This window comes from Xanthomonas sp. AC360, from assembly GCF_979258225.1.
Map to the genome: position 1 here is coordinate 1,318,330 of NZ_OZ409846.1, position 57,671 is coordinate 1,376,000.

Annotated in this window: 41 protein-coding genes and 4 other RNA genes (2 of these 45 only partly in view); 23 read left to right on the forward strand and 22 right to left on the reverse strand. The window is 64.5% G+C overall.

The window, feature by feature from the left end; translation table 11 throughout:
• From dnaN to ACZZ0O_RS05670, 11 genes are all read left to right on the forward strand, one after another.
• Positions 1-610, forward strand: partial view of a DNA polymerase III subunit beta gene (dnaN, locus tag ACZZ0O_RS05620; protein ID WP_055852563.1) — the 3' portion only. The gene continues 491 nt to the left of window position 1, outside the view; 610 of the gene's 1,101 nt are visible here — the last part of the coding sequence; its start codon lies off the left edge, out of view; its stop codon occupies positions 608-610.
• A 1,032-nt stretch (positions 611-1,642) separates the two neighbouring features.
• Complete coding sequence (recF, locus tag ACZZ0O_RS05625) at positions 1,643-2,749, forward strand: DNA replication/repair protein RecF (protein ID WP_055852566.1); 1,107 nt, start codon at positions 1,643-1,645, stop codon at positions 2,747-2,749.
• 114 nt (positions 2,750-2,863) lie between these two features.
• Complete coding sequence (gene gyrB / locus ACZZ0O_RS05630; protein ID WP_463590208.1) at positions 2,864-5,308, forward strand: DNA topoisomerase (ATP-hydrolyzing) subunit B; 2,445 nt, start codon at positions 2,864-2,866, stop codon at positions 5,306-5,308.
• A 67-nt stretch (positions 5,309-5,375) separates the two neighbouring features.
• The gene (locus tag ACZZ0O_RS05635) at positions 5,376-6,212 is read left to right on the forward strand and encodes a lysostaphin resistance A-like protein (RefSeq protein WP_463590209.1); all 837 of its coding nucleotides are present in this window, start codon (positions 5,376-5,378) and stop codon (positions 6,210-6,212) included.
• A 202-nt stretch (positions 6,213-6,414) separates the two neighbouring features.
• Positions 6,415-7,221: a M48 family metallopeptidase gene (locus tag ACZZ0O_RS05640; protein ID WP_055852573.1), complete on the forward strand. Its 807-nt coding sequence runs from the start codon at positions 6,415-6,417 to the stop codon at positions 7,219-7,221.
• A gap of 304 nt (positions 7,222-7,525) precedes the next feature.
• A complete protein-coding gene (locus ACZZ0O_RS05645; protein WP_055852575.1) occupies positions 7,526-8,722 on the forward strand; it encodes a tetratricopeptide repeat protein in 1,197 nt (398 codons plus the stop codon).
• 153 nt (positions 8,723-8,875) lie between these two features.
• Positions 8,876-9,547, forward strand: coding sequence for an energy transducer TonB (locus ACZZ0O_RS05650; RefSeq protein ID WP_033897859.1), 672 nt, complete (start codon positions 8,876-8,878; stop codon positions 9,545-9,547).
• Positions 9,548-9,632: 85 nt separating this feature from the next.
• Positions 9,633-10,394 carry a TonB-system energizer ExbB gene (gene exbB / locus ACZZ0O_RS05655; protein WP_005912445.1) on the forward strand — a complete coding sequence of 254 codons (762 nt, stop codon included), beginning with the start codon at positions 9,633-9,635 and terminating at the stop codon, positions 10,392-10,394.
• Positions 10,395-10,440: 46 nt separating this feature from the next.
• Positions 10,441-10,863 (forward strand): ExbD/TolR family protein, encoded by a 423-nt coding sequence (locus ACZZ0O_RS05660; RefSeq protein ID WP_005912447.1) that lies wholly within the window; start codon positions 10,441-10,443, stop codon positions 10,861-10,863.
• A 3-nt stretch (positions 10,864-10,866) separates the two neighbouring features.
• Entirely contained in the window at positions 10,867-11,280 is a 414-nt protein-coding gene (locus tag ACZZ0O_RS05665) for an ExbD/TolR family protein (protein WP_055852577.1), read from the forward strand.
• Between the two features lie 826 nt (positions 11,281-12,106).
• Positions 12,107-12,514 (forward strand): ExbD/TolR family protein, encoded by a 408-nt coding sequence (locus ACZZ0O_RS05670; RefSeq protein WP_463590210.1) that lies wholly within the window; start codon positions 12,107-12,109, stop codon positions 12,512-12,514.
• A gap of 567 nt (positions 12,515-13,081) precedes the next feature.
• Here the strand turns inward: ACZZ0O_RS05670 and ACZZ0O_RS05675 are convergent.
• The 3 genes from ACZZ0O_RS05675 to cls form a co-directional block, all read right to left on the reverse strand.
• Positions 13,082-13,849: a pyridoxine 5'-phosphate synthase gene (locus ACZZ0O_RS05675; RefSeq protein ID WP_463590211.1), complete on the reverse strand. Its 768-nt coding sequence runs from the start codon at positions 13,847-13,849 to the stop codon at positions 13,082-13,084.
• Between the two features lie 11 nt (positions 13,850-13,860).
• Positions 13,861-14,130 carry a hypothetical protein gene (locus ACZZ0O_RS05680; protein WP_463590212.1) on the reverse strand — a complete coding sequence of 90 codons (270 nt, stop codon included), beginning with the start codon at positions 14,128-14,130 and terminating at the stop codon, positions 13,861-13,863.
• Positions 14,131-14,201: 71 nt separating this feature from the next.
• Positions 14,202-15,662, reverse strand: coding sequence for a cardiolipin synthase (cls, locus tag ACZZ0O_RS05685; protein WP_115559381.1), 1,461 nt, complete (start codon positions 15,660-15,662; stop codon positions 14,202-14,204).
• A gap of 139 nt (positions 15,663-15,801) precedes the next feature.
• Here cls and ACZZ0O_RS05690 point away from each other — a divergent pair, with 139 nt between their 5' ends.
• A complete protein-coding gene (locus ACZZ0O_RS05690) occupies positions 15,802-16,896 on the forward strand; it encodes a PA0069 family radical SAM protein (protein ID WP_463590213.1) in 1,095 nt (364 codons plus the stop codon).
• A 266-nt stretch (positions 16,897-17,162) separates the two neighbouring features.
• Here the strand turns inward: ACZZ0O_RS05690 and ACZZ0O_RS05695 are convergent, their stop codons facing one another.
• Together ACZZ0O_RS05695 and ACZZ0O_RS05700 are read right to left on the reverse strand one after the other, a co-directional pair.
• The gene (locus tag ACZZ0O_RS05695; protein ID WP_463590214.1) at positions 17,163-17,864 is read right to left on the reverse strand and encodes a 2OG-Fe(II) oxygenase family protein; all 702 of its coding nucleotides are present in this window, start codon (positions 17,862-17,864) and stop codon (positions 17,163-17,165) included.
• 361 nt (positions 17,865-18,225) lie between these two features.
• Positions 18,226-19,566 (reverse strand): outer membrane protein transport protein, encoded by a 1,341-nt coding sequence (locus tag ACZZ0O_RS05700; RefSeq protein WP_323539128.1) that lies wholly within the window; start codon positions 19,564-19,566, stop codon positions 18,226-18,228.
• Positions 19,567-19,784: 218 nt separating this feature from the next.
• Between ACZZ0O_RS05700 and ACZZ0O_RS05705 the strand changes: the two genes are divergently transcribed.
• From ACZZ0O_RS05705 to ACZZ0O_RS05715, 3 genes are all read left to right on the forward strand, one after another.
• Positions 19,785-20,477, forward strand: coding sequence for a rhomboid family intramembrane serine protease (locus ACZZ0O_RS05705; protein WP_463590215.1), 693 nt, complete (start codon positions 19,785-19,787; stop codon positions 20,475-20,477).
• Positions 20,478-20,585: 108 nt separating this feature from the next.
• Positions 20,586-20,903, forward strand: coding sequence for a DUF1820 family protein (locus ACZZ0O_RS05710; protein ID WP_055852962.1), 318 nt, complete (start codon positions 20,586-20,588; stop codon positions 20,901-20,903).
• A complete protein-coding gene (locus ACZZ0O_RS05715; protein ID WP_463590216.1) occupies positions 20,903-21,889 on the forward strand; it encodes a D-2-hydroxyacid dehydrogenase family protein in 987 nt (328 codons plus the stop codon). Before ACZZ0O_RS05710 ends, ACZZ0O_RS05715 begins: the two co-directional genes overlap by 1 nt.
• 124 nt (positions 21,890-22,013) lie before the next feature.
• Here the strand turns inward: ACZZ0O_RS05715 and ACZZ0O_RS05720 are convergent.
• Together ACZZ0O_RS05720 and ACZZ0O_RS05725 are read right to left on the reverse strand one after the other, a co-directional pair.
• Positions 22,014-22,089, reverse strand: a non-coding RNA gene (locus ACZZ0O_RS05720) — sX9 sRNA.
• A gap of 583 nt (positions 22,090-22,672) precedes the next feature.
• Positions 22,673-24,247 carry a S41 family peptidase gene (locus ACZZ0O_RS05725; RefSeq protein ID WP_463590217.1) on the reverse strand — a complete coding sequence of 525 codons (1,575 nt, stop codon included), beginning with the start codon at positions 24,245-24,247 and terminating at the stop codon, positions 22,673-22,675.
• 347 nt (positions 24,248-24,594) lie between these two features.
• On the opposite strand from ACZZ0O_RS05725, the gene ACZZ0O_RS05730 reads away from it, so the two are divergent.
• Positions 24,595-24,759 (forward strand): hypothetical protein, encoded by a 165-nt coding sequence (locus tag ACZZ0O_RS05730; protein ID WP_463590218.1) that lies wholly within the window; start codon positions 24,595-24,597, stop codon positions 24,757-24,759.
• On the opposite strand, the gene ACZZ0O_RS05735 is transcribed toward ACZZ0O_RS05730, so the two are convergent.
• Entirely contained in the window at positions 24,756-26,054 is a 1,299-nt protein-coding gene (locus ACZZ0O_RS05735) for a murein hydrolase activator EnvC family protein (RefSeq protein ID WP_463590219.1), read from the reverse strand. The genes ACZZ0O_RS05730 and ACZZ0O_RS05735 overlap by 4 nt on opposite strands.
• A gap of 97 nt (positions 26,055-26,151) precedes the next feature.
• Between ACZZ0O_RS05735 and ACZZ0O_RS05740 the strand changes: the two genes are divergently transcribed.
• Both ACZZ0O_RS05740 and ACZZ0O_RS05745 read left to right on the forward strand, forming a co-directional pair.
• Complete coding sequence (locus tag ACZZ0O_RS05740; protein ID WP_323520827.1) at positions 26,152-26,808, forward strand: DUF4097 family beta strand repeat-containing protein; 657 nt, start codon at positions 26,152-26,154, stop codon at positions 26,806-26,808.
• A 55-nt stretch (positions 26,809-26,863) separates the two neighbouring features.
• Positions 26,864-28,690, forward strand: a complete 1,827-nt coding sequence (locus ACZZ0O_RS05745; protein ID WP_463590220.1) for a M28 family metallopeptidase — start codon at positions 26,864-26,866, stop codon at positions 28,688-28,690.
• A gap of 280 nt (positions 28,691-28,970) precedes the next feature.
• Here ACZZ0O_RS05745 and ACZZ0O_RS05750 read toward each other — a convergent pair whose 3' ends face one another.
• From ACZZ0O_RS05750 to ACZZ0O_RS05760, 3 genes are all read right to left on the reverse strand, one after another.
• Positions 28,971-29,414 (reverse strand): PepSY domain-containing protein, encoded by a 444-nt coding sequence (locus ACZZ0O_RS05750; protein WP_323539134.1) that lies wholly within the window; start codon positions 29,412-29,414, stop codon positions 28,971-28,973.
• Positions 29,415-29,657: 243 nt separating this feature from the next.
• Positions 29,658-30,770, reverse strand: a complete 1,113-nt coding sequence (locus tag ACZZ0O_RS05755) for a glycoside hydrolase family 5 protein (protein ID WP_463590221.1) — start codon at positions 30,768-30,770, stop codon at positions 29,658-29,660.
• Positions 30,771-31,130: 360 nt separating this feature from the next.
• The gene (locus tag ACZZ0O_RS05760; protein ID WP_463590222.1) at positions 31,131-32,180 is read right to left on the reverse strand and encodes a glycoside hydrolase family 5 protein; all 1,050 of its coding nucleotides are present in this window, start codon (positions 32,178-32,180) and stop codon (positions 31,131-31,133) included.
• 54 nt (positions 32,181-32,234) lie between these two features.
• Here ACZZ0O_RS05760 and ACZZ0O_RS05765 point away from each other — a divergent pair, with 54 nt between their 5' ends.
• The gene (locus tag ACZZ0O_RS05765) at positions 32,235-32,444 is read left to right on the forward strand and encodes a hypothetical protein (protein ID WP_463590223.1); all 210 of its coding nucleotides are present in this window, start codon (positions 32,235-32,237) and stop codon (positions 32,442-32,444) included.
• Positions 32,445-32,865: 421 nt separating this feature from the next.
• Here ACZZ0O_RS05765 and ACZZ0O_RS05770 read toward each other — a convergent pair whose 3' ends face one another.
• Positions 32,866-33,942 carry a glycoside hydrolase family 5 protein gene (locus ACZZ0O_RS05770; RefSeq protein ID WP_323519665.1) on the reverse strand — a complete coding sequence of 359 codons (1,077 nt, stop codon included), beginning with the start codon at positions 33,940-33,942 and terminating at the stop codon, positions 32,866-32,868.
• A gap of 305 nt (positions 33,943-34,247) precedes the next feature.
• Here ACZZ0O_RS05770 and ACZZ0O_RS05775 point away from each other — a divergent pair, with 305 nt between their 5' ends.
• Positions 34,248-35,306 (forward strand): NAD(P)-dependent alcohol dehydrogenase, encoded by a 1,059-nt coding sequence (locus ACZZ0O_RS05775; RefSeq protein ID WP_463590224.1) that lies wholly within the window; start codon positions 34,248-34,250, stop codon positions 35,304-35,306.
• A 160-nt stretch (positions 35,307-35,466) separates the two neighbouring features.
• Here the strand turns inward: ACZZ0O_RS05775 and ACZZ0O_RS05780 are convergent, their stop codons facing one another.
• The 5 genes from ACZZ0O_RS05780 to ACZZ0O_RS05800 all read right to left on the reverse strand — a co-directional run bounded on the left by ACZZ0O_RS05780 (position 35,467) and on the right by ACZZ0O_RS05800 (position 43,296).
• Complete coding sequence (locus ACZZ0O_RS05780; RefSeq protein ID WP_463590225.1) at positions 35,467-36,294, reverse strand: hypothetical protein; 828 nt, start codon at positions 36,292-36,294, stop codon at positions 35,467-35,469.
• Between the two features lie 32 nt (positions 36,295-36,326).
• Positions 36,327-37,814: an FAD-dependent oxidoreductase gene (locus ACZZ0O_RS05785; RefSeq protein ID WP_055852630.1), complete on the reverse strand. Its 1,488-nt coding sequence runs from the start codon at positions 37,812-37,814 to the stop codon at positions 36,327-36,329.
• A gap of 280 nt (positions 37,815-38,094) precedes the next feature.
• A complete protein-coding gene (gene gltB, locus ACZZ0O_RS05790) occupies positions 38,095-42,567 on the reverse strand; it encodes a glutamate synthase large subunit (RefSeq protein WP_463590226.1) in 4,473 nt (1,490 codons plus the stop codon).
• 210 nt (positions 42,568-42,777) lie between these two features.
• Positions 42,778-42,854: non-coding RNA, sX9 sRNA (locus tag ACZZ0O_RS05795), on the reverse strand.
• A 61-nt stretch (positions 42,855-42,915) separates the two neighbouring features.
• Positions 42,916-43,296: an I78 family peptidase inhibitor gene (locus ACZZ0O_RS05800; protein ID WP_323518160.1), complete on the reverse strand. Its 381-nt coding sequence runs from the start codon at positions 43,294-43,296 to the stop codon at positions 42,916-42,918.
• A 57-nt stretch (positions 43,297-43,353) separates the two neighbouring features.
• Between ACZZ0O_RS05800 and ACZZ0O_RS05805 the strand changes: the two genes are divergently transcribed.
• Positions 43,354-44,703, forward strand: a complete 1,350-nt coding sequence (locus tag ACZZ0O_RS05805) for a DNA topoisomerase IB (protein ID WP_463592402.1) — start codon at positions 43,354-43,356, stop codon at positions 44,701-44,703.
• A gap of 253 nt (positions 44,704-44,956) precedes the next feature.
• On the opposite strand, the gene ACZZ0O_RS05810 is transcribed toward ACZZ0O_RS05805, so the two are convergent.
• Entirely contained in the window at positions 44,957-45,535 is a 579-nt protein-coding gene (locus ACZZ0O_RS05810) for a class I SAM-dependent methyltransferase (RefSeq protein ID WP_463602936.1), read from the reverse strand.
• A gap of 1,094 nt (positions 45,536-46,629) precedes the next feature.
• Here ACZZ0O_RS05810 and ACZZ0O_RS05815 point away from each other — a divergent pair.
• Positions 46,630-46,706: non-coding RNA, sX9 sRNA (locus tag ACZZ0O_RS05815), on the forward strand.
• Between the two features lie 363 nt (positions 46,707-47,069).
• On the opposite strand, the gene ACZZ0O_RS05820 is transcribed toward ACZZ0O_RS05815, so the two are convergent.
• The 4 genes from ACZZ0O_RS05820 to ACZZ0O_RS05835 all read right to left on the reverse strand — a co-directional run bounded on the left by ACZZ0O_RS05820 (position 47,070) and on the right by ACZZ0O_RS05835 (position 56,856).
• The gene (locus ACZZ0O_RS05820; RefSeq protein WP_055852673.1) at positions 47,070-47,414 is read right to left on the reverse strand and encodes a hypothetical protein; all 345 of its coding nucleotides are present in this window, start codon (positions 47,412-47,414) and stop codon (positions 47,070-47,072) included.
• A gap of 276 nt (positions 47,415-47,690) precedes the next feature.
• On the reverse strand, positions 47,691-47,912 hold the full coding sequence (locus tag ACZZ0O_RS05825; protein ID WP_463590228.1) for a hypothetical protein: 222 nt from the start codon (positions 47,910-47,912) through the stop codon (positions 47,691-47,693).
• The gene (locus ACZZ0O_RS05830; RefSeq protein WP_463590229.1) at positions 47,909-56,578 is read right to left on the reverse strand and encodes a GH36-type glycosyl hydrolase domain-containing protein; all 8,670 of its coding nucleotides are present in this window, start codon (positions 56,576-56,578) and stop codon (positions 47,909-47,911) included. Before ACZZ0O_RS05830 ends, ACZZ0O_RS05825 begins: the two co-directional genes overlap by 4 nt.
• Positions 56,579-56,779: 201 nt before the next feature.
• Positions 56,780-56,856, reverse strand: a non-coding RNA gene (locus tag ACZZ0O_RS05835) — sX9 sRNA.
• Between the two features lie 250 nt (positions 56,857-57,106).
• On the opposite strand from ACZZ0O_RS05835, the gene ACZZ0O_RS05840 reads away from it, so the two are divergent.
• On the forward strand, positions 57,107-57,671 hold the 5' portion of the coding sequence (locus tag ACZZ0O_RS05840; protein ID WP_463590230.1) for a penicillin acylase family protein. It continues 1,850 nt past the right edge of the window; only the first 565 of its 2,415 coding nucleotides appear in the window; the start codon lies at positions 57,107-57,109; its stop codon lies off the right edge, out of view.

Sequence of the window (57,671 nt, forward strand, 5' to 3'; positions counted from 1 at the left end):
CCTGCTGCGCTGCGTGGCCACCGACGGACATCGTCTGGCGTTGTGCGAAACCGAGCTGGAGAAGTCCGGCGGCGCCAAGCGCCAGATCATCGTGCCGCGGAAGGGCGTGACCGAGCTGCTGCGCCTGCTGGAAGCCGCCGACCGTGAGGTCGAGCTGGAAGTCGGTCGTAGTCATATCCGCGTCAAGCGTGGGGATGTGACCTTCACCTCCAAACTCATCGATGGCCGTTTTCCGGATTACGAAGCAGTGATTCCGATTGGCGCCGACCGTGAGGTCAAGGTCGACCGCGAGGCGTTGCGTGCGTCGCTGCAGCGAGCTGCGATTCTGTCCAACGAGAAGTACCGCGGCGTTCGCGTCGAGGTGTCTCCGGGCCAGCTGAAGATCAGCGCGCACAACCCCGAGCAGGAAGAGGCGCAGGAAGAGATCGAGGCAGACACCAAGGTGGACGACTTGGCGATCGGCTTTAACGTGAATTACCTGCTGGATGCGTTGTCGGCACTGCGCGACGAGCATGTGGTGATCCAGCTGCGCGACGCAAATTCGTCCGCATTGGTGCGCGAGGCAAGCAGCGAGAAGTCCCGCCACGTGGTCATGCCGTTGCGTCTCTGACGTTGCGTTCCACGTGGAACACGAAAGCCCGGCGAGAGTCGGGCTTTTTTTTGTGCCTCGTGCTTGCAAGCGCGCAGGCAAGACGCAGTAAGGCTTTGCCGGGGTGTGGGACAGCGTGAGTCAGTGTTCCGGTTAGAGGCTGGCGGTTAGGTGCTTACCGGAGGCCCAGCCAGCGGGGATGGATTCGGGGCTCTTGCCAACGCGTCAGTGGCGAAGATCCCCGCATCCCCGTTGCCGTCTCGTGGATCCACAGCTGACCTTGTTGCTTGAATCGGCTCACAGCCGCCACGGCGCGGGCGGGGACATGCCGATGGGCGGCTCAAGAGTATTAACCGCCATCAGCGAGCGTCGCACCTGCGTTTGGCAGACCCTTGCGTCGAAGTTCGTGCAAGGACGCGCTGCGGATGTTTACTGCCTTGCTACTAGCACCATGGGTCATTGATCCGATTGCGAGCCGGTTGCGAGCGATGCAATGCAGATGCATTGCAAAAAGTAACTTGGAGGTCTCGGCTGCGTGAGGTCGGCAACATGACTAACAGCGCCAGCCAGTAGGAATCTCATAACCCCACGAGACCTTGTAATTTCTGGCCTGACGTTTCTTTCGTGAATTCACACATGGAAAATAAACTCGTTCAGCGGGAAGCACTGGCGCGTACCGAGGTCCACGCAGCAACTCTCATCATGCTGTTTCGAAACAGCAGTTTTCGACTTATGCACATCAAGCTTTGCTTTAAAAAATAGAAATAACTTAAGAGCTTGGTGGTGATGGTAGGGCCAGATTTCGCCTGAAAGTAGGTCAAGCTATTGTTTTAACTGGTTTTTATAGGCGCGAAACCCTGTGTTTTAACCCCCATCTTCGCCCCTGCAACCTGTGGATAAGACCAACCGCCCATCCAAACGCTGATTTTGTCCCCAACTTATCCCCAGGAAGTCCTGTCGCGCGTCCTCGGTGCCGCCGCGCGGTTGGTGGGCCAATCACGTATGCTGCGGACCGGCCGGGGACCCGGATCACAGCCCGGAGCAGACTGATCGATGCACGTAGTGCGGTTGTCCATACATCGGCTTCGTCGCTTCGAGACAGTCGACCTCTACCCCGCCAGTTCCCTAAACCTGCTGACCGGTGACAACGGCGCAGGCAAGACCAGCGTGCTCGAGGCATTGCACCTGATGGCCTATGGGCGCAGTTTTCGTGGACGGGTGCGCGATGGACTGATCCAGCAAGGTGCCAGCGATCTGGAAGTGTTCGTCGAATGGCGCGAACGCATGGGTGAGGCTGCAGAACGCACACGACGTGCCGGGCTTCGCCACAGCGGGCAGGAATGGACGGGGCGGCTCGATGGCGAAGATGTCGCGCAGCTTGGTTCGCTGTGCGCCGCGTTGGCTGTGGTCACGTTCGAGCCGGGAAGCCACGTCTTGATCAGTGGTGGTGGTGAGCCGCGGCGCCGGTTCCTGGATTGGGGTTTGTTCCACGTGGAACCTGACTTCCTCGCGCTCTGGCGGCGCTATGCGCGAGCGCTCAAACAGCGCAATGCCCTGCTCAAACAGGGGGCGCAGCCGCGTATGCTGGATGCCTGGGACCACGAGCTTGCCGAATCGGGAGAAACCTTGACCTCCAGACGGTTGCGCTACCTTGAGCGCCTGCAGGAGCGCCTGATTCCGGTCGCCACTGCGATTGCGCCGTCGCTGGGCCTGTCCGCCCTGGAGTTTTCGCCAGGCTGGAAGCGCCATGAGGTCTCGCTTGCGGATGCATTGCTACTGGCGCGCGAACGCGACCGCCAGAATGGCTACACCTCGCAAGGCCCGCATCGCGCCGACTGGGCACCCCGTTTCGACGCTCTTCCCGGCAAGGACGCGCTATCGCGTGGCCAGGCGAAGCTGACCGCGCTGGCATGCCTGCTTGCTCAAGCAGAGGATTTCGCCCACGAACGCGGAGAGTGGCCCGTGATAGCGCTGGATGACCTCGGCTCGGAGCTTGATCGGCACCACCAGGCCAGCGTATTGCAGCGTCTGGCCGCTGCACCGGCACAAGTGCTGATCACGGCGACGGAGACGCCGCCGGGCCTGGCCGATGCCGGCGAACTTCTGCACCGGTTCCACGTGGAACACGGAACGATCGCGCCTCAAGTCGCGGCTGACTAAGCCCGACGGCCAGAGCGGGCCGACTGGTATAATTCACGGGCTATCCCCCTTTTCCCACGGTGCGATGCGGCTCCTGCCGTTTCCGTTCCGTGTTGTGGAGCTAACGGCACACGCATGACCGACGAACAGAACACCTCGCCTACTCCCAACGGCACCTACGACTCCAGCAAGATCACCGTGCTGCGTGGCCTGGAAGCCGTCCGCAAGCGCCCCGGCATGTACATCGGCGATGTCCATGACGGCACCGGCCTGCATCACATGGTGTTCGAAGTGGTCGACAACTCCGTCGACGAAGCCTTGGCTGGCCACGCCGACGACATCGTGGTGAAAATCCTGGTCGATGGCTCGGTGGCGGTGTCGGACAACGGCCGTGGTGTGCCGGTCGACATCCACAAGGAAGAAGGCGTCTCGGCGGCCGAGGTGATCCTCACCGTGCTGCATGCCGGCGGCAAGTTCGACGACAACAGCTACAAAGTCTCCGGCGGCCTGCACGGCGTGGGCGTGTCGGTGGTCAACGCACTGTCCGAGCACCTGTGGCTGGACATCTGGCGCGACGGGTTCCACTACCAGCAGGAATACGCGCTGGGCGAGCCGCAGTACCCGCTCAAGCAGCTGGAAGCCTCAACCAAGCGCGGCACCACGTTGCGCTTCAAGCCGGCCGTAGCGATCTTCAGCGACGTCGAGTTTCATTACGACATCCTGGCGCGCCGCCTGCGCGAACTGTCGTTCCTCAATTCCGGCGTCAAGATCGCGCTGATCGACGAGCGCGGCGAAGGCCGTCGCGACGATTTCCATTACGAAGGCGGCATTCGCAGCTTCGTGGAGCATCTGGCGCAGCTGAAGTCGCCGCTGCACCCCAACGTGATTTCGGTGACCGGCGAGCACAACGGCATCGTGGTGGACGTGGCCCTGCAATGGACCGACGCCTACCAGGAAACCATGTACTGCTTCACCAACAACATCCCGCAGAAGGATGGCGGCACCCACTTGGCCGGCTTCCGCGCCGCGCTGACACGCGTGCTCAGCAACTACATCGAGCAGAACGGCATCGCCAAGCAGGCCAAGGTCGCGCTGACCGGCGACGACATGCGCGAAGGCATGATCGCGGTGCTGTCGGTGAAGGTGCCCGACCCCAGCTTCTCCTCGCAGACCAAGGAAAAGCTGGTCAGCTCGGACGTGCGCCCGGCGGTGGAAAACGCCTTCGGTGCGCGCCTGCAGGAGTTCCTGCAGGAGAATCCGAATGAAGCCAAAGCCATCACCGGCAAGATCGTCGATGCAGCGCGTGCGCGCGAAGCCGCCCGCAAGGCGCGCGATCTGACCCGCCGCAAGGGCGCGCTGGACATCGCCGGCCTGCCCGGCAAGCTGGCCGACTGCCAGGAAAAGGATCCGGCGCTGTCGGAACTGTTTATCGTCGAGGGTGACTCGGCAGGTGGCTCGGCCAAGCAAGGTCGTAACCGCAAGAACCAGGCGGTGCTGCCGCTGCGCGGCAAGATCCTCAATGTCGAGCGCGCGCGCTTCGACCGCATGCTGGCCTCCGACCAGGTCGGCACGCTGATCACCGCGCTCGGCACCGGCATCGGCCGCGACGAGTACAACCCGGACAAGCTGCGCTATCACCGCATCATCCTGATGACCGACGCCGACGTGGACGGCTCGCACATCCGCACCCTGCTGCTCACGTTCTTCTACCGGCAGATGCCGGAGCTGATCGAGCGCGGCTACATCTACATCGGCCTGCCGCCGCTGTACAAGCTCAAGCAGGGCAAGAGCGAGCTGTATCTGAAGGACGACGCGGCGCTCAATGCCTACCTGGCCAGCAATGCGGTCGAAGGCGCGGCGCTGATCCCCGCTACCGACGAGCCGCCGATCACCGGCGAAGCGCTGGAGAAGCTGCTGCTGCTGTACACCGGCGCCAACGAGGCGATCGCCCGCAATGCGCATCGTTACGACCCGGCCCTGCTGACCGCGCTGATCGACCTGCCGCCGCTGGATGTGGTGCAGTTGCAATCCGAAGGCGATGTGCATCCCACCCTGGACGCACTGCAGGCGGTGCTCAACCGCGGCACCCTGGGCACCGCGCGTTACCAGCTGCGCTTCGATCCGGCCACGGAAAACACCGCCGCAACCCTGGTCGCCATCCGCCGGCACATGGGCGAGGAATTCACCCAAGTGCTGCCGATGGGCGCGTTCGAAAGCGGCGAGCTGCGTCCGCTGCGTGAAGTGTCGCTGGCATTGAACGACCTGATCCGGGAAGGCGCGCAGATCGTGCGTGGCAACAAGACCCACCCGATCACCAGTTTCGCGCAGGCACATGCCTGGCTGCTGGAAGAGGCCAAGCGCGGCCGTCAGGTGCAGCGCTTCAAGGGCCTGGGCGAAATGAATGCCGAGCAGCTGTGGGAAACCACGGTCAACCCGGACACGCGCCGGCTGTTGCAGGTCCGCATCGAGGACGCCGTGGCCGCCGACCAGATCTTCAGCACCTTGATGGGCGATGTGGTGGAACCGCGTCGTGACTTCATCGAGGACAACGCGCTGAAGGTGTCCAACCTGGATATCTGAGCCGCCCGCGTCGTACCGGCACAACGCAGCAGCGTTGTGCCGGCGACCCGGTGTCCGCAGGACGACGATGAGCACAGACCCTTCCACCCTACCGGCACCGCCCCCCGCGGCCGGCCGCCCTCCGCTGCCGCCCGTGCTGCTCGGTTTCGCGATCGACGTGTTGATCGCCGTCGGCCTGTTGCTCAGCCTAAGCGTGGCCGGCTTTGCGATCTGGGGTGCGATACGCGGCATCGGCTATGCGCAGGCCGCCAAGGCGCAGGGCCTGACGCCCTCCTCCGCCGACGTCATGGCCGCCATCGGCCAACCCGGGGTGATGGTGCAATTGCTCACCGCCCTGGTCAGCACCGCCACCCCAGCGGTGCTGCTGTACTACTGGCGTCGCCGCGCCACGTCCGTCGAACAGGCGGCCTCGCGGGTGGCTGCGCGACGGACCTCCACCTGGGGCTGGACCGCCTTGATCGCCGCCGCGGTCTTTGTGCTCAGCAATCTGGTGAGCGTGGCCGCCTCGGCACTGGGCATCAAACCCGTACCCACCAACCTGCCGCTGATGGAAGAAGCCATCCAGCAGTGGCCGCTGGCCCTGGCGCTGTTTGCGGTGGTCATCGCTCCGGCCTACGAAGAGCTCCTGTTCCGTCGCGTGTTGTTTGGCCGCCTGCTGGCTGCCGGCCGCCCCTGGCTGGGAATCGTCTTGAGCGGCGCACTGTTTGCGCTGGTGCATGAAGTTCCCGGCATCAGCGGCAATGGCCCGGCCGCCATCGCCCAGCTCTGGCTGATCTACGGCAGCATGGGCGCGGCATTTGCCTGGCTGTATTGGCGCACCGGCACGCTGTGGGCGTCGATCGCCGCGCACGGCATCAACAACGCCACTGCTCTGGCTGCCCTGTACTTTTTCGGAATCGGGTAAGCCAGCGCTGCGCCTCGTCCGGTGTCAGACCGTTGCGGTCAGTGCCTGCGATCCGTCCGTCCCCCCCGTACATCGCGATGCCGAGCGCGCCATTGGCGTTTATCTGATGGCCGTTGGCCACGTTTTGCTGGCCGATCCAGGCCGTTTGACGAAAAGTTAAGACGAGCCTGCCAAAATGGTCCGCATGATTCAGGGGGATCGAATGAAAGCCAGGTTGTTGATCGTTGTTGCCGTCCTCGCGTTGACGGCATGTGCCACCACTACGTCGCCAACCGGCCGCCGACAGGTGGTGGGTGGAGTGTCGCAAGAACAGCTCGACCAGCTGGGCGCGCAGTCGTTCGCGCAGACCAAGGCCAAGGAAAAGGTCAGCACCGACGGCAAGCAGAATGCTTACGTCCAGTGCGTGGTCAATGCACTGGTGGCGCAGTTGCCGCCGCAGTGGCGCGACACCAAGTGGGAGACGGCGCTGTTCGTCGACGACGAGGCCAATGCCTTTGCCCTGCCCGGCGGCAAGGTCGGGGTCAACACCGGCATCTTCACCGTTGCCAAGACCCAGGACCAACTGGCTGCCGTGCTGGGACACGAAATCGGGCATGTGATCTCGCGCCACCACGAGGAGCGCATCACCCGCCAGCTCGGCACACAGACCGGCCTGGGCATCATTGGCGCACTCGCTGGTGCGGCCTACGGCGACGGCGCGGCCAGCGCGGTGAATCAGGTCGGCGGCATGACCGCGCAGACCGTGTTCCTGCTGCCCGGGTCGCGGACCCAGGAGAGCGAAGCCGACGTGGTCGGTCAGCGCTTGATGGCGCAGGCCGGCTTCGACCCCGCTCAAGCGGTCACGCTGTGGCAGAACATGATGGCTGCCAGCGGTAACCGTCAGCCGCAATGGCTGTCTACCCACCCCGACCCGACCAACCGCATCCGCGAGCTGCAGGCCGACGTCAACCAGCTCGAACCGGTGTACCAGCAGGCACGGCAGGCCGGACGCGCCCCACGATGCGGCTAGGTCCTGCCGCAGTGACGCTGCAATCGATGCTATCGGGCATTCAAGTGCTATCGGGCATTCAAAATCGCCAAGGTTGGCGCTGTATCCGCCTCTCGCATCGGTGCGCAGTGCCCACCGCACGCTCACTTCCGATGCCTTACCGTTAGCCGCCCTAAGCAACTGTCTCCTGTCCCGATTGACGCACCACAACATGGAAACCGTTTTCGGGAACTGAGACTTTCTGCTAAGTTTGCCGGCTCAGATTTTCGTACAGCTTCCATTCCGCTTTTCGCACCGCCCAACGGCGGCTCGTCCGAGGTGAAACATGAAACTGCTCAACCGCAAGCAAGCCCTGTTGTCCCTGTTCATCGCAGCGTCCCTGGGCGGGGCTGTCGTCACCGATGCGGTCGCGCAGTCGGATCGCTCTTCCGAGCGCGCCGCGCGTAAGTCCAAGGGCAACGGCAAGGCCGAAGAGCTGTACCCGCAGTCGACCCGTCAGGCCCCGACGATCAAGCCGTCGTCCAAGTTGAGCAGCAAGCTGCAGAAGCTGATCGAAACCTTCAACAAGGGCGAGGACTACCCAGGCGTGCGCAGCCAGGCCGACGAAATCCTGGCCAACAGCGCTGCCAACGAAGCCGACAAGGCGCTCGCCGCCCAGCTCGCTGCGCAGGCCGCCTACAACCTGGACGACACCGCTGGCGCCAAGAAGTACCTGCAGCAGGCCATTGGCCTGAATGCGCTGGACAACAACGGCCAGTTCCAGTCGATGCTGATGCTGGCGCAGTTGCAGATGCAGGACGACCAGCAGGCCGAAGGTCTGGCCACGCTGGACAAGTATCTGGACGAGAGCAAGTCGCAGCGTCCGGAAGACCTGATCCTCAAAGGGCAGGCGCTGTACCAGGCCGAGCGCTACAAGGAAGCGATTCCGGTGCTGAAGCAGGCCATCGCCGCCTCGCCCGAGCCGAAGGACACCTGGAACCAGCTTCTGATGGCGTCCTACGCCGAAGCCGGTCAGACCGGTGAAGCCGTGGCTGCCGCCGAGGCCCTGGCTGCCAAGACGCCCAACGACAAGAAGGCCCAGCTCAATCTGGCCAGCATGTACATGCAGGCCGATCAGATGGACAAGGCCGCCGGCGTCATGGACAAGCTGCGCGCCGCCGGGCAGTTGACCGAAGAAAAGGAATACAAGCAGTTGTATTCCATCTACGCCAACACCGAGAACAAGGAAAAGGATGTCATCGCGGTGATCAATGAAGGTATGCAAAAAGGCATCCTCAAGCCCGATTATCAGACATACCTTGCGCTGGCTCAGTCCTATTACTACGGCGAAGACGTGCCGAAGGCGATCGAGAACTGGCAGAAAGCCGCACCGCTTTCCAAGGACGGCGAGACCTATCTGAATCTGGCCAAGGTGCTGCATTCGGAAGGTCGCATCCCGGAGGCCAAGCAGGCCGCACAGCAGGCGATCGCCAAGGGCGTTAAAAAACCCGAAGACGCCAAGAAGATCATCAACCTGAAGTAAAAAAAGAAAATAAACCCCCGAAATCCCTGTGTTTTTAGTGGTTACAGGACTCGGGATTGGTATAAGCTTGGGAGTTCCTGCGGTGTCAAAGCCGTCCGAAAACCTGGGGATCATCACAGTGATCCGGGCCCCCACTGAAAGAGCCATTGGCGCATGACGGAACAACTCGTTATCCACAGGCATGACTATGATGCCGGGAACCAGGGTCTGAGCTGGGCCCGCATTATCGGTATTGCTTTTGTAATTGCCCTGCACCTCACTGCACTGATGATGTTGCTGATTCCTGCAGTGGCGCCGAAGGCTCCGGCAGAGAAGGAGCGCACCACCATGGTTACCCTGGTGGATGCACCGCCTCCTCCCCCGCCGCCGCCGCCGCCGCCGCCGCCGGAAGACAAGCCGCCACCGCCGGTCAAGAATCTGTCGCCGCCGAAGCCGTCACCGGTTCCGCCGCCGCCGGAAGCACCGGTCGTCGATGTTCCCGAACCGCGTCCTAGCGATATCGTCACGCCGCCGAGCCCACCGTCTCCGCCGCAACCGCCGAGTGACATCGGCGCCAGTGTCGATATCTCGTCCAAGAACATGAACCCGCCGAAGTACCCGCCAGCAGCGTTCCGTGCCGGCGTCCAAGGTGAGGTCATCCTGATCGTGGATGTGGATGCGAGCGGCAACGTGACCAATGTGTCGGTCGAAAAGTCCAGCCGCAACCGCGACCTTGACCGTGCCGCGATGGACGCAGCACGCAAGTGGAAGTTCAACGCCTCCACTGTCAACGGGCAGAAAGCCGCCGGACGTGTCCGCGTCCCGGTCAACTTTGCTCTGAACTGATCCCACGGGCCGGCCACGGCCGGCCCAGGATCCTGTCTTCCTTTCGCTCCACCCTTCATCACCACACACAACAAAGGTAAGCGTCATGCTGCAGGAATTCTTTATCGCCGCCGCTGCAGGGGGCTCCAATCCGTCGGCCGCACTTTCGCAGATGGGCTTCGAGCACCTGATCACCGAAATGACCTCGAGCCCGGGCGACTTTGCCGTGTCTTGGGTCGTGTTGATCACCCTGATCGCCATGTCCGCCGCCTCCTGGTACTGGACTGTCATCAACATCTTCCGCGCCACCCGCCTGAAGAGCGCGGCTGACCGCGTCACCACCGCGTTCTGGGATGCCCCGAATGCGCAGGACGCGATTCGCGCCATGGAAGAACAGCCGGCTTCCGAGCCGTTCTCGAAGATCGCGCTGGACGCAGCCCAGGCTGCTGCTCACCACCAGCGTGCCGAAGGCAGCACCGGTGGTCTGGGCGAGAGCCTGAGCCGTTCGGAGTTCGTCGACCGCGCCCTGCGTCAGGCCGTGACCCGCGAAAGCACCAAGCTGCAGTCGGGCATGACCCTGCTGGCCACCGTCGGTGCGACCGCGCCGTTCGTCGGTCTGCTCGGTACCGTGTGGGGCATCTACGGCGCGCTGATCAAGATCGGTGCAACCGGTTCGGCCTCCATCGACGCCGTTGCCGGCCCGGTGGGTGAAGCGCTGATCATGACCGCGATCGGTCTGTTCGTCGCCATCCCGGCCGTGTTCGCGTTCAACTTCTTCTCCAAGGTCAACAGCTCGGTGATCGCCAAGTTCGACACCTTTGCCCACGACCTGCACGACTTCTTCGCCACCGGTTCGCGCGTTCGCTAATCCGGTAGTAAAGAACGCCTTCGCAACGATTTAGACGGAGCCCGTTATGGCCTTCAGTAGTGGAAACAGCGGTGGCCCGATGGCCGACATCAATGTGACGCCCCTGGTGGACGTCATGCTGGTGCTGCTGATCATCTTCATCATTACGGCACCGCTGATGTCCCACAAGGTCAAGGTGGAGCTGCCAGAGGCCAACTTGATCCAGAAGGAAGATGCGGAGAAACGCGCCGCGCCGATCACTCTGGCCGTCAAGGAAGATGGGTCGCTGTACTGGAACGACGAGCCGATCTCCAAGGAAGCCCTGGAGTCGCGCCTGTCCACCGCAGCACAGCAGACCCCGCAGCCGCCGCTCAACCTGCGCGGCGACCGCACGACCAAAATGCGTACGATCAACGAGATCACCAAGATCGCGCAGGGTCAGGGCATGTTGGACGTCGGTTTTGTTGCAACCAAAGTGAAGGGGCAGTAAGCCATGGCATTTAGTACTGGTGGAGGCCGTGGGCCGATGGCCGACATCAACGTCACGCCCCTCGTGGACGTGATGCTGGTGCTGCTGATCATCTTCATTGTGACCGCGCCGATCATGACGTATCCGATCGCCGTGGATCTGCCGCAGCGGGTGCTGAACCCGCCACCGCAGACGACTGAGCCGCCGCCGCCGATCGAGTTGCGTATCGACGCCAGCAACCAGGTGTTCTGGAACAACAGCCCGACGCCGGTTGATCAGTTGCAGCAGAAGATGGAAGAAGTGGTCCAGGCCGATCCGACCAATCAGCCGGAACTGCGCATCGATGCAAATCAGGATGCGGAGTACGAGGTGATGGCGAAGGTGCTGGCCGCTGCGAAGAACTCGCAGATGAAGAAAATCGGTTTCATGCAGCAGTAAACGCATCTGCAATACCGCAACACAACAGTCATGACGCGACTGCAACGCCACCGGAAACGGTGGCGTTTTTTTGTGCCTGCTCCTATGGGCTGGTGCCTGCGACTCTGCGATCTCACCGACGCGATCGCGTGCGAACAACAGATGGACACTTCGCCTTGCAGTGCGAGATACCGAGAATCTGCAGCAGCGGTTTGATGCAGTGGATTATTCGTTGCAGATACGTGCGAACCGAAGCGACTTTCTCCCTTCGAGATCCCCTTTGCTTCATCCGCACCGCTCGTTGAAGTGGTGGCGGTTACCCATCATGCGGGCAAGACGGTGCATGCGTGTACAGACTTCTGGCGTTACGCAGAGACAAATAAAGCCAGCTAGAAAGCAACCTCGGATGGGTAGACATCTAATGCAACTGAAGGCGGCTTTCTCGCTTCGAGATTCCCTTTACTTAATCCGCACCACTCGTTGAAGTGGTGGTGGTTACCCATCATGCGGGCAAGACAGTGCATGCGTGTACAGACGTCTGGCGTTGCGTATAGCCAACTAAAAGCCAGCTAGAGAGCAACCTCGGATGTGTACGCATCACGGATCAACATGTTTAGGCGATCAGCTAGAAGCTAGCTAACAACAACACATTGCATGCGGCCGGACCACGAACGCACACGTTTATGCCATCGGCTGAGCGTCCGCTTGGACACGTGGTTCTTCGCAGAAACACCCCGCTCCCACGTTCAAGGCCGTGCTGAGACCTATCTCGATGCCTATTCCATGGCGGCTTACCAGGTGTATGCTCGGCCATGCAGCACCCACGATCACAGCACCGGAGGCAGTCATGGCTTTCAGTACAGCAGGGACTCGGGGACCACTGGCGGAGATCAATGTCACGCCGCTGGTGGATGTCATGTTGGTGTTGTTGATCATCTTTATCGTCACCGCGCCGCTGGTGACGCGCACGATGACGCTGGATCTGCCGCAGTCCACCCGCCAGCCGCGCGTGCCGCTGGAGCCGCCTGCACCGATCGCCTTACGGCTCGATGCCGACGGCCAGGTGTTCTGGAATGCCAGCCCGGTGAGCTTGCAGGATCTGCAGCCGCGTTTGATCGAACAGATGCGCGAGACAGCCGGCAATCAGCCGGAGCTACGTATCGCTGCCAACCAGGAGGCCGAATATGCGGTACTGGCCAAGGTGCTGGCAGCAGCGAAGAACGCGCAGGTAGAGCGCATCGCTTTCGTGCAATAGACCGCAGAGGTGCCTGCGTCGTGCGGTGCAGGTCATCAAAGGCTCACGCGGTGTCTCTCGATGCGCTGCGTGAGCCGCATCGCGATGAATGTGGAGGCAGCGCAGCGCCGCTCGCCTATCTCACTGGCTTGCCGTGGCGCATCATTGGCAGCGTGATGCGCCGGCGGTCGCACGCTGTGTGGGTTGATGCTCAGCAGCAGTGGCGGGTTGTCCATCGCTCGTCGTGGTGCCAGCCGGCGTTCCACCCTGCGCTGGCCTGTCTGCGGCCAACTGGCAGGATGGCGTTGCGTGAGAATTTGGCAGACCTAGAGCGGTTAACAGACTAGAGCGGCAAACAGATCGATTGCGCAGCCACCCGGCTGGCGCGGCTTGTGCTTGGTACGGCAGGTACCACGCATGCATTTCGGTTCTGAGTGCGCCACATACACCCACCTGCCGACTGCTCACCACATTCTGTTGGCAGCTTTTGGAAGGTGCACGCAAGCGTCGCTGCAATGCGCTGCGTCACCCAGTGCGCCGCGCAACGTTGGCAAATCAAGGACCGCTACGAAAACAGCGCTTCGTGGCCTACGCCTGCGTGCCGACGCCGCGCAGCAGCTGCACATACGCCCGCACGGTCGCATCCAGGCCTGCATACAAGGCCTCGCTGATCAGCGCGTGGCCGATCGACACTTCCAGCACGCCGGGCACGGCGGCGAGAAAATCGCCAAGGTTGGCTTGCGACAGATCATGCCCCGCATTGATTCCCAAGCCTGCGGCGGTGGCACGTCGCGCGGCGTCGGCAAACAGGGCCAGTTCGGTCTGCGGCTGCCCGCTGGCATGCGCGTGCGCGTACGGACCGGTGTACAACTCGATACGGTCCGCACCCAGTGCGGCAGCCTGGTCAAGATGTGGATTGCCGGCATCCACAAACAGGCTGACGCGGCTGCCGAGCGCCTTGAACGCAGCGATCAGTTCGCCAAGCTGCGTGGTGTCCTGCGCAAAATCGAAACCGTGGTCTGAGGTCAGCTGCCCATCGCTGTCGGGTACCAGGGTGACCTGCTCCGGGCGTGTGGCACCGCATAGCTCCAGCAGCCCGGGATAGCCGGCGCGCGGCGGTGCAAACGGGTTGCCTTCGATATTGAACTCGACGCCGTGCTCGCGCGTGAGCGCGCTCAGTGCCAGCACATCGTCGGCGCGGATATGCCGCTGATCCGGACGCGGATGCACGGTAATGCCGTGCGCGCCGGCGGCAATGCAGGTGCGGGCCGCCTGCACCACATCCGGGTCGTGCCCACCGCGGGAGTTGCGCACCACCGCGATCTTGTTGACGTTGACGCTGAGCTGGGTGGTCACGACATCGTTCTCTACGCTTGCGGCTCGCCGTCGCGGGATGCTGCCAGCGCTGCGGCCTTGCGGGCCTCGGCCAGCTCCCGCAGCCGGCGCAGCTCGGCCGGGTCGATCATGCTGCTGGTGTCGCGCTGGGTATCGTCCATGCGCGCGGCGAACCAGCCGCGGGTCCACAACAGCAGCAACAGCAACGCCACCAATAGCGACACCACCAGCAACCACACGTGCGGCGTAGTGAAGGCCAGCACCAGCGCACCCAGTGCCATAAGCAGAAACAGCCAGTGCATGACGAGCTCCCCAATGAGTGGCGGCAGTGTAGCGCCGCGCCCGCTCTGGTTCCACGTGGGACCGGTGGCGCTCAGAGCAACGGCGACAGCAGCCGTGCGAAGGCTTCGGGCAGGCGCGAGCGCCAGAGCGGACGGCGATGCACAAAGCGCACTTCCTGCGCCTGTTGCATGTCGGTGTCGATCATCCCGGCCAGCTCGGCGGACACCGCCTGGTCGCGGAACAGCATCGATAGCTCGAAATTCAGCCGGAAGCTGCGGCTGTCGAAATTGGCGCTGCCGACAATGCAGACCTCGTCGTCGGCCAGCAGCGCCTTGGTGTGCAGCATGCGCGGGCCGTACTCGTAGATGCGCACGCCAGCTTCGAGCAGTTCGTCGAAATACGAGCGCGCGGCATAGGTGACCAGGCGCGAGTCGCTGACGCGCGGCACCAGCAGGCGCACGTCCAGGCCGCCCAGCGCGGCCGAGGTCAGCGCCATGCGCGCGGCCTCGCCGGGAACGAAGTACGGCGTGACCAGCCAGACCCGGTGCTTGGCCTCGTGGATGGCGGCGACCATCAGGCGGTGGATGGCTTCCCACGAGGAATCCGGGCCGGACACCAGCACCTGTGCATCCACCGTGCCCTGCGCCCGCGTGGGCACGTCTTCAGGCCAGAGCTGCTGGCCGTGGAAGGCGGCGCGCTCCTGCCGGGTGGCATACAGCCAGTCTTCCAGGAAGACCAGCTGCAGGCTGCGCACCACGTGGCCCTGCAGGCGCACATGCAGGTCGCGATACGCATCGCTGCGCACCTGCTCGTTCTCTTCGTCGGTGACGTTGATGCCGCCGGTGAAGCCGATACGGCCGTCGACCACCAGCAGCTTGCGGTGGGTACGCAGGTTCAGCCACGGCCGCTTGAAGGGCTTGAGGAACTGCGATGGATGGAACCAGGCGGTTTCCACGCCCGCATCGCGCAGCGTGCGCAGCGCGCGCCGGGTCATCGCCGAGGAGCCGATCGCGTCCATCAACAGGCGCACCTTCACCCCGGCGCGGGCGCGTTCCATCAGCGCATCGCAGATCGCGGTGCCGCTGTGGTCGGGCTGGAAGATGTAGTACTCCAGATGGATGTGGTCGCGAGCGCTGCGGATCGCCTCGATGATGGCCGCATACGTCGCCGCGCCATCCACCAGCCAATGCACTTCGGTGGCGCTGCTCGGTGCCAGCCCGGTGGTGGACTGGGCGATCTTGGCAAGCTCGGTGCAATCGGCATCCGGCGGGCAGACGCTGCTGTAGCTTTCCATCCCCGAACGCGAGCGCCCACGCCGCAGCCGCTGGCGTTTCACTTTTTGCGGGCCAAGCCAGTAATAGATCAGCAGCCCCAGGTACGGCAACGCGGCCAACGACAGCACCCAACTCAGCGTGGCCACCGGCTCGCGCTTCTGCAGCACGATCCAGCTGGCGATCCACAGCAGGTAGAGCACGTAGGCGGCGAGGAGGAGCGCTTCGAGATGGGGAATGTTGGCCAGCCAATCCCACGCGCCCTGAGCAAATGCGAGCATGCGCGGATTCTACGGCGCGTGCGCCTTGCTGCGATGACCGTGGCGCCAATGCGGTGGCGCATCGACACCGGCCTGAAAGCTTCATTGTGTCGAACGCCTGGTCGCGGCGTATGAGACCTGCCGGTCGTACGATGCGCTCATGGCAAGCGCAATCAAGGGCCGGGGTGCGACCGGTTATCTGCCCGGACGGTTCGAGGTCACCACCGAGCAGGCGGTGGACGATGGCTGGCACGTGGACGACAGCGAGGAGTTCGCTGCGGGCGTGCTGCGCACGCAGGTCACCGAGGAAACCGCGCGCAGCATCATCAGCCGCAACCAGTCGCCGGACATCGGCTTCTCGCAATCGGTCAACCCATATCGCGGCTGCGAGCACGGCTGCAGTTACTGCTTTGCGCGGCCCTCGCACGCGTATCTCAATCTGTCGCCCGGGCTGGATTTCGAGACCAAGCTGTTCGCCAAGACCAACGCGCCGGACCTACTGCGGCGTGAGTTGGCGCGGCCAAGCTATGTGCCCAGCCCGATCGCGCTGGGCATCAATACCGATGCGTATCAGCCGATCGAGCGCAAGCGGGCACTGACGCGGCAATTGATCGAAGTACTGTGGGAAACGCGGCACCCGTTCACGCTGATCACCAAGAATGCGTTGGTGACGCGCGATCTGGATCTGCTTGCACCGTTGGCGCGCGAGAATTTGGTCAACGTGTATTTTTCGGTGACCACGCTGGACCCGCAGGTGTCGGCCAAGCTGGAGCCGCGTGCCTCTGCACCGCATGCGCGTCTGCGCGCGATGCGCACCTTGCACGAGGCCGGCGTGCCAGTGGGCGTGATGGCCGCGCCGGTGATCCCGTGGATCAACGACCATGAGCTGGAAGCGATTCTGCAGGCCGCTGCCGACGCGGGTGCGAGCAGTGCCGGCTATGTGCTGCTGCGGCTGCCGCACGAAGTGGCGCCCTTGTTCCGCGACTGGCTGCAGACCCATCACCCGCAGCGCGCCGCGCATGTGATGAGCACCATCCAGCAGTTACGCGGCGGCAAGGATTACGACAGCAGCTTCGGCACTCGCTTCCGTGGGCAAGGCGTGTATGCCGACCTGCTGGCGCGCCGCTTTGCGCTCGCGCATCGCCGCGCAGGATTCGAGACGCGCGCGATGCCGGCACTGGACTGCAGCGCCTTCCGCCGCCCTGCCGCCCCGGCCAAGCCGGTGCCCGACTCACCGCAGGGGCAGTTGTTTTAGCTGCCGGGATTGGGGAGTTGGGATTGGGGATTCGTAACGGCAGTGGCGCTTCTACCGATCAGTTCCGCTTGGCTGATATGAAACGTTTGCGATGTCTGGGGCGATTTGGTTGATCACGATGAAGTGTTGTCGTCACTACGGCAGCGCGTATCAATCCACATAGCTGTTCTGGCAGTAGCAATCAGCCACAGGAATGAAAGCCGCCAGGCAACAGCAACGACGCGCCGCCGTTGCCGTTGCCGTTGCGATTCCCTATTCCCTATTCCCTATTCCCCGCCGTAAAGCGCCTGCGCCGATTGGAACAGGATCCAGCTGGTGGCGATGAATTTGTCGCCGCCGACCGGGCGGTTGCCGCGGTGGGTGTGGGTGAAGGCAGTCGGGGCGATCAACAGGCTGCCGGTGCGCGGGCGGGCCTTGCGTTGCTGGAACAGGAATTCGGTTTCGCCCTGTTCGAAGTCCTCGTTGAGATACAGCGTCCACAGCAGGTGCCGATGCAGCGTGTCGGCGCTGGCATCGCGTGGATACAGCTCGCAGTGCCAATACGGGTAGCCGCCCTGGTCGGCGGTGTACCACTGCAGATTGATCGCGCCCGGACGCAGGCAGGTGCGCGCCAGATCGCCCAGCGCCTGGTCGCTCATCTGCGCGATGTCCTCGGCCACCAGCCGATGCGGTGTGCCGTCGGCGGTGGTGACCTGCAGCATCAACGGCGAAATCAGTGCCTGTGGATACTGGCGCAGATAGGTCAGCACGCCGTCGAACACCGCCTGTTGCAGGCGGCTTTCCACTTCGGCCCACTCGGGTACACCGCTGATGCGTAGATCGCGGCTGTGTTTGAGTTCGGGAAACACGCCGCCGCCGATGCGGCCCGGATGCAGCTGCTGACTGTCGCGCATGCGCTGCACGATCGCCGCGCAATCGGCGGCCGCCACGGCGTTGTCGGTAATCTGGATAAAGTCGGGTTGGCTCATGCACACGACCATAGCAATGTAAACGCGCTGCGGTAAGCAGCGTGATCAAAGGATTTCCAATGCGTCGAGCCTTATGCATTGACGCTCGGAAGTCCGCGCGCCTTCGATCACCGTGCTGCGTCGGCGGAATGTCGCCCATCACTGATCGCCGTCGCTTTGTTACGTCGGCGGCGTCGCGCTGTGATTGCGGAGATGACGTAGCCCCAAACGGCCACCAACAAGATCACCGCGCAACGCGTCTGTCGATGCAGCTTATCGGCCCAGCCGCTCAGTGTGCCCACGCACCATGGCAACGCACAGCCGCCCAAAGAAAAACCCCGCCGAAGCGGGGTTTTTCATCACACAACGCGGTTTGCGACGATCAGAACTTGTAGTTGATCGAGGCAGCCAGGATGTTGCCCTGCACATCGTAGCTACCCGCCAGGCGGTCGCCGGTGGCGCTGCGGGTGTCGCTGGTCGGGTCGCTGACAAACAGGTGGGTGTAACCGAAGTTGTATTCGGCCTGCTGCGACGGACGCCAGCTCAGACCCAGCGAGACCCACTTGCGGCTGGCATCGGGCACGCGCACGTCACGGTGCTCGGCGGTGGTCGGGGTCTGGTCGTAGGCCAGGCCGCCACGCAGGGTCAGCGTTTCGCTCATGCGGTAGTCGGCACCGATCGAGGCGAAGGTGGTGTCGCGGTAGGAGAAGTCCAGCACGCTGTTGGGCTGATTGGACGCGAAGTCCACGGTCACCTGGTCGAACTTGCTCCAAGCGGTGCGGGTGACGTCGGCCATGATCGACCACTGCTCGTTCACGTTGTGCGTGAAGCTGGCGGTGGCGCTGGCGGGCAGCGTGACGGTGGCACGGCCCTTGGTGTCGATGAAGGTGCCCGGTGCGGCGACGCCCAACACGGCAGCGGCATTACCCGGCGTGGTGAAGTCGGCATCACCGTCGGTGATCTTGTGCTCCACTTCCGAGCGGTAGCTGAAGCCGATGTGGGTGTTCTCATCGATGCTGAACAAGCCACCGAGGGTGAAGCCCACTTCGGTGCTGTTGCCCTTGATGCGCGAGTAGCCGTCGGCGCTGCCCGGCGCAAAGCCCGGCACGCGACGCGCAGCAAGGATGCTGCCGAAATCCACCGCGTTGCCCAGATCGATATCCAGACGCTCGGCGAACACCGAGGCGCCGAAGGACACGTACGGATTCACGTCGTAGGAGAACGCGACGTTGAAGTCGATCGCCTGCAGCTCGGTCTTGGTGCCGTGGTAGCGGCCCACCCAGTCACGGTCGTATTCGGTCTTGAAGCCGAACGGCACGGTGAGCGAGGTGCCCAGGTGCATGTTGTTGTTCTCGCCGAACGGCACGTGGAAATACATCGCCGGTACCGGCGCGATGGTGCCAGCGTCGCCGCCGTTGCCGCCGGACACCGGGGCGCCGTTGGCGTAGTTGCCGCTCTCGGGCTTGAACTTGGCCGAGAAGTGGATGGCGCTGACGTCGGCCTGGAACAGGCGACCGTCCAGCTGGCGCATGCCGGCCGGGTTGTTGACGATGATCGAGGCGTCGTCCGGGGCGCTGCCCGAACCTGCGAATGCGCGGCCGAGGCCCTTGGCGCTGTTTTCCTTCAGCTGGAATGCGGCGCCGTGCGCCTGGCCAACGGCCAGAACGCCAGCGATACCAACAGCCAGCAGGGTGGCGCGGCTCAGAGTGGAAGCGGTAGACATGAGTTGTAGCTCTCCGGATAAAGACTGCAATGGTCGGTTCAGCGCCCGCGCCCAGCACCAATCCAGTGCCTGGAGCGCGCCGGAGACCCCCCCCCGACATACGACGCCGTACGCAGTATACCCACCACGATTAACCGAACAATAACGACTTGCGTCCTGAACACGCGGTTGGGTTGGGGCTGGGTTCAGGCCCGTGGACCGGCTATTGTGCGTCTCCGATGTTCGTTTCCCTCCCCTCCCGCAAGAAACCCAACCCGCGCTGGGCGGTGCCGCTGTTGTTCGCCACGGTGTGGCTGGCCTATCTGTGGTCGATCAGCCGGCCGGGCGAAGCGCGCAATACGCTGTGGCTGGACTGGGGCGCGCTGTCCAGTGGCGTCTCCAATCTGGGCGACTGGTGGGCGACCTTGCGCGATGGCAGCGTGCTGCGGCTATTCACGGCGTTGTTCCTGCACGCCGATTGGTCGCATCTGCTCGGCAACCTGGTGTTCCTGCTGATCTTCGGGCTGCCGGCCGAACGCATCCTGGGGCCGTGGCGCTTGCTGCTGCTGTTTCTGGTGGGCGGCGCGGCCTCCAACCTGGCGGCGATCTTTGCGATCGGCACACCGGACCGGGTGATCATCGGCGCCTCCGGCGCGGTGTCGGCGTTGATCGGCACCTACCTGGCCTTGTTTCCCGGCGCCAAGCTGGGCGTGGTGCTGCCGCTGGGCTTGTTTCTGGAATTCATCCGCGTGCCGGCACCGTTGCTGATCGGTGCCTGGGCACTGCTGCAGGTGGTGTTCGCCTACATCGGCCCGGCGTTCGGCATGGTGGCGTGGTCGGCGCACATCGCCGGCTTCCTGTTCGGCATCGTCTACGGGCTGTATGTGCGTGCGGCCATCGCGCGACGGTTGCGCAAGCGCCACGGGTTTTAGCGCGGCAAGCGACGCATCGGGGACGCGGGCGTGTGGCGGCGCGTGTGCGTGTGGCGGGCCAACGCGCGTACGCTGCGTCCATCGCGATGGCGCGCCTATAATCGGTGCATGTCCAAGCCCTTGTACAAAGTCACCTTTCTCAATCACGGCAAGGTGTACGAGCTCTACGCGCACGAAGTGACCGGCAGCCATCTGTGGGGCTTCAACCAGATCGGCGAGCTGGTGTTCGACGTGCACGACGGCCTGGTGGTGGATCCCACCGAAGAACGCCTGCGCGAAGAGTTCGGCAATACCAAGACCTTGCACCTGCCGATGCAGAGCATCGTGCGTATCGAAGAAGTGGAAAAGAAAGGCCAGTCGGTGATCCGCGATGCCACCACCGGCGACAAGGTGGTGGCCTTTCCGGTGCCGACCAAGCCACGCTGATGCGCATTCTGGTGCCCGACGATTACCAGGGCGCAGTGCGTCAGCTGCCCTGTCTGCAGCGGCTGCAGGGCCACGATGTGCAGGTGCTCGGTGCATTGGCCACCGATCCCAACGAATGGGCCGAGCGCCTGGTCGAAGCCGATGCGCTGGTGCTGATCCGCGAGCGCACCCGCGTGGATGCGACGCTGTTGCGCCGGTTGCCGCGGCTCAAGCTGATCAGCCAGACCGGGCGCGTGGGCACGCATGTGGATGTGGCCGCGTGCACCGAGTTCGGGGTGGCGGTGGCTGAGGGCGTCGGCTCGCCGGTGGCGCCGGCCGAGCTGACCTGGGCGCTGATCCTGTCGGCCAGCCGCCGCCTGACCGAGTATCAGCGCGCGTTGCACCAGGGCCGCTGGCAGGCGGTGGGCGACCCCGGTCTGGGCCGGTCGCTGCATGGGCGCACGCTAGGCATATGGAGTTATGGGCGCATCGGTCAACGCGTGGCCGGGTTCGGGCGCGCGTTCGGCATGCAGGTGCTGGTCTGGGGCGGCGAAGCATCGTGCGCGCAGGCGGCGCGCGATGGGTACGCGATTGCGGCCAGTCGCCAGGAGCTGTTCGAGCGCAGCGATGTGCTGTCGTTGCATCGCCGGCTCACTGCGCAGACGCGCCATCAGGTGACCGCGCAGGATCTGGGCCACATGCGCACCGATGCCTTGCTGGTCAACACCAGCCGCGCCGAATTACTCGCACCCGGCGCATTGCTGGCCGCACTGGATGCTGGTCGGCCGGGGCAGGCGGCGGTGGATGTGTTCGAGCGCGAGCCGGTGCAGGACCCGCGCGACCCGCTCCTGCAGCACCCGCGCCTGCTGGCCACACCGCACCTGGGGTATGTGGAACGCGACAGCTACGCGCTGTACTTCGAAGCGGCCTTCGACAATGTGCTGGCCTTTGCTGCGGGCACCCCGTGCAATCTGGTCAATCCGGAAGTGCTGGCGATGACGCGCTAGCGCGTTTTGCGTGGTGAGTCGGACCACGCATGCGCGAAGACCTATGCACGCGAATGGCGCAGCGACGCGTACGCAAACACATGGACAGTTTTGCAAAGGCGCTGGATTGCGTAGGACGAAGCGCGGCTAACAACACGTAGCGAGCAGTGGTCAGGTGGGCATGGACGGCGTGGAGGAACCGGACTGAACGCGTGGTACATGCCGCACCGAGCACCGAGCACCGAGCACCGGCCGCATGGCGGCTGCACAGTCCCTTCGTTAGCTGCACTGAAACCGGCGCCCGACACGGCGCTGCATGCCGCTGGCAATCCATGCAACTAGTCGATCGCTCACAGAGCGATGATCGTCCGATCAACGCATGTCTGAGCGAGCGGGTGATTCAATGACGCACTTACGCGGCCTTCGTTTACCCGCGAAGATCTGGGTGTGGTGCGCAGCGAAGTTTCCTGCGCTATAGCGATTACCGTATCGAACAACGTCCGGCGCCGTGCGAGCGATCGGTGCTGTCACTGACTGAGACAATGACGTTTGTCGTAGACATAGCGACGCGAGCGCGCACAGCGCGTGCTTTGCACTGGAGTCACTGCACTGGAGTCACTGAGGGATGCGGCTTCAAATTCGCTGATCGCAGCACGCAGCACGCAGCACGCATCGCGCGTCATGCAATGCATGGACAAGCTTGATCGGACACGCCGCGCGCACCAGTGTGCGTGCGCGCAGCGTGTGAGGAGCGCGGCGCCGGCATCATCCAGCCGACCCGCGCTCGCACCCTGCTCGCTGCGCTTACTTGGCCGGTTCGACCGGTGCCGGCTTATCCGTAGGCGCGGCCGGTTCGGCAGGTGTCTGCTTGTCGGCAGGTGCTGCGGGCTTGGCTGGGTCAGCAGGGGTGGCTGGCTTGGTTTTTTCCGTTGGCGCTGCCGGCTTGGCTGGGTCAGTTGGCTTGGCCTTGTCGGTGCTCGCCGGATGCGCTGCTGCCGGCTTCGGCTCGGAGGCTGCCTTGGTGGCCGCCCTTGCCTTCTGTGCGGACTGGGCTTTTGCCTTGAGCGCGGCTTGCGCCTTGGCGGCCGAGCCGGGCTGCTTGAGCTCGGCCAGCGCTGCGGTGATCGGGCCATCGCCAGGCAATACATCGCCGGCGCTATAGCCCTCTTCGCCCTCGGCATCGCCGCGCAGATGGCCAGGCAAGGTGGCTTCGCTGAAATCGGCCAGGCTGGCCGGCACGTCGGCATCGCCGGGCTGCGGTTCGGGAGTGAGCATCACTTCCGGCACGATGCCGCTGGCCTGGATCGACTTGCCGCTGGGGGTGTAATAGCGCGCGGTGGTGAGCTTGACCGAGTCGCCGTTATCCAGCGGCAGCACGGTCTGCACCGAGCCCTTGCCGAAGGTGCGGCTACCGATGATGCGCGCGCGCTGGTTGTCGCGCAGCGCACCGGCCAGCACTTCGGAGGCGCTCGCCGAGCCGGCGTCCACCAGTACCACCACCGGTGCGCCGCCGAGCAGGTCGCCCGGAGTGGCATCGAACTTGGCGTCGCTGATCGAGATACGCCCGCGGGTGCTGACGATGTTGCCCTTGTCGAGCAGATCGTCGGCCACCTGCACCGCCGAGGTCAGCAGACCGCCCGGGTTGCTGCGCAGATCCAGCACCAGCCCGCGCAGTTTTCCGCCGGCCTGCAGCTGCTTGAGGTTCTTCTGGAAATCGGCGCCGGTGTCGGCCTGGAAGGTGCTGATGCGGATGTAGCCGTAGCCCGGCTCCAGCAGCTTGCTGCGCACGCTGGCCACGCGAATGGTCTGCCGCTGCAGGGTCACATCGAACGGCTTGGGCGTCTTGTCGCGCACGATGGTCAGGGTGACCTTGCTGCCGGATTCGCCACGCAGCGGTTCCATCGCCTTGCTGGCGTCGATCGGCTTGCCGTCGATGGCCACAATCACATCGCCTGCGCGAATGCCGGCACGCGCCGCCGGGGTGTCGTCGATCGGCGCGATCACCTTGAGCGTGTTGTCCTGTTGCTGCAACAGCTCCACGCCAATGCCGTCATAGGCACCGGTGGCCTGTTCGTCGAATGCTTCGGCATCTTCCTTGTCGAAATAGGTGCTGTGCGGGTCCAGGTCAGAGAGCAGGCCGCGCACCGCGGCGTGCATCAGCTTCTTGTCTTCGACCGGGTCGACGTAGGCCTGCTTGACCGCGTTGTACACCGCCACGAAGCGACGGATTTCGTCCAGCGGTACCTTGGAGACGGCGGCTTCATTGGCTTCCGGATCGTCCGCAGCGGCCTGGGCGGCGGCGGGACGGGCGGTCTGCGCCCAACCAGGCGACGCGAACAAGGCCAGCGACAGGGCAACGGACAGGACGGCTACGCGCATGAAGCACTCCGACAAAGAGATAAGACGCCCCGCACGACGGAGCTGACCGGATTATGCGCGAAGCAGCGGTAAATCCGCGTTGAATTACGCGCGTGTTGCGTGGGCAGTTCGGTGGCGGCCAGCTGGCTGGCGACCGAAGCACGGATGTGTGACGCATTGGGGCGGCCGGGCATCTGCAACTCGAGTGCGGCGAGCGTGCAGCGCACGGGTGTCTGCTCGCATCCGGCCGCCAACCGCCAACCGCAGTGCCATGCGCTGCTTCGATGTGCAGCCGGACAGTGCCGCGATGAAAGCATTGCCGGGGTGGCCGGCAAAGCCGCAGCGGCGAAACGCGCTGCAGCGCTGCGATGTCGCCGCCACGTGCTGGTGAGCAGCGTCTGGCCGCTGCGGTGACCGCGGCGCGTTGCGAGGACGCACAGACGCTGATCACCGACCGCGGCAGCGACCGGCAGCACGGCTGCGAGCTCCGCGATGCGCCGCGTCGGCACCCGCTCACCGCACGTAGCGACTAGCGCCGTTGCAACCAGCTCGATGGGTCGACCGGCTGCCCATTGCGCCGCAATTCGAAGTACAGCGCCGGCACGCCCTGCCCGCCCGAACTGCCGACCTTGGCCACCGCTTCGCCGCGTTTGATCGCCGCACCGGCATCGCGCAGCAAGGTGTCGTTGTGCGCGTACAGGCTCATGTAGCCGTTGCCGTGGTCCACGATCAGGATCATGCCGTAGCCGGTCATCCAGTCGGAAAACACCACCGTGCCGTCGGCCACCGCGGTGACCGTGCTGCCCTTGGGCGCGCCGATCAGCACGCCCTTGCTGGTGTGACCGTCGGGCAGTGTGGCGTTGAAGCGTGCCAGCAGATTGCCCGCCACCGGCCAGCTGAGCCCACCGACCTTGGGCGCCGGTGCGCTGGCGATGACCTTGGGCGGTGTCTTGCCCGGACGCTCCGGGCGATCGGTCTTGCTGCGCTTGGCCTGTGCGGCGGCTTCGGCGGCCGCGCGCTTTGCAGCCGCGCGGCGTTCGGCTTCGGCCTTGGCCGCGGCCGCGCGCAGATTGGCGAGCAGTTGCTCCAGCGACTTGGCATCCTGGCCCAGCGCCTTTTCGCGCTCGGCACGTTGTTTATAGCGATCATCCAGCTGCGCCACGGTGGCCGCCTGCTGCGAGCGGTCCTTCTGCAAGGTGGCGGCCTGCGCCTTTTGTTGCGCGCGCGCCGCATCCAGCGCCTGGCGCCGGGTGGCGATGTCCTGTTCCACCTTGGTCAGCGCATCCAGCTGCGTGGTCAGCGCGTGGATCCGCTGCGCGCGTGCGTTCTGCACGTAGCGGTGATCGGCGAGCATGCGGTTGGCATCGCCCACCGTGTCCTGCGACAGCAACACCTTCAACGGCGCGTTGCGGCCTACCTGATCGGCGGCGCGCAACAATGCGGCCAGCTGCACGCGCTGGTTTTGCAGGCCGCGCTGCAATTGCGCGCGGTCCTGTTGCAGCGTGGACAGATGCTGTTCCTGTGCGCGCATCGCCGCTTCGGTTTCGCTCAGGGCGCGCGAGGTCTTGGCGACCTTTTCGTCGGCCTGGCGCAGTTGCTGCGCCGCGGTGCCGCGCTTGCCTTCCAGCTCGCGCCGGTCGGCGCTGATGGTCTTGAGCTCATCGCGCAGCTGCTGCAGTTTGCGCTCGGTCTCGCGCTGGTTCTGCGCGCCCGCGCCGGTGCTGCCGAGCAGCATGCAGACCAACGCGGTCGTGGCCAGCCAGCTGCGCCCAACGCCGGTGGCGGAGACGAGCGGCAGACGCGGCAGCGGTGCAGGCGAAGGGGGCAACGAAAGGTCCAGTGACTTCAGGCAGGTGCGCGATTGTAGCCAAGCATGGTGTGATCGCCGCCACGCCCACGACAGACGCCACCGCGCGAGGTTCAGCATGAAGCTCCAGTATCTCCTCCTGGCATTGTCCCTGGCCTGCTCAACCGCCTGGGCCGAAGAAGGCATCAGTAAGGTCAACGGCCGCATCAGCGCCGAGGCCGGCAAGACCTACGGCGGCCTGGAAACGGTCAACGGCTCCATCGAGATCGGCGCCGGTGCGCAGACCCAGGATGTGGAAACGGTCAACGGCGGTATCACGATCGGCGATGGGGCCCGCACCGGCAGCGTGTCCACGGTCAACGGCGCGATTTCCCTGGGCCGCAAGGTCACCGTCTCCGGGGGCCTGGAAACGGTCAATGGCAGCGTGTTGGTCGAGCGCGGCAGCCAGGTCAGCGGTGGCGTGGAAACCGTCAACGGCAGTATCGGCCTGGTCGAAACCGAGCTCGGCAAGGACATCGAGACGGTCAACGGCGACATCACCGTTGGCGTGGGCTCGCATGTGCATGGCGGTATCGAGGTGACCAAGCCGAACTTCAGCTTTTCCTTCAAGCCCTCGCGCAAACCGCGCGTGGTGATCGGCCCCAAGGCGGTGGTCGATGGGCCGCTCAACTTCGAGCGCGATGTGGATCTGTACGTGCATCGCACCGCCAAGATCGGCGCGGTCACCGGTGCCACCGCACGCAGCTTCGATTCGGATGTGGCGCCCAAGGACTGACGCGCTCACCACGCGCACGTTCTAAGATCGGGACTCCGTTGCACGAGGAGTTCCGATGCCCCGCAAGATCCTGTTGTGTCTGGCCGCGACCCTGGCCCTGGCCGGTTGCAAACGCGAATCGACCGACGCGCCGTCCGCACCGGCGGCGCAAACGCCGGCCGATGCCACGCCCAGCGCACCGGTCAGCCGGCACGCGTTCTCGCCGGAGCTGACCACCGGTGACTTTGCCGAGCTGGTCAAGACGCTGGCCTCGGACGACTTCGAAGGACGCGGCCCGGGCACGCCCGGCGAAGAAAAGACCGTGACCTATATCCGCGACCAGATGCAGCGCATCGGCTTGCAGCCGGGGAATGGGGACAGCTGGTTCCAGGAGGTGCCGATGGTGGAAACCACCGCCGACGCGGCCACCGCCCCCAGCCTGCGCAGCGGCGAGCAGACCCGCACCCTCGCCTTCGGCACCGACATCGTAGTGGGCACGCGCACCGGTCAACCCGAGATCAAGCTGGACAACAGCGAGCTGGTCTTCGTCGGCTACGGCGTGGATGCGCCCGAGCAGCAATGGAACGATTACGCCGGCCAGGATTGGAAGGGCAAGACGGTGGTGATGTTCGTCAACGACCCTGGCTTCCATACCGGCGATGCCAAGTTGTTCGACGGCAAGCGCATGACCTATTACGGGCGCTGGACTTATAAATTCGAAGAGGCCGCGCGCAAGGGCGCAGCGGCGGCGTTGATCGTGCACGACACGCCCGGCGCCAGTTACGGCTGGGACGTGGTCAAGAACTCCTGGTCCGGCCCGCAATACGATCTACCGGCCAAGGACGACCCGGACCCGCGCCTGCCGGTGCAGGGCTGGATCAGCGCCGACACCGCAAAGCAACTGTTCGCCAATGCCGGGCTGGACCTGGCGCAGGCCTACAAGGACGCCAGCAAGCGCGGCTTCAAGCCGGTGCCGCTAAAGGCCAATTGGTCGGTAGATCTGAAGAGCAGCATCGCCGAAAAGACTTCGCGCAACGTGGTCGGTGTGCTGCCCGGCAGCAGCCATGCCGATGAGGCGGTGCTGTACATGGCGCACTGGGATCACCTGGGCAAGCATCCGGGCGAAACCGGCGACAACATCTACAACGGTGCAGTGGACAACGCCACCGGCGTGGCCGGCATTCTGGAAATCGCCGACGCCTTTGCGCATCAGGACCCCAAGCCGGCGCGCTCGGTGGTGTTCGTGGCGGTGACGCTGGAAGAATCCGGCTTGCTCGGGTCCAAGTATTACGTGGCCAACCCGAGCTTCCCGCTGGACAAGATCGCTGCGGTGATCAACCTGGACGCGATGTCGGTGGCCGGGCGCGCACGCGATGTCACCGTGGTGGGCATGGGTAGCTCGGAACTGGAAGACATCCTCAAACCGATCGCTGCGATGCAGGGTCGCACGCTGCACGCCGAGGCCACGCCGGAAAGCGGCTCGTACTTCCGCTCGGACCACTTCAACTTCGCCAAGGCCGGCGTGCCGGCGCTGTATGCCGATGGCGGCGAAGACCTGCGCGACGGCGGCACCGCGGCCGGACGTGCGGCCGCCCAGGATTACGGCCGCAATCGCTATCACGCGCCCGGCGATGAGTACGACGCGGCGACCTGGAAGCTCGACGGCACTATCGAAGACCTGCAAGCGATGTATGGCGTCGGCAAGGACGTGGCCGCGGGCGACCGCTGGCCCAACTGGTACCCCGGCAATCCGTTCAAGGCCGCGCGCGACCGCATTCTGGCCGGCAAGCCGGGCGCTGGCGCCGCGGCAGCGCAGCCGGTCGCAGGCAACGCCGATCCGAAGAATGCCAAACCAAGCAACGCCAAGGAGGCGGATGCAAAGAACGCCGCACCTGCGCGGTGAGGCGTGCAAGGAGCTCGCTGTTCGTGCGGTGAGGGATGCTGCCTGCGCTGTTGTGCCGGCGCTGGCAGCTGAAGCGAGTTACGTGCAAGACAAAGGGCCTCCGACTGGAGGCCCTTTGTTTTTAGTCGTGCTTCGTGGGTGGCGATAGAGCGTTGGCTAACAGATGCCGCGACGCCGCTAAATGTCGCATCAGATTCGATGCCGGCTGCAACGGCTGCTCACTGTGCACTTCAACCAGCGCACTGCCCTGCCCGCCCGACGTACACGCGTTCAAGCACACTCAATCGTTGTCGACGCTGACCACATGCCCATCGTCGGGATCCACGTGCAACTCGACCTTCTGCCCGTTGTGCTTTGCGTCGGCCTTCCACAGGCCATCCTTGAACTTGAGATCGTGCACGTCTGCGTAGCCGCCAGTGGACAGCGCCGCGCGGACGTCGGCTTCGCTCAGTCGCGATGCGGTCTGGTCGCCATAGACGCGCCCCGTGACCGGATCGATGTGCACATCCACATCCTTGCCATCGCCGCTGCGGGCATCGGCGGTCCACACGCCGTGCTCGAATTTGACGTCGTGCACCTTGGTGTAGCCCTTGGCGGTCAACATGCTGGTCACCTCGTTGGAGGTGAGCGCCTTGGCCGGCTTGGCGGCGTCCTGCGCAAAGGCGCCCTGCGAAACAAGCGTCAGCGCGCCGATCAATGCGGTGGTCATCATGCGATGTGCCATGAGAGGCTCCTGCTGTGAAGTGCCGCCATGCTCGCCGCCCTTGGATCGTGGCTGGGTGAAAACCTGGAAAATTCAGTTAGAAAAGTTCAGTTAACTGAAAGTCGTGGTCGCTCTTCATCGCTTCTGCACGTTGGATTTACATTTTGATTCCAGTGCGCCGGCATTGCATTGCAGACGTGGACCACGATGTTCAAGTCATCCAATAAAAAAAGCCGCCTTGCGGCGGCTTGTCGTGTCGTGTGTTCAGCGCGTGGTGCGCGCTGCAGGTGCAGGTGCAGCTAGACGTGCAGCGGCGGTGCCGGGTGCACGGGTTGCGCTTGCGGCCTGCGGCGAGAGGATCGTCATCTGCGGTTTGTCGGTGCCGTCCTTGTTCGGATGCACGTTGTAGGCGTAGGAGAGATTCCACCACGAACCTGCCGCCCACCACGTCCAACCCAGCCACACGTCCGCATTGCTTTCCATGTAGCCGAGCATGCCTTGCAGCGCCTCATTGCAGACAGGGTTGTTGGCAGTACCGAATTCGGCCAAAAAGCCACGTTTGCGATTGGTGCGCAGCCATTCGGTGAAATTGCGCAAACGCTCGGCGCCGATGGTGGAGCTGACGCAGACGCTGCTGGTGCCGCTGGAATCGGCGTCCAGATATTGATGCACTTCGAATGCGTACCGGTTGAGCGGGTCATTGATGGCCGCCAGCGCAGTGGCGTTGGAGTAGCCGTCGCTGGTGGGCGAATACCAGCTGTGCGCACCCGTCCACAAGGCGCCGGGCACCAGGATCAGATTGTTGGCACCGGTCCTGCGAATCGCATCGATGGCCGCTTGCGCAGTGCCGGCCCATTCGCTGGACGAGATATTGTTGGGCTCGTTCATCAGCCCGAAGATCACCGCGTTGTCGCCATTGAATGCCACTGCAAGACGGCGCCATAGATCGGTAAAGGTGGCCACCGGCACTTCCGGTCCGCCGATCCTGTAACCGTAGTATTTGGCGTAATTGTGGATATCGATGACCAGATACATGCCCGACGCCTTGGCACGCGCCACCGCCTGTTGCACCAGGGCCAGCTGCACCGGATCCAGCTCGCCGCGCGCGCTGGGTTGCAGACGCTCCCACAAGATCGGCAAGCGGATCGTATTCATTCCGACGCCAGCGAAATAACTGTAATCGTTGGCCGAGGCGTACATATAGTCTTTATTGAGCACGCCGGGTTTTTTGGATGACGCAAATTCGGCACCGGATAAATTGACGCCGGCATGCGTCAGTGCGCGTGTCTGCGCGTACGCGCATGACGTCCCGACAAGCAACATGAAACACAGGGCGCACGCAGCAAGGTGGCGTAGTGGAAAAGATGGACGTGACATGAAGCAACTCCTGGGCGGGTAAGATGCGTCGCCGCCCCAATGGCGTGCGATCGGCGCAAGGTGCGCTGCATCTGCGTGTTGCGATGCATCACGTGTGCCAAAGAGTGGTAAATCAATGAATACGCCAAGAAGTGCGAACCACTGCGCACTTAATATGGAAGAGCACGTTTATGCGTGCATATCGGTTATCACTAAAGTGCCGTGATTCTCGCGATACGCATTGGTATGTGCCGAGATGCTGGCGGAATTTGGCAATGTGCCAGTTGCGTGGCGCCATCTCGGTGGCGCGGTCATTTCCGATATCCACCAAAGCGGTGCCGTCGCGAAAACGGCACCGCTGGCAAAGCACGCAGGGTTGAATCAGCGCGCGATGCGACGTGCGTGCGCACTCAGGATGGACAGCTGCGGTTTGTCGCGTCCATTGCGATCGGGCTGCAGCGTAAAGGGGTAATCGCCACGCCACCAGGCGCCGGCGGCCCAGGCGCTGGAACCCAGCCAGACATCGCGGTTTGCCTCCAGATACCGCAGCATGCCATCCAGCGCGCGCATGCAGGTCGGGTTGGTTGAGGCGCCAAATTCGCCCAAGAACCCACGCTTGCGCTGGGTACGCAACCAACCGGTAAAGCTGCGCAAGCGTTCGGCACCGATGGTAGCGCTCACACACCCGGCACTGGTGCCGCTGGAATCGGTATCCAGATATTGGTGCACCTCAATGGCGTACCGATTGAGCGGGTCGCGGAGAGAGGCCAAAGCAACGGCATTGGATTGCCCGGCGATGGTGGAATACCAACTGTGTGCTCCGGACCACAGTGCGCCGGGTACCAAGATGAGGTTGTTGGCGCCGGTAGCGCGGATGCCGTCGATCGCTGCCTGTGCGGCGGCGGCCCAATTCTGCGGCGCAATGTCGTAGGGCTCGTTCATCAGCCCGAAGATCACCGCGTTATCGTTCTTGAAGGCCACCGCCAACCGCTTCCACACATCGGTGAAGGTGCTGATCGGCACGCGCGGGGTGCCGATCTTCTGCCCGTAGTATTTGGCGTAGTTGTGGATATCCACGATCAACACCATGTTCGCTGCCTTGGCGTTGGCCACGGCCTGCCGGATCAGCGCAAGTTGTGCGGGGTCCAGTGGGCCTTGCGGCTTGGGCTGCAGACGCTCCCACAAGACGGGCAGGCGTACCACGTTCATGCCGGTGTTGGCGAAGTGCTGGTATTCGCCGGGAGTTGGATAGCGATAATCGACATTGACGACGCCGGGGCGTTTTGCCGAGGCGATTTCTGCGCCGGACAGATTGATACCTGCAAGACGCAGCGCACCGCTTTGTGCCTGCGCATGCGGAAGCGCCGCCAGCAACAGCGCGGCCAGCGCACAGCACAGCAGCTGGCGCGGCCAGGTGGGAGAGGGGGACATGGGGAACTCCTGAAGCATCTACGGGGGGAGATGCGTTGCATCGCAGTTGTTCGCATGCACAACGCATCGACCTCAGCCTATGCGCATCTGCCGCGCGCAACTACGGATGCGAGGTATCACTGCATCAAGCTGTGCGGTGCTTCGCAGTTGCAAGCTGTTTTTGTCTATGCACTGCGCGCGTTGCCAGAATGCCTTGAATCAGCGGCTCTGCTGCAACTTCGCAATGGTATTGGTCGCATCAATGCATCAATGCATCGGTGTTGAGGCGATGACAGCGACTGCGCCAATGCTGGCGTGCACGGACACGCATGACGCAACGCGCGGACGCAGACGTGCCTGCATGCGCCGAGCACCGCAATCGCGTAGCACGGAGTAGGGCGATTGTGCCTTGCGCGCCTAGCGCGCGATCCACTGCCATGATCGTGGTCGATGGCGGTGCCTCCATCTTCGAGACAACGCTCCCGGCGACAACGACAGCTGCATCCACCGAAACCGGACCTGCAGCAGCGGTGTGGCGAGGTCCATATCGCGCCAACGTTCGTCCACCGCATGGCTGTCATCAATCAGCCGCAATCCCGAGTCCCGCCCGATATCAAGCGCTAACCGTGGCCACTGCAACGCGACGCAAAAAAAAACGGGCGACCTAATAGCGTCGCCCGCGTCTTATCGATTTAGATCGCTGCCGTCAGTGCTTGCCCGCACGGCGTGCGTACTTGCTCAGAATCCTGATCTGCGGCTTGTCGCTGCCGTCCTTGCCTGGTTGCACGGTGAAAAAGTAATCCGGCTTCCACCATGCACCGGCGGCCCACCAGGTCCAGCCCAGCCACACGTCGCTGTTCTTTTCCATGTAGGTCAGCATGCCTTCCAGCGCCTTGTCGCAGACCGGATTGTTGGCGGTGCCGAATTCGCCCAGAAAGCCCTTCTGCTTGTTCTCGCGCAGCCAGTCGGTAAAGCCGCGCAGCTTTTCTTCGCCCACGCTGTCGCTGGTGCATTGCGGTTTGGTGCCGCTGTAGTCGTTGTCCAGATACTGGTGCGCTTCGAAGGCCAGATTGTTGCCGGGGTCCTTGAGGATGGCCAGCGCCTTGGCATTGGAGACGCCGTAGCTGCTGCTGCGCCAGCTGTGCGCGCCGGTATACGCGGTGCCCGGCACCAGGATCAGGTTGCGAGCGCCGGTCTTGCGGATCGTGTTGATCGCGCCTTGCGCAGCGGTGGCCCAGTCGGTTGCGGAGATGCCGTTGGGCTCATTCATCAGCCCGAAGATCACCGCCTTGTCGTCCTTGAACTCCAGCGCCAGCCGGCGCCACAGATCGGCCAGTGCGGCAGGGGGCACCTCATCGGTGCCGATGCGCTTGCCGTTGTATTTGGCGTAGTTGTGCAGATCCAGGATCAGGAACTGCTTGTTCGCCTTGGCCGCTTCGAGCGATTTCTTGATCAGCCCCAACTGTGCCGCATCCAGCTCACCGTTGAGTTCGGGTTGCAGACGCTCCCACAGAAACGGCAGGCGGATCGTATTCATGCCCTTGCCGGCGAAATAGCTGAAATCCGAGGCCGCCGGGTAGGTGTAGTCCTTGAACAAGGTGCCGGGCTTCTTGCGTGAGTTGAACTCGGCGCCGGACAGATTGACGCCGACATACTTCAGACCAGCGGACTCCTTCTTCGGACCATTGGGCTCTTTGGCGTGCGCCAGCGGCATTGCTGCGAGCAAGGTCAGTGCGAGCGCGGCGCTACGCAGACTGGGGAATTTTTTGGGAGCGCGGAACATGGAAGCCTCCTTCGGCATCGACGTGGGTGGCCGCGGGGGAGGGCACGGCCAGCTGGGATGGTGCAGGGCGATCGGGTACCTGATGAGCCTAGAAGCTCAGGCGTTAGCGCCCCATTCACGCCGTGCAACATGGATTTGATCGGGATAGAACACCTGCGCGGCGCATGATGCTGCTCCTGTAGCGTCCGCAACACGACACACAAGACGCACTGTCGCAGGAGCGCGACGGGTCCCTGTCTTAAGCTACCGCTTCCATTTTCTTCTGTTGTTCGCATATGCGAATGACATCACGCCCGGAGCCTCCCATGAGCCAAGCCCACGCCTTTGCCGCCCAAGCCGCCGACCAGCCGCTTGCCCCGTTCGCGTTCGAACGCCGCGCGCCTGGCCCTGACGATGTGCAGATCGACATCGCCTATTGCGGCGTGTGTCACTCGGACCTGCATACCGCACGCAACGAATGGCACAACACGCGGTATCCGTCGGTACCGGGCCACGAGATCGTCGGCCGTGTGACCGCCGTCGGTAGCGCCGTCACCGGCTTCAAGGTCGGCGACCTGGCCGGCGTTGGTTGCATGGTCGACAGCTGCCGCAGCTGCGCCTCCTGCCAGGAAGGCGAGGAGCAGTACTGCGAAGCCGGCTTCACCGGCACCTATAACGGCCCGATGTTCGGCGGCGGCGAGAACACCTATGGCGGTTACTCCGACCATATCGTGGTCGACCAGAAATACGTGCTGCGCATCTCGCACACCGACAACCTGGCTGCCGTGGCGCCGCTGCTGTGCGCCGGCATCACCACCTATTCGCCGCTGGCGCACTGGAAGGTGGGCCCGGGGCAGAAGGTTGGCGTGGTCGGCCTGGGTGGCCTGGGCCACATGGGCGTGAAGATCGCCAAGGCGATGGGCGCCACCGTGGTGCTGTTCACCACCTCAGAGAACAAGCGCGCCGATGCGATGCGCCTGGGCGCCAGCGAAGTGGTGATCTCCAAGGACGAAGCGCAGATGGCGGCGCAGTACAACACCCTGGATTTCATCCTCAACACCGTGGCCGCTCCGCATAACCTGGATCCGTTCATCAATGCACTCAAGCGTGACGGCGCCATGGTGCTGGTGGGCGTGCCCGAGGAATCGCACCCGTCGCCGGCCGTGTTCAACCTGGTGATGAAGCGCCGCACCCTGGCCGGCTCGCTGATCGGCGGCATCCGCCAGACCCAGGAAATGCTGGACTTCTGCGCCAAGCACAAAATCGTTTCGGACATCGAAACCATCCGCGCCGACCAGATCAACGAGGCCTACGAGCGCATGCTCAAGAGCGACGTGAAGTACCGCTTCGTGATCGACATGGCTACGCTGGATAAGGCGGCCTGATTCGCGATTACGTTAGTTTGCCACCGTCTACGTCCTCGCTGGACGTAGACGGTGGCCGGACGTAAACAGTCGTGGACACGTGGCTTCGGTCGAAATGCCACTAACCTTTCTGCTAGCTAAGCAGAAAGATTACACATACGTTATATCGGTTGGACGAGACTTATTTAACTTTGAAATCAGAAAATATAGGAAGTAGGCCGTCAACTGCAGCCTCTATCCGTTGTTGTCTTACTTCAATCTGATTTAGAAGCTCAGTGACGTCCGTAGTAACACCAATCTCGTTTTTTAGTGCGGCCATTAACCTTGCTTGTGCCGGCGCCATGTACTGAACTTGAGTTTTGACTACATCCAAGAACTGCACATGCAAAGCATTGTGACTTTCCCACGCTTGGTCGCGCTCTTGCCTGTGTGTACTGTATTGAAAGTGAAAGTGGTCGAATGATCGCTGAAGTGCAGCCATGCGACTGGTGTCAGGATGACCGGATTCGTTTTGCGCCATCATCTCTGCGTTAATGCGCTGCAGCTCTTGCATATTCTGGTTGTAAAACTGATCCGCGATCCCAATTTTGGATTTGAGTTCGTGCATAGGCTTTGCGGCCGCCATTAAGTGAAACAGTGACTCGGTGAATGACGCGCTTAGATCATCTGCCTGTTTCATTACTTCGGAACCGCCCACTAGTTGCACCCTGGCAAGCTGTGAAATAACAGCTTGGATTGGCGCCGCGAACTCCGGCGAGGTAAGGTCCTTAGCTGATAGCGCACCAAGGTGCCCTTGCAAAGCGGTGATGTCGCTGTAGAGCTGCAGATAAACTTCCTTACGTAGGCTGCCGAGGCGGTCCTTAAGTTTCTCGGCCGCGTCGTGCTGTAGCTGCATACGTAGACGGCGGGAAGTACTCCAATTTGAAAGCAAAACTCCTGCGAGTGAAATCGCAGCAGCGATGATTCCAGACCAGACAACCGTTGGAATACTTAGGCCTTCAAACGCCATATGTAGGTACCATCAGCAGAACCCCATAAGCCTCACGCCGCAGCCGGCTCCTTGACCTGCGCTTTGACGCCCAGTAGCTGCACGATGCTTGCCGCCGCATCGCGGCCTTCGGCGACGGCCGTCACGACCAGGTCGGCGCCGCGGACGCAATCGCCGCCGGCGAACAGACGCGGGTTGGTGGTCTGGTAGGGCAGGCGCTCTCCGTTGTTGGTATCGGCCGGGGCGACGATGCGGCCGTTGCTGCCGGCTTCCACGCCTTGCGAGGCGAGCCAGTCGGGCAGGGTCGGGGAGAAGCCGAAGGCGATGATGACCACGTCCGCTTCCAGCAGCGATTCGCTGTCTTCCACCGGCACCGCGTTGCGGCGCCCGTTGGCATCGGGTTCGCCGAGTCTGGTTTCCACGACGGTGACGCCGATGGCTTCGTCGTCGGCGCCGGATTCGATCGACAGCGGCTGGCGGTTGAACAGGAAGCGCACGCCTTCTTCGCGCGCGTTGGCCACTTCGCGTGCCGAGCCGGGCATGCTGGCTTCGTCGCGGCGGTAGGCGCAGGTGACCTTGGCCGCGCCCAGGCGGATGGCGCTACGCACGCAGTCCATGCCGGTGTCGCCGCCGCCCAGCACCACCACGCGCTTGCCGTTGAGGTCGGGCAGGGCCATCTGGTCTTCCCAGCCGGCGATCGGGCGGCCGTGCGGGTCGTTGCCGCTGACGATGCGACTGTTCTGCACCAGGAACGGCAGCGCCGGCAGCACATTCTTCAGGTCCTGCCCGGGCAGGCCGCCATCGGTGTAGCGGTAGGCGCCGGTGCCCAGGAACACGGCATCGTATTCGCCCAGCAACTGCTCGATGCTGACGTCCTTGCCGATCTCCACGCCCAGGCGGAATTGCACGCCCATGCCTTCGAGGATCTCGCGACGCTTGCCGATCACCGACTTGTCCAGCTTGAAGCTGGGAATGCCGAACTGCAGCAGCCCGCCGATCTGCTCGTAGCGGTCGTAGACCACCGCTTCGATACCGGCGCGCGCCAACCTGTCCGCACACGACAGCCCGGCCGGGCCGGCGCCGATCACCGCCACACGCCAGCCAGTGGGCTGCACGTTGCCCAGGTCCGGGCGCCAGCCCATCTTGAAGGCGGTGTCGACGATGTACTTTTCGACCGCGCCGATGGTGACCGCACCGAACTCTTCCAGCGTGCAGCTGCCTTCGCACAGACGGTCTTGCGGACACACGCGCCCGCACACTTCCGGCAGCGGGTTGGTGGAATGGCACAGCGCGGCGGCTTCTTCGATGCGGTTTTCCTGCACCAGCTGCAGCCATTGCGGGATGGCATTGTGCACCGGGCACTTCCAGCTGCAGTACGGGTTGCCGCAGTCCAGGCAGCGGCCGGACTGGTACTGCGCGTCGGCCTTGTCGAACTTGCCGTACAACTCGCCCCAGTCGCCGGACGTGCGCAGTTCCACCGGGATGCGGGTGGGCATGGTCCGCGGCAGGTCGAGGAATTGGAAGGCTTGCTTGCGGCTCATAAGAAAATCCGTGGCTGATTCCCTTCTACCGTGTAAGGGAGAAGGTGCCCTAAGGGGCGGATAAGGGTCGGCGGGGCCTGTGCCCTCACCCCCGACCCCTCTCCCGCAGGCGGGAGAGGGGAGTACTGCGATGACTCTGACGATGCGTTGTCAGCATTGCGATTGCAGGCGTCCTTCTCCCGTGTACGGGAGAAGGTGCCCCGAAGGGGCGGATGAGGGTTGCGGGCCACTGCCCTCACCCCCAGCCCCTCTCCCGCGCGCGGGAGAGGCGAGCAAAAACTCAGGCGGCGCGCCGCAGCGACTCGGTCAGCGACTCGATGCTGGCGGCCTTGGGTTTGACCAGCCAGAACTTGCCGATGTAGTCGCGGAACTCGTCCAGGATCTGCTGCGCCCAGATGCTGCCAGTCAGCTCGCGGTGGCGGCTGATCAGGGTGTGCAGATGCTGGCGGTGGTTCTCGAAGCCCTCGGCGGAGACGCGGTGGATGTCGATCAGCTCGTGGTTGTAGCGGTCCACGAAGTCGCGTTCGATATCCAGCACGTAGGCCAGGCCACCGGTGAAGCCGGCGCCGAAGTTCAGGCCCACCTTGCCCAGCACCAGCACCACGCCGTCGGTCATGTATTCGCAGCAATGGTCGCCGGCGCCTTCCACCACCGCCAGCGCGCCGGAGTTGCGCACCGCAAAGCGCTCGCCGGCGCGGCCTGCGGCGAATAGCTCGCCGCCGGTGGCGCCGTACAGGCAGGTGTTGCCGACGATCGGGGTGCTGCGCGCCTCGAAGCGCGCGCCACGCGGCGGACGCACCACCAGCCGGCCGCCGGCCATGCCCTTGCCGACGTAATCGTTGGCTTCGCCTTCCAGCTCCAGTTGCAGGCCGCCGGCGTTGAACGCGCCGAAGCTCTGCCCGGCGGTGCCGCGGAAGCGCAGGTTCAACGGCGCATCGCTCATGCCGTGGTTGCCGTGCGCCCGCGCGATGGTGCCGGACAGGCGCGCACCGATCGAACGGTCGGTGTTGTGGATCAAGAAGCGATGGTCGCCGCCGGTCTTGTTGGCGATGGCATCGGCGAGCAGGCCGTCCATCTGCGTGGCCAGGCTGTCCGGCGATTCGTACAGGCGTTGGGCGGCGCAATGGCTGCCGTCGTAGCGCGCATGGGTGAGCAGGCGCGACAGATCGACCTTGACGCCTGCGCGCGGGGAGACCTCCAGTTGTTCCAGCAGATCGGTGCGGCCGACGATTTCATCCAGCGAACGCACGCCCAGGTACGACAACCACTGCCGCACTTCTTCGGCCAACAGGCGGAAGAAGTGCTCCACACGCTCCGGCAGACCGGTGAAGTAGTTCGCACGCAGGCGCTCGTCCTGAGTGGCCACGCCGGTGGCGCAGTTGTTGAGGTGACAGATGCGCAGGTATTTGCAGCCCAGCACGATCATCGGCGCGGTGCCGAAGCCGAAGCTGTCGGCGCCCAGCAGCGCCGCCTTGACCACGTCCAGGCCGGTCTTCAGGCCGCCGTCGGTCTGCAGGATGGTGCGCTCGCGCAGGTCGTTGGCCACCAGCGCCTGGTGCGACTCGGCCACGCCCAGTTCCCACGGCACGCCGGCATAGCGGATCGAGCTGACCGGGCTGGCGCCGGTGCCGCCGTCATGGCCGGACACAGTGATCAGATCGGCGCCGGCCTTGACCACGCCGGCAGCAATCGTGCCGACGCCGGCATGGGCGACGAGCTTCACCGACACCAGCGCGGTCGGGTTGACCTGCTTGAGGTCGTAGATCAGCTGGGCCAGGTCTTCGATCGAATAGATGTCGTGATGCGGCGGCGGGCTGATCAGGCCAATGCCGGGTTTGGCGTAGCGCAGGCGGGCGATCAGCTCGTTGACCTTGTGGCCGGGCAGCTGGCCGCCTTCGCCGGGCTTGGCGCCCTGGGCGACCTTGATCTGCAGTACTTCGGCGTTGACCAGGTATTCCGGGGTCACGCCAAAGCGGCCGGAGGCCACCTGCTTGATCTTGGAGCGCTTCTCGGTGCCATAGCGGGCCGGATCTTCGCCGCCTTCGCCGGAATTGCTGCGCCCGCCCAGGCGGTTCATCGCAATGGCCAGCGCTTCGTGCGCTTCGGGCGACAACGCGCCCAGGCTGATCGCGGCGGTGTCGAAGCGGCGCAGCACATCGGCCGCCGGGGCGACCTCGTCCAGCGGGGTGGGGGTGTCGGCACGCTTGAGCTGGACCAGATCGCGCAGCGTGGAGGCCGGGCGCGAGTGCACCGCGTCCACATATTTTTGCCAGTCGTCGGCATCGCCGGTACGGGTGGCGCGCTGCAGCGTCATGACCACGTCGGGGTTGTACATGTGGTACTCGCCGCCGTGCACGTACTTGAGCAGGCCGCCCACTTCGGGCTTGAGCTGGTCGTTCCAGGCGCGTGCGGTGAGCTCGCGCGCCTCGGTGTCCAGCCGCCCCAGATTGACGCCACCGATGCGCGCGGGGGTGTCGGCAAAGCACAGCTCCACCACGTCCGGGTCCAGCCCGACGATCTCGAACAACTGCGCACCACGGTAGCTGGCGATGGTGCAGATGCCCATCTTGGAGATGATCTTGGACAGGCCCTTGTAGATGCCCTTGCGATAGCGGCGGCCGATCTGCGACTGCTCGCCACCCTTGCTCAGCTGCAGGATGCCGCGCCGGCCCAGATCGAACAGGGTCTGGTAGGCCAGATACGGGTACACCGCAGTAGCACCGAAGCCGAGCAGGCAGGCCATGTGGTGCGCATCGCGCGCGGTGCCGGTTTCGATGATCAGGTTGACGTCGCAGCGCAGGCCCACCTTGCACAGGTGGTGATGCACCGCGCCGGTGGCCAGCAGCGCATGCGCCATCGGCCGGTCCGGCACCGGGTAGCGGTCGGACAGCAGCAGCATCACCGCGCCGTCGCGGGCGGCGGCTTCCACTTCCTGGCAGATGCGTTCCAGGCCGGCCTTCAGGCCTTCTTCGACGCTGTAGGACAGGTCGATCAGGCGATTGCGTGCGACGTACTGCTCCATCTTCAGCAGTTGGCGCAGCTTGCGCTGGCTGAGCACCGGGGAATTCAGGATGACGTGGTTCACCGTCTCCGCACCGGCATGGAAGATGTTGGTCTCCTTGCCGAGCTGGGTGGTGAGCGACATCGCGATGCCTTCGCGCAGCGGGTCGATCGGCGGGTTGGTGACCTGCGCGAACGCCTGGCGGAAGTAGTCGTACAGCGGCCGGGTCTGGCGGCTGAGCACCGCCATCGGGGTGTCGTCGCCCATCGAGCCGGTGGCTTCCTGCTCGGTCTCGGCCAGCGGGCGCAGGATCTGCTCCACTTCCTCGGTGCTGAGCTGGAACAGCTTGTGATAGCTGCGCAGGGTTTGCTCGCTGAAGGGTTCTTCCACCAGCGAGGGGTCGATCAGCTCGGTCTGCAGATAGGTCACGCCCTGCTGCAGCCACTGCTTGTACGGCGCACGCGCACGGTTGATGCGGTCGATGGCATCGGAATCGAGCAGGTCGCCGCGTTTGAGATCGATCGCCATCATCTCGCCCGGGCCCAGCTTGCCCTTGCGGGTGATGCGCTCGGCTGGCAGCTCCCACACGCCGGCCTCGGAGGCCACCAGGAAGTGGCGGTCGGAGGTCAGCATCCAGCGCGCGGGGCGCAGGCCGTTGCGGTCGAGCATGCAGGCGGCATAGCGGCTGTCGCAGGCCACGATGCCGGCCGGGCCGTCCCACGGCTCGGTGTTGAGGCCGTAGAACTCGTAGAACGCAGCCAGGTCGGCGTCCTTGAACTCCAGCGACTGGGTCGCCGGCGGCACCAGGATGCGCAACGCCTGCAGCAGGTCCATGCCACCGGCGATCAGCAGCTCCAGCATGTTGTCCAGGCTCTGCGAGTCCGAACCGTGCATGGAGATCACCGGATCGAACTCGGCGATATCGAAGCGCGGGGTCTGCCAGACCTTGCTGCGCGCCTGCGCCCAGCGGCGGTTGCCCTCGATGGTGTTGATCTCGCCGTTGTGGGCGAGCAGGCGGAACGGATGCGCCAGCGGCCAGCGCGGCAGCGTGTTGGTGGAAAAGCGCTGGTGAAACACGATCGCGCTGGACGACAGATCGCTGCGCTGCAGGTCCGGATAGAACGTGCTCAGCTTGTCCGGCAGCACCATGCCCTTGTAGCTGATGCCATTGGGCGAGAGCGTGGTGACGTAGAAGTTCTCCACCTCACGCAGTGCCTGCTCGGCGCGCCGGCGCGCCAGGAACAGCGCCAGGGTGAAGCCGTCTTCGGTCTGTTCGGCACCGGCATCGACAAACACCTGCTCGATGCGTGGCAGGGTGTCGCGCGCCAGCTGGCCGCACACGCTGTCGTCGGTGGGCACCACGCGCCAGCCGCGGAACTGCACGCCGGCAGTGTGCAGCTGCGCTTCCAGTTCGGCGCGACAGCGCGCTGCCTCGGCTTCGTCCAGTGGCAGGAACACCACACCGGCCGCGTAGCGCGTGCCCAGCGGGATGCCGGCATCGCGGGCCAGCCCACGCAGGAATGCATCGGGTTTGCGGATCAGCAGGCCGCAGCCATCGCCGGTGAGCCCGTCGGCCGCCACACCGCCGCGGTGGGTCATGCGCGAGAGCGCCGCAATCGCGGTGTCTACCAGCGAACGGGAAGGTTGGTCGTCCAGCTGGGCGACCATGCCAAAACCACAGGCGTCGCGTTCGTCGCGCGCGCTGTTGTAGAGACCGTAGTCGTTGAGCCCTTGGCGAGTGCGGGGGGCCATGTCTGCCTCTTTGCGATCTTGGGAGAGCGGCGACGACGTTGCACCGCTCGATCCGTGGAGCGTTTCGAAGAGGTCACCGGATGATCGACTAGACCACAGTTGATGCGGTGCCGCAATACACCGTTACAGCTGCAACGAGGCCTGTCGCAATCCCTTGTGCCAGCTGGCTTGGCGCCTGTCGGGCGACAGGCGCCAGCGCAGCCTCAGAGTGGCTAACAAAACGTAGCGAGCAGTCGGCAGGTGGGTGTGGACGGCGCGCTCAGAGCCGGCGTGTACGCGTGGACCATGCCGCACCCAGCACCGGCCGCGCCCGCCTGGCGGTGCGCACAGTCGGGTTGTTAGCTGCTCTTAGCCGCAACGCACCGCAGTGATGACGTTCTTGGCGTCCACTTCGACATTGAGCCGTTCGCCGTTGAATTCCATCGTCACCATCTGGCCGGGCTTGAGCACCCGTACCGACTTGGCGCCGGCGTCGCTGCGAGCCTGCTCGCCCACCGCATCGGTGATGGGCTGGCCAACCAGCGACTGCACCTGGGTGGCGTCGCAACTGCCGATCGGCGGCGCTTCCGGCGCTGCATCCGGCACCGGCGCGGACGCTTGCTCGGCCGCCTGTTGTGCGTTGGCCGCGACGGCTTCCTGCTCATCGGGTTGCGGTTTGTTGCAGGCAGTCAATGCAGTCAGCACGACCAAGGTGCAAGCCAGACGGGCAATAGGCAGGACAGCGCGCATCGATGACTCCAGCAAAGGGGGGATGCCCAAGCATAAGCACAAAGTTGCGCCGCGGGCATCGCTTGCCCACACGGCGTTGTCGTTGCGTTGACGCGGCCTAGCGCTGCGCGGCCCAACAATCGGTGCCAGTCCTTCGATCCGTGCGCAATGAAAGCCAAACGTGTTCTTCGCAATGTCGCCGCCACGGCCAGTGCCGCCGGCACGCTCGCCACCGCCGCCACCGGTGCGGTCGTCGCAACGGCCGCCGTCGCCACCGTCGCCACCGGTGCGGTCGTCGCAACGGCCGCCGTCGCCACCGTGGCTGCGGTGGCACAGGCCAAAGCCACCGCGCGGGCGGCGGGGCTGACCTACGTCAACGATCAGCAGCCAGGCATCAGCCGGCGCAAGGCGGGCAAGAGCTTCAGCTACCGCAGTGCCGACGGGCAGCGCATCGCCGATGCCGATACCTTGCAGCGCATCCGTGCATTGGCCATTCCGCCGGCCTATACCGAGGTGTGGATCTGCGCCAAACCCAACGGTCACCTGCAGGCCACCGGGCGCGACGCGCGGCGGCGCAAGCAGTACCGCTATCACGCCGATTGGGCGCAGGTGCGTGGCGAAGGCAAGTTCGAGCGCGTGATCGCCTTCGGCACGGCGTTACCCAAATTGCGGCGGCGTCTGCGACGCGATCTGGCACTGCCCGACTTTCCGCGTGAGAAGGTGCTGGCGATTGTGGTCGCGCTGCTGGCCGACACCTTGGTGCGCGTGGGCAATGCCGAATATGCGCGCAGCAATCGCTCGTACGGGCTGACCACGCTACGCAATCGCCACATGGAATTTTTGAAAGGCGGGCGTGCACGGCTCAAATTCCGCGGCAAGAGCGGCCAGGATCACGACATCGAAGTGGACGACAAGCATCTGGTCAAACTGATCCGGCAATGTCAGCAGCTACCGGGGCAATCGCTGTTTCAGTATCGCGACGACGACGGCACCCTGCAGCCCGTGGATTCGGGCGAGGTCAACGACTATCTGCGCGAAGCGATGGGCGAGGATTTCACCGCCAAGGACTTCCGCACCTGGGGCGGCACGCTGGCCGCCTTGCAGCGCCTGGCGCGTTTGCCGCTGCCCGAGCGCAGCAGCGAACGCGCGCTCATGCAGGTGCAGAACGATGTCATCCGCGAGGTGGCCGATGCGCTGGGCAACACGCCATCGGTGTGTCGCAAGGCCTACATCGACCCCTGCGTGTTCGAAGGCTGGCGCGCCGGGCAACTGCAGGCGATGGCCAGCGGCGTGCGCGGCGAGCGGCAGTGGGAAGCGGCCACGCTGCGCTTTTTGACCGACTCGCGCAGCAAGCAACGCAAGGCCAACAAGCCAGGCAAGGCGGCTACGCCGAAGCCCAAGCCCAGCCGCCGTAAGCGTGCTGCGTGATGCTGCGGATCTTTGCGAGAGCGCTGGTGAGATAGTTGGGAGCCACAGCCTGCTTGCTGTGACTGGCAAGCTGCTGATCCAGCGCGTAGATGCGTACGCTGAGTTACCGCGCGCGCATCGCATTGGCGGCGATCAGTCGTCTGCAATTTGCTTTCACGGCGCTGCGCCCAGGCATCGCGCACGAAGGTGTAATCGTCCACGGCATCGCGCGTAGCGCGTCTATCGGCAGCATGCGTGCACGGCCGTGGCTGAGTTAACGCGTGTAGGTGCGGCGCTGTAGGCGATAGGTCGTCGCTGGCGGGATATTCCAATAGGTTCGCCCTATCTTGACCGCCTCCAGATCGAGCGCATCGAGAATGTGCGCCGGCACCGAGCAGTTGAAGCCGTAGGTAAACAGATACATGCGTCCGCCCGGCTTGAGATGCAGGAAGGCGCCGCGCACGATGGCGGCCACCTGATGTGCGGGCATGTTCAAGAAGCCAAGCCCGCAGACCACTGCATCCGCGCAGGCGCCATCGAAGCGGGGTAGCGATTCAAGATCGGAAACGTCCATCTGCAGCACTGTCGCGTGCGGGAAGCGGTGCGTGAGCAACGATGCAAACGCTTGGTTGTATTCGAGCAGGACCAGGTTCTTCTCGCGCACACCCTTGTCGAGCATCGCCTGGGTAAATGCGCCGGTACCGGGGCCAAGTTCGAGCACGCGCCCGGTACGTTCGGAGAGCTCGGAGGTGATGATGGAAGCGAGTGCACGCCCGGAGGGGAGGATCGCTGCAACCGAGCTAGGAGCGGTGATCCATTCGCGAAAAAACGAAGCCATATACGAACGTGCCATCTATCCTCACAGCGTTGAAAGAGTTAAGCGCAATCGGTAGGACGCAATCGTCATCCGGTCGATGGTGCCACGCATTCGGCACCACAAGGCCAGGGTGCCAAGTTGTTCGCAGTCTGTCGTTAATGCCGGGCCAGGATTGAAGTTAAGCCTCCATTAGCATCGACTACCTAGCGGCAGCGATAGATCGGCTCAACGTTGCGAGTGGGCGCGGAAGCGAACATCGCAAGCGATCGACGATGGCTGCCGTTGACTGAATGCACTGCGCAGCGGCGGAATCAATGCAGCAGATACGCGATCGATAGAGAGCTGTGCCAACTCTGCGCGGCATCCGATTGCTGCCTGTGCCGCCGCACTGTCGCCTCGATACACGTGCAGATGCGCTTCGCGTTATTGCTGCATAACGATCGTTGAGACCACGATGCGACTATGAGCCATCATCGCCATCTCCGATGGCGTTATTGGTGATGGATGTCTGCGTCAGCGTGGCACCGCGCTGCGTGCGTCCGCCGTCGCGGATACCGCAACAGCAAGCGACAGCCAACGTGGCGTCGCGAGCAAAGCGCTAGCGGTTCGCTCACTCATGCCTGGAAGCTGCTGGATCGCTTCCTTTAATGCCAGCAACCAGCAGGCAAGCGCGATACGGTGAAATCAGCACCCTCGCTTGGAACACTGGCGTCGCACCTCGCCGACGCCAGCTGAATCCTGCGCGATGTCGTTGCGCTGGCGCGGCCCACATCGAAGTTTGCTGACGCCACCAACGGCAATGCGGACAACGCCGGCCGGACGCCCGCAGGCGGCGTTGCTTCCACGACGCGTAGCCGCCCCGTTGCGGATACAGAATTCTTCAGCGGACTAAAAGTTCTTTAACGGACGCTTGAAACGATGCCACCCAGCCACGCTTCGCTGGCGCTTGAGATCCGTTAGTCGCTTTTCAGCTGCATCCACGATGGTCAAACATGGCTGCATCGGCGTTGGCGCGGCGCATTAGGCGGGCGGATGACGATCCGGGCGGCCAAGCGCGTGCGGCAGACTAAGCGCAGCGAACAAAACAACGGTGCGCTCCGCAGGTGGGCACAACCAGCGCTTGGTGCGGCATGGACCGCCCGTGCGCTGCGGTTTCGGGCGCGCCACCCGCGCCCAGCTCACGACTGCTTGCCAGCTTGCGTTGGCCGCTCGAGGAAGCAACCGACACCGCGACGACGCAGCCGCCAGGCGGCAGCAGCCGGTGTGCGGAATCTGGTTGCCGTGTGCGTTGGCTGCGGTTGCTCCATGCCGTGCGTCCCCGATCTGGCGGCCGCTCGCGCCGCTGTTTCAGCCGCTGTGAAAAGCGCCGCCACCTGTTTGGGCCACCGGCAGGCGGCCAGCGTTCGGCATCTGTGCGCTGGCGCCACCGCAAAGCAGCAACACGAGGGCGGTGCGTCAACTGCCACCGACACCTCTCACGTCAGAGCCCAGGTGCTGCGCGGTGCGCTCCGCCAGGCGATGCGCACCGTCCGTGCTGCAGCCAACCGGTGCGCAGCGAGGCGCGTTGCCCTCAGCCGCAATACACCGCAGTGATGTTGTTGGTCGGGCCGGTTTCGATGCTCAGGTGATCGCCGCCGCTTTCGCTGGCGCCCTGTGCGGGGTCGGCCAGACCGCTGGCGGTGGTGCCGCCGGTGGCGCGCTCGCCGCGCCGCACGCTGACCTGCAGGCTGTCGCTATCCACGCGCGCGCGCTCCACCGTCTGCGCCGCTGCGGCCAGACCCACGATGCCGCGGACCTTTTCGATATGGCATTGGCCGGAGATCGCGCCATCGATGGGTTGCACCTGCGCCACTTGATTGGAAGCACAGGCCGAGAGCAACAGGACGGCAGCGAGCGGGGCGAGGGTGCGGATCATCGGGCGTCTCCAGCGAAAGAATGGCGCAAGCGTGAAGAACCCGTTGTTGGTGTGGCATGAAGGCCGCCCGCTGGGGCGCGGCGCCACAACGCAGGGCCGTTCACTATCGAATGGCGGCTGGCTACCGGCGGCCAACATACCGGGGCTGGATCGATCCCGGCTCTCACACGCCCGGCACTCGGCACGCAGCGAGCGCGCCACCGCCAGCCTCTGAGTGGTGGATGGCAAAGGCCTGCGGATAAGCGCGCCACCGCGTGGGGCAAGGTGCCGGTGCAGCTACTGCGCGCGCTCAAGTCCATGACGGTGCAACAACTGCTGCAGGCGGTCCTGCACCCGCTGCAGATCGGCGTCGGCTGCCTCGTCCAGAATGTCCTGCGCCAGTGCATCGAACTGCGGCCAGAACTGGCTGGGGTCGCGCACCCGCTGCGGCCAGACCGATAGCATCTTGCCCAGTTCGGAGAGCTGATGATTGGTGTGGGTGCGTGTGTGCAGGCTCATGTCGCGTCTCCCGGCCAGTCCAGAGCCACAGCGTGGACCGCACCGTCGTCGATGAGAGTGAAAGCAAGCTCGGCCTGCAGCACACCATCAATCTCCAGCCGTGCCGCTCCACCTGGGCGTTGGGTGACATCGATGACGTAGGTGCTGGCGCCGAAGCGATACCGCAGCTGGTAGCCCGGCCAGCCGGCCGGGATGCACGGCACGATGTGCATGCGTTCGCCATGCCGTTGCAGGCCGAGCAGCGATTCGGTCAGCAGCCGGTACATCCAGCCCGCCGCGCCGGTGTACCAGCTCCAGCCACCGCGGCCGGCGTGCGGCGCCACCGCGTAGACATCGGCGGCCAGCACGTACGGTTCGGCCTTGTAGCGTTGCACCGCCGCTGCATCGCGGGCATGGTGGATCGGGTTGATCATGCCGGCCAGTTGCCAGGCCCGCGCGCTGTCGCCCAGATGCGCGAAGGCCATCGTCGCCCACACCGCCGCATGCGTGTATTGGCCGCCGTTTTCGCGCACGCCGGGGACGTAGCCACGGATATAACCGGGGTCGTGTTCGGTGCGATCGAACGGCGGCATCAGCAGCTTGACGATGCCGGCGTCGGTGTCGACCAGATGCTGGTGCATCGCGTCCATTGCCTGCGCACTGCGCGCCGGGTCCATCGCGCCGGACAGCACCGCCCAGCTCTGCGACAACGAATCGATACGGCATTCGTCCGAGTCGCTTGCGCCCAGCGGGGTGCCGTCGTCGAACCAGGCGCGCCGGTACCAGCCACCATCCCAGGCGTGCTGTTCCAACGATGCACGCAGAGCTTGTGCATGCGTGCGACAGATCGTGGCGAATGCCGCATCGTCACGCTGCGCGGCCACGTCTGCGAAACGCAGCAGCGTGTCGTAGAGGAAAAAGCCCAGCCACACGCTCTCGCCCTTGCCGTCTTTGCCGACCCGGTTCATGCCGTCGTTCCAATCGCCGCTGCCGATCAGCGGCAGGCCGCGTTCGCCCAGCCGGGTCATGCCACGTTGCAGGGCGAGCACGCTATGCGCATACAGCGACTGCATGTTGCCGGTGAGCTGGGGCAGGTCGTAATACGATTCTTCGTCGGGCTTGAGTTCGCGCCCATCGATGAAGCCCACGCGCTCGTCCAGCACGCTGGTATCGGCGGTGGTGTCCAGATAGCGGCACAGCGCCTGTGGCAACCACAGAAAATCGTCCGAACACTGCGTGCGCACACCCCGGTTCTGCGGCGGGTGCCACCAATGCTGCACATCGCCCTGTACGAACTGATGTGCGGCGCAGCGCAGCAGATGCGCGCGGGTGAGGGCCGGCTGCGCATGCACCATCGCCATGCTGTCCTGCAACTGGTCGCGGAAGCCGAACGCGCCACCGGACTGGTAATAACCGCTGCGTGCCAGGAACCGGCAGGCGATGGTCTGGTAGAGCAGCCAGCCATTGGCCAGCAGATCCACCGCCGCATCGGGCGTGCTCACCTGCACGGTGCCCAGAATCTGCTGCCAGTGCGCACGCACCGCCAGCAGTGCAGTGTGCGCGGTGGCCACGCCACGGCTTTGACGTGCCAGCGTCACTGCGCTGGCGCGATCGGCGGCCGCACCCAGGCGGAACACCGTTTCAAAGGTCTGTTCGGCCGCCAGCGTCACCGGAATCTGGATCGCCGCGCACGGGTCCAGGCCGGCACCGACGCGCCCGGACAAACGCTGCCGAGTGAGCGCGGCGGGGGCGGCCAGGCTGCCGTTGCGCCCGAGGAATTCGCTGCGGTCGGCGGTGATGCTGCGGCTGGGCGCATCGGCATCGAAAAACGCCACGCGCCCGTCGAACTCGGTGTTGTACGGGTTGCGCGCGGTCAGCACGCTGCTGCCCAGATCCACCTCGCTGACCACATGCAGTTGCGAGCGTGCGCGGATGTCGCCGAGCACCCATTCCACATACCCGGTGACGCTGAGCCGGCGCGGGCGCCCGGACAGATTCTTCAGCCGTAGATGGCTGAACTTGATCGGCCGCTCCACATCGACGAACACCCACAGCTCGCTGCCGATACCGTGTTCGATATGGCTGTAGACGCTGTAGCCGAAGCCGTGGCGCACGGTATAGCGACCGTTGCCGCGGCATGGCAGTGCCATCGGCGACCACACTTCGCCGGTGTCATCGTCGCGCAGATAGAACGCTTCGCTGGAGGCATCGCCGACCGGGTCGTTATGCCACGGCGTGAGCCGGAATTCGTGCGCGTTCTCGGCCCAGCTGTAACCGGGGCTGCTGTCGCTGACCACGCTGCCGAACTGCGCATTGGCCATCACGTTGCACCACGGCGCCGGCGTGGCGGTGCCTTCGTCCAGGGTGATGCGGTATTCGCGGCCGTCGGCGGCGAATGCGCCCAGGCCGTTGTCGAACAGCACCGCTTCTTCGGCTGCGGCCTGCAGGGTGTGGTCCAGGTAAGCGGCGTGCGTGCTGGCCAACGCGTCGGCGCTGTCCAGTTGCTGGATCGGCTCCAGCAGCGGCGGGTGCGCACGTGCGCTGGGGTGGCGCTGCAGTTGCGCGTCCAGGGTGCCGTTGGCATCGCTCAGGATCGCGCGTGCCACGGTCTGCAACAGCACGCGGTCTTCCTGCGAAATGTGTTCGATGGCGCGCACGAAAATACCGCCGGGGCGGTCGAGCACATTGGCTTCGGGATCGGCAGCGATCAGGCCCAGGATGGCGTCCTGCAACTGCTGGCGATAGCCGGCCTGGCTTTCGTTCCAGATCACCAGGTCCGCACGCAGGCCTTTCAGGCGCCAATACGCGTGCGCCTGCACCAGCTGGCGCGCCAGTTCGAGATTGTCCGGGTCGGTGATGCGCAACAGCACGATCGGCAGATCGCCGGAGATGGCGTGACTCCACAGCGCGGACTGGCCGCGGTGGTTGTGCAGCAGTACCTCGTTGTCGGCGCGCAGTTGCGGGTCGACGAACAGCACGCGCGCGGCCAGCCGCTCGTAGAGCATCGCATCGGCCAACGAAGCATTGATCTGCCGGCGCGTGACCTGACTCTGGGTCAGTGCCAGATCGAACACCCGGTCGGCCAGACGGCGGTCGCGGTACTTGTCGATCAACGCGGTGCAGGCGGTGCGTTGGGTGCCCACGCCGTAGACCATGTCGACCTGCGCTTGCTGATCGGGCGCCAGCGAAATACGGCAGCGGATCGCCACGATCGGGTCCAGCACCGAGCCGGCCGCGCCCGACAGCGCGGTCTGTTCGCTCAGGGCCGCCGGATTGCGGGTGCTGCGTCCCCGCCCGATGAACGCGGCGCGGTCGGTCTCGTAGGAGATCGTCGCCACATCGGCATCGTGCACCGCCACCAGATGCAGCATCCACGGCTGCGCCTCGTCGTGCCCGCGCGGTCGGCGTGTGCACAGCAGGGCCTGTCGGTCGGCCAGGATCTCGGTCTGCACGAACAGGTTGCTGAAAGCCGGATGCGCCTCATCGGAGGCTGCCGGCGCCAGCACCACTTCGGCGTAGGTGGTGATCTCGATGACCCGCGTCTGCCGCGAGCGGTTGCGGATGCGCAAGCGGCGCAGTTCCACATCGTCCTCGGCGGAGATGGCGATTTCCAGATGGCTGTCGTACCGCTGGTGGCTGCCCTTGAACTCGGCCTTTGCATCGGAAAAGATCGCTTCGTAGCGCTCTACCGGCACGCAGGTCGGTTGATGCGCGGCCGACCACACCGCGCCGCTGTCCACATCGCGCAGATAGCAGAACGTGCCCCAGTGATCGCGGGTGCCATCCTCGCGCCAGCGGGTGACCGCCATGTCGCGTGCACGGCTGTAGCCACCGCCGGCGGAGGTCAACATGCCGTGGTAACGCCCGTTGGAGAGCAGTTGCAACGCCGGCTGCGCCAGGTTGGGGTCGCGATGGATACGCAACGCCATCCCCGCCTCGGTGGCGACCGGGCGTTCGGCTGCTTCGACCAGGCCTTTGACGTAGACGCCGGCACGCGGTGCGCGCTCCTGCAACAGCAACAGCGTGGCCTGGAATTGCGGATCGGCGACAAAGCGTTGTTGCATCGGCGCATCGCGCAACACGTGATCCAGCGCCAGCAGCGCCATACCCTGGTGATGCGACATGAACGAGCGCACCACGGCGTGTTGTTCGCCACGCGGCACCCGCGAGGGCGTGTAATCGATCGCCTCGTACAGACCGAAGCGGCCGCCGAAGCCCAGCGCCTGCAGTTGCTGCAGATTGCGGCAGGCCGCATCCGGTTCGACCATCAACGCCATCGCGCTGGCATAGGGCGCGATCACCAGATCCTGGCCCAGCCCGCGCTTGAGTCCGAGCCCGGGGACGCCGAACGCGCGGTATTGATAATTGCGCCGCGTATCGACCGTGTTGTAGCCCGATTCGGACACGCCCCACGGCACATCGCGCGCTGCGCCGTAGCGGATCTGCGCCTGCACCGCGCCGCGCATCGAGCGGCTCAGCAGCGTCTGCGGGTAGCTGGGCATCACCAGGTCGGGCATCAGGTACTCGAACATCGAGCCGCTCCACGACAGCAGCGTCGGCTCGGCGCCGGTATCGGTCAGCGTGCGTCCCAGCGCGAACCAGCTGTCCTGCGGCAGCTTGCCCTGGGCGATCGCCACGAAGAGCCCTAAGCGCGCCTCCGAGGCCAGCAGGTCGTAATGGCCGCTATCCAGGCGGCGGTCGTCGACGTTGTAGCCGATCGACAACAACTGCTGGGCACGGTTGTAGAGAAAGCCGTAGTCCATCTGCGCCAGTTGCCCGGCGATATGCGCAAGCCGTTGCAGCTCCTGTACGCGCGTGGCGGCCCAGGTCTGCACCTGCGGCGGCTGGCTGCCGTCGGCCAGTTGCCGCAACGTGGCGATCGCCTGGGAGGGCTCTTCCGCTGTGTGCGTGGAGGGGCTGGCGAGTGCCGGCGCGCACTGGCTCAACTCATCCAACGTCGCCTTGCAACAGTCCACCAGGCGCTGCGGCCAGGGCTCTTCGTCATCGCCAGTGCTCGGCATCGCCGCCAGAAGCGATTGGCTCTGTGCCAACAGCGGCCGCAGGGCGGCATCGGCCTGATGCAGGGTCGGCGTGGGCTGGTTGCGGATCGCCTGCACGCGCTGCGTCATCGCGCGCAGTGCGGCGGTGGCATCGTCGCTGCGCGGCGTCGCTTGCATGCTCAGCACGCCAAGCGTGTCGGCCAGCCCGTCGAACACCGCCATCGACACCGCCGGCGCATCCACCAGCGCCAGCAGCCCTTGCCGCAGCGTCAGCAGATGCCCGACCAGGTTGCCGCTATCGACGGTGGAGACATAGCGCGGCATCAACGGCGCCAGTGTTTCGGTGTCGTACCAATTGTAGAAATGGCCGCGGTGGCGCGGTAGCGATTCCAGCGTGGTCAGCGTGTCGGCCACGCGGGTCATCACGCCGGCCACGGTCAGGTAGCCCAGATCGTAGGCGGCCAGGTTGGCCAGCAACCCCAGCCCGATGTTGGTCGGCGAGGTGCGGTTGGCCACTACCGTGACCGGGTATTCCTGCACGTTGTCCGGCGGCAGCCAATGGTGCTGCGCGGTGCTATGGCTCTCGAAGAACGCCCAGGTACGCCGCGACAATCCGCCGAGGAAATCGCGCTGCTCCTGCGACAACTGCGCCACCGGCGCAGCGGGCTGTTCGCCCAGCCAGGCCATCAGCCAGGGCGCGCCCAACCACGCCAGCCCCAGCGGCAGCGCCGCCCACAAGGCCGCCGGCGACCACCACGCCACCGCCGCAACCACCAGCGCCGCACTGCAGGCGGCGCCGGCCATCAGGGGGTGTTCGGCATTGCCGCTGCGCGCGCTGCGTTCCACTTCGCTGGATGGCGCCCACTGCAACAGATGGCGATGGGTGATCGTCATCCGCAGTAGCGTGCGGGCGATGGCCGCCAGCTGCAGCCCTGCCTCGAACGGCAGGCAGGCCAGCACCACACCGGTGCGCAGCAGATGCTGGCGCAGCCCCGCCCCCACCTGGCGCGCGTGATGACGCAGCCCCAGGCCCTCGGGCGGGTGCGCCAGCGCATACAGCGCCGAACACAGCCCCGGCAGCAGCCACAGCACCAACAGCCAGAGCGTCCAACGCAGCGGTGTGGGCGAGCACAGCCAGCCGATCAGCAACAAGCCCAAAGCGGCCGGTGCCACCAGGCTGCGGCGCAGGTTGTCCAGCAGCTTGCCGCGCGACAACCACGACAGCGGATTGCGCGCGCGCCGGCCACCCCGGTCGGGCACCCAAGGCAGCAGCCACGGCAAGAGCTGCCAGTCGCCACGCACCCAGCGCGCGCGGCGCTTGGCATCGGTGGCATAGCGCTGCGGATGGCGCTCGTACAGGCGCACGTCGCTGAGCAAACCGGCGCGTACATAGCAGCCTTCCAGCAGGTCGTGGCTGAGCACGCGGTTGTCGGGGAAGCGGCCAGCCAGCACCTGTTCGAAGGTGGCCACCGCATAGATGCCCTTGCCGATGAAGGAGCCTTCGCCGAACAGGTCCTGATACACGTCCGACACCACGCGCGTGTACGGGTCGATGCCCGGCTCGATGCCGAACATGCGTGCAAAGCGCGATTCGCCGCCCTCGCTCATGCCGGTGCCCAAGCCAGGCTGCAGGATGCCGTAACCGGCTTCGATGATCTGCCCGGACGCATCCATGCGCGGCACATTCAACGGATGCGACATCGCGCCGACCAATGCGCGTGCCGCATCCCGAGGCAGGTGGGTATCGCTATCGAGCGTGATCACATAACGCACCTGCACCAGCGCGGCGACATCGCCTTGCACCTGCAGGAAGTCGTTGGCTGCCTGCAGCGGCGCATCTTCCGCGCAGAGCACGCGGTTGAGTGCTTCCAGCTTGCCGCGCTTGCGCTCTGCGCCCATCCAGCAGCCCTCGTGGGCGTTCCATTCGCGTGCGCGGTGCAGCAGGAAGAACCGATCGACATGCGCGTCGGCATACGCCGCGTTGAGCCGATCAATGTGTTGCGCCGCATGCGCCACCAGCGCCATGTCGGCAGGTAACAAGGCCTGCGTGGCATCGAGAAAATCGGTGAGCAGCGCGAAGTACAGCTGCTCGTCGCGGTTGGCCAGGTAATGCACCTCCAACGCGCCGACCAGCTCATCGATGGCATCGGCACTGGCCAGCATGCTCGGCATCACCACCAGCGTGCGGCAATCCGGTGGAATGCCCAGGCGGAGGTCCATGCGCGGCAACGGATGCGGGCGCACCCACAGCGTCGCCACCCAATTGACCAAGGCAATACCCAACTCGCTGGCGGCCAGTAGTGCGAGACCGGCGGTGGTCCACCACAGCGTCGCTGGCAGTGCGCTCACGCCCTGCAGCAAGAGGCCGGTCCATAGCAGGGCGATCAATGCGATCGGCAACAGATACACCGGCAGCGCAACGCGGCGTGCGCGCCGCCCGCGCGGCAATGGCGTCGGGCGCGCGGACGTGGATGGCGTGCGCAGCGCGGCACGTAACGTCGGCAGCCCCGCATCCACCAGGTAATAGCCCACATGGGCGGTCACCGGCGCGTCGGCGCTGGCCTGTGCGGCCAGCTGTACTACCGTCTGCGCCACCGCCGGTTCGTCGCAGTGCATGCGCTGGGCCAGGTGCTCCACCACATGCCGGTAGGCATCGCGGGTCTGAAAATCCATGCGCGCATAGACATCGGCCGGGTCGCTGCGCAGGTGCTGCTCGACCACACTCATGCTTTCGACGAATTCGCGCCAATCCATTTCATCCAGAAACCGCAGGCTGCCGATACTGTTGCTGATCGCCACCTGTTCGGCCGCCTGGCGTTGGCTTTCGGCATGCACCAGACCTTCCACGCTCTGGCCTTCGCTGGCCAGCCATTGCTCCACCCAGGCACTGGCCATCGACAGCACCGGGCCGCGGCCCTGGATGCCGCGCGTCAACTCAGCGACAAACGCGCCGGTGGCCGGCGGTTGCGAGCGCGCCAGATCGGCCACCACCACCACCACATCCTTGGGCTGGGCCGCGGCAGTGGCGTTGAGCAAGGCCGCCCAGTCCGCGGCGAGGGCGTTGTCGCGCCCGTCGTGCATGATGCCGTCGGCAATGCGGCGCACGTTGTCGAGCAATGCCAGCCGCAGCACGATTGGAATCGCCCACAGCTCGCCGAGTTTGAGCGGTGCCACCTGTTGATAGGCCGCAATGAAACGGCTCAGCGTGATCGCATCCACACGCCCATCGCCATGCGCGACGACCTGCAGGCCCAACTCGTAGACGCGCGGCAGGCCGATTGCGGTGGCGGTGCGCAGACGCGGCAGTTGCCGACTGTAACCGGGCGGAAGATGCAGCCGCGCCAGGCGCATCTGCTCTTCGATCAGATAATAGTTGTCCAGCAACCACTCGCCGGCAGGATGCAATCGCACGCCATCGGCTGCCATCTCGGTCAAGCGCGATGCCGCACCGTCGAGCGCGCGTTGGTTGAACTTGAGCCCCGACAACAACAGTTCGCGTGCCGGCCCGATGTAGAGCGTGTGCGAGGTTGCCAGCGCACGCGCCAGCGTTTCCATCTGCTCGTCGCCGAGCAAGGCAACGCCCGGTGCGACCGCATCACGGACCGGATGCGCTTGTAGTGATCGTGCTGGTTGGGTAATCGATTGCCACCAGAGAGAGAACGCAGACGCTTTCCGCTTTGGCGGCATGGAGACATTGCCTGTGCAGCATAAGTGCCGCTAGAGCCACGATCATGCGCGCTCGCGTTAGGCGACATGTGAAGGGGGATGCATGTGCAACGCGCGATGCCACGTGATGTCGGCGCATGCGGCGCATGGCATCGTCGAATGCAGACGTGCAGCATGCGATCAAGCCAACGCGACAGTTGTGGGTGCGTGTGCATTTAGATTGGCAAATAAAACGTAGCGAGCAGTCGTCAGGTGGATGCGGACGGCGCGCTCATAACCGGCGTGTACGCGTGGTCCATGCCGCACCGAGCACCGGCCGCGCCTGCCTGGCGGTGCGCACAGTTACTTTGTTAGCTGCTCTTGGAGCGATGCATTGACTGCACCCACGATGGATCGCAGGCGCGAAGCGACCAGCATGATTCGCTTGCTGCGCCGGGCATTCTGCAATCGGTGTGAGCACACGCCGCCAATGCGGCACGCTGTCCTTGCTACCTGTGTCATCGTGCAGGCGTGCGGCATCTTCCTTTCTGCGTTCATAAGGCGTCACCCATGCTCCACACAACACATCGGTGGGTGCTGTGCCTGCTGCTGAGCAGTTTGAGCCTGCATGGCAATGCCGCGCAATCGCCATCGTCCATGAGCGTGGCCGGGTTGGAACAGCCGGCGCAGATTCGCGTCGATCGTTGGGGCGTGGCGCATATCTACGCCCGTACCGATAGCGACGCGTTCTTCGTGCAGGGATTCAACGTCGCGCGCGACCGCCTGTTTCAGCTCGACCTGTTGCGTCGCAAAGGACTGGGCCAGCTTGCCGATGCGTTTGGGCCGGCCTATGTCGAACAGGACCGTGCTTCGCGGCTGTTTCTGTATCGCGGCGACATGCACGCCGAATGGGCCAGCTACGGCCCCGATGCACAGCGCGACGTCAGCCGATTCGTTGCCGGCATCAATGCCTACATCGCGTGGCTGGATGCGCATCCACAGGCGCTGCCGTACGAATTCCGCGCCTTCGCTTATCGACCGCAGACATGGTCGCCAGAAGACGTGCTGCGCATCCGCACCACCGGTTTGAGCCGCAACGTCAAAAGCGAGGTCGCCCGCGCCAAGGTCGCTTGCA

What these genes read in the sequence shown, in the direction of transcription:
- ACZZ0O_RS05730 (WP_463590218.1), top strand. Translation starts at nt 24,595, where the DNA reads ATGTCGCCGCCACGTGCTGGTGAGCAGCGTCTGGCCGCTGCGGTGACC.
- ACZZ0O_RS05830 (WP_463590229.1), bottom strand. Translation starts at nt 56,578, where the DNA reads ATGCCGCCAAAGCGGAAAGCGTCTGCGTTCTCTCTCTGGTGGCAATCG.
- gltB (WP_463590226.1), bottom strand. Translation starts at nt 42,567, where the DNA reads ATGGCCCCCCGCACTCGCCAAGGGCTCAACGACTACGGTCTCTACAAC.
- ACZZ0O_RS05695 (WP_463590214.1), bottom strand. Translation starts at nt 17,864, where the DNA reads ATGAGCCAACCCGACTTTATCCAGATTACCGACAACGCCGTGGCGGCC.
- ACZZ0O_RS05635 (WP_463590209.1), top strand. Translation starts at nt 5,376, where the DNA reads ATGAGCACAGACCCTTCCACCCTACCGGCACCGCCCCCCGCGGCCGGC.
- ACZZ0O_RS05745 (WP_463590220.1), top strand. Translation starts at nt 26,864, where the DNA reads ATGCCCCGCAAGATCCTGTTGTGTCTGGCCGCGACCCTGGCCCTGGCC.
- ACZZ0O_RS05710 (WP_055852962.1), top strand. Translation starts at nt 20,586, where the DNA reads ATGTCCAAGCCCTTGTACAAAGTCACCTTTCTCAATCACGGCAAGGTG.
- gyrB (WP_463590208.1), top strand. Translation starts at nt 2,864, where the DNA reads ATGACCGACGAACAGAACACCTCGCCTACTCCCAACGGCACCTACGAC.
- ACZZ0O_RS05660 (WP_005912447.1), top strand. Translation starts at nt 10,441, where the DNA reads ATGGCCTTCAGTAGTGGAAACAGCGGTGGCCCGATGGCCGACATCAAT.
- ACZZ0O_RS05770 (WP_323519665.1), bottom strand. Translation starts at nt 33,942, where the DNA reads ATGTTCCGCGCTCCCAAAAAATTCCCCAGTCTGCGTAGCGCCGCGCTC.
- ACZZ0O_RS05810 (WP_463602936.1), bottom strand. Translation starts at nt 45,535, where the DNA reads ATGGCACGTTCGTATATGGCTTCGTTTTTTCGCGAATGGATCACCGCT.
- exbB (WP_005912445.1), top strand. Translation starts at nt 9,633, where the DNA reads ATGCTGCAGGAATTCTTTATCGCCGCCGCTGCAGGGGGCTCCAATCCG.
- ACZZ0O_RS05750 (WP_323539134.1), bottom strand. Translation starts at nt 29,414, where the DNA reads ATGGCACATCGCATGATGACCACCGCATTGATCGGCGCGCTGACGCTT.
- ACZZ0O_RS05765 (WP_463590223.1), top strand. Translation starts at nt 32,235, where the DNA reads ATGCACAACGCATCGACCTCAGCCTATGCGCATCTGCCGCGCGCAACT.
- ACZZ0O_RS05775 (WP_463590224.1), top strand. Translation starts at nt 34,248, where the DNA reads ATGAGCCAAGCCCACGCCTTTGCCGCCCAAGCCGCCGACCAGCCGCTT.
- ACZZ0O_RS05755 (WP_463590221.1), bottom strand. Translation starts at nt 30,770, where the DNA reads ATGTCACGTCCATCTTTTCCACTACGCCACCTTGCTGCGTGCGCCCTG.
- cls (WP_115559381.1), bottom strand. Translation starts at nt 15,662, where the DNA reads ATGCTCGCATTTGCTCAGGGCGCGTGGGATTGGCTGGCCAACATTCCC.
- ACZZ0O_RS05725 (WP_463590217.1), bottom strand. Translation starts at nt 24,247, where the DNA reads ATGCGCGTAGCCGTCCTGTCCGTTGCCCTGTCGCTGGCCTTGTTCGCG.
- ACZZ0O_RS05700 (WP_323539128.1), bottom strand. Translation starts at nt 19,566, where the DNA reads ATGTCTACCGCTTCCACTCTGAGCCGCGCCACCCTGCTGGCTGTTGGT.
- ACZZ0O_RS05715 (WP_463590216.1), top strand. Translation starts at nt 20,903, where the DNA reads ATGCGCATTCTGGTGCCCGACGATTACCAGGGCGCAGTGCGTCAGCTG.
- ACZZ0O_RS05690 (WP_463590213.1), top strand. Translation starts at nt 15,802, where the DNA reads ATGGCAAGCGCAATCAAGGGCCGGGGTGCGACCGGTTATCTGCCCGGA.
- ACZZ0O_RS05680 (WP_463590212.1), bottom strand. Translation starts at nt 14,130, where the DNA reads ATGCACTGGCTGTTTCTGCTTATGGCACTGGGTGCGCTGGTGCTGGCC.
- ACZZ0O_RS05785 (WP_055852630.1), bottom strand. Translation starts at nt 37,814, where the DNA reads ATGAGCCGCAAGCAAGCCTTCCAATTCCTCGACCTGCCGCGGACCATG.
- ACZZ0O_RS05820 (WP_055852673.1), bottom strand. Translation starts at nt 47,414, where the DNA reads ATGATCCGCACCCTCGCCCCGCTCGCTGCCGTCCTGTTGCTCTCGGCC.
- ACZZ0O_RS05800 (WP_323518160.1), bottom strand. Translation starts at nt 43,296, where the DNA reads ATGCGCGCTGTCCTGCCTATTGCCCGTCTGGCTTGCACCTTGGTCGTG.
- ACZZ0O_RS05825 (WP_463590228.1), bottom strand. Translation starts at nt 47,912, where the DNA reads ATGAGCCTGCACACACGCACCCACACCAATCATCAGCTCTCCGAACTG.
- ACZZ0O_RS05705 (WP_463590215.1), top strand. Translation starts at nt 19,785, where the DNA reads ATGTTCGTTTCCCTCCCCTCCCGCAAGAAACCCAACCCGCGCTGGGCG.
- ACZZ0O_RS05740 (WP_323520827.1), top strand. Translation starts at nt 26,152, where the DNA reads ATGAAGCTCCAGTATCTCCTCCTGGCATTGTCCCTGGCCTGCTCAACC.
- ACZZ0O_RS05760 (WP_463590222.1), bottom strand. Translation starts at nt 32,180, where the DNA reads ATGTCCCCCTCTCCCACCTGGCCGCGCCAGCTGCTGTGCTGTGCGCTG.
- recF (WP_055852566.1), top strand. Translation starts at nt 1,643, where the DNA reads ATGCACGTAGTGCGGTTGTCCATACATCGGCTTCGTCGCTTCGAGACA.
- ACZZ0O_RS05650 (WP_033897859.1), top strand. Translation starts at nt 8,876, where the DNA reads ATGACGGAACAACTCGTTATCCACAGGCATGACTATGATGCCGGGAAC.
- ACZZ0O_RS05665 (WP_055852577.1), top strand. Translation starts at nt 10,867, where the DNA reads ATGGCATTTAGTACTGGTGGAGGCCGTGGGCCGATGGCCGACATCAAC.
- ACZZ0O_RS05670 (WP_463590210.1), top strand. Translation starts at nt 12,107, where the DNA reads ATGGCTTTCAGTACAGCAGGGACTCGGGGACCACTGGCGGAGATCAAT.
- ACZZ0O_RS05640 (WP_055852573.1), top strand. Translation starts at nt 6,415, where the DNA reads ATGAAAGCCAGGTTGTTGATCGTTGTTGCCGTCCTCGCGTTGACGGCA.
- ACZZ0O_RS05645 (WP_055852575.1), top strand. Translation starts at nt 7,526, where the DNA reads ATGAAACTGCTCAACCGCAAGCAAGCCCTGTTGTCCCTGTTCATCGCA.
- ACZZ0O_RS05780 (WP_463590225.1), bottom strand. Translation starts at nt 36,294, where the DNA reads ATGGCGTTTGAAGGCCTAAGTATTCCAACGGTTGTCTGGTCTGGAATC.